The organism is Anoxybacillus sp. J5B_2022, from assembly GCF_026847645.1.
Taxonomy (GTDB): Bacteria; Bacillota; Bacilli; order Bacillales; family Anoxybacillaceae; genus Anoxybacteroides.
The window spans coordinates 1-56,972 of record NZ_JAPSMC010000001.1 but is presented as its reverse complement, the minus strand read 5'-3'; the positions used below and the strand labels follow the sequence as shown (position 1 = coordinate 56,972).

The following is a 56,972-nucleotide window of genomic DNA, read 5'->3' as shown; positions in this document are numbered from 1 at the left end:
GCCAAAGCGGCAGCGCTGGCAAAACAAAAGGCGCAAGAAGTCGGACAAACGGGCGGCGAAGAAAGCGCAGCGGACGATCTCGAACTCGCAAAACAAAAAGCGATTGCAGCTGCCAAGGCGAAAGCGGCAGCGAAAGCGAAAGCATTGGCAGAGCAGCAAGGGGAAGCGGGCGCTAGCGAAGAAGACGTAGCGGCCGCCAAAGCAAAGGCGATTGCTGCCGCGAAAGCCAAAGCAGCGGCCGCCGCGAAGGCAAGAGCGGCTGCCGGTGAAACAGAAGCGCCGAAACAGGCGGAAACCCCGTCGCCAAACAAGCCGCTTCTCGATAAATACGTCAAAGTCATTAAAGAACATCTCGGCGAAGATGTATTAGAAGACGCTTACATTAATCGATTGTCGAAAGACGTACCGACACTGGTCGCGAAAAAAGATACATACTACAAAATCGCCCAGTTTTTAAAATATAACGAACAGCTCGGCTTTGACTATTTATCAGAGCTTCATGGAACCGATTTCCAAACGCATATGGAAGTATACGTCCACTTATATTCTTATAAAAACAACCAACCGGTCGCCTTAAAAGTAAAAATCGACCGCGACCAGCCGGAAATCGATTCGCTCGTTCCGCTTTGGCAAGGGGCGAACTGGCCGGAGTGCGAAGCGTATGATTTATTAGGCATCCGCTTTAAAGGGCACCCGAACTTAATTCGCATTTTCTTAGGGGAACATTGGGTCGGCCATCCGCTCCGCAAAGACTACGAGCCGTATGATATGGAGGTGTAGCTGATGCTTCGGACGGAAGAAATGTTGTTGAACGTAGGACCGCAACATCCGAGCACGCACGGCGTGTTTCGCCTCGTGCTGAAAATCGATGGAGAAATCATTAAAGAAGCTACACCGGTCATCGGGTATCTTCATCGAGGAACGGAAAAAATTGCAGAAAATTTACAATATACACAAATCATTCCTTACACCGACCGCATGGACTATTTGTCAGCGATGACGAACAACTACGTCATTTGCCATGCCGTCGAAACGATGATGGGCATTGAAGTGCCGGAGCGCGCGGAATATTTGCGCGTATTGGCGATGGAGCTTGGCCGGATTGCGAGCCACCTCGTTTGGTGGGGAACGTATTTGCTAGATATCGGAGCGATTAGCCCATTTTTATACGCGTTCCGCGAGCGGGAAATGATTATTAACTTGCTCAACGAACTATCGGGAGCGCGCCTGACGTTTAACTATATGCGCGTCGGCGGCGTGAAATGGGATGCGCCGGACGGCTGGATTGAGAAAGTAAAAGAGTTTGTGCCATATATGCGCAAACAGCTCGCCGGCTATCACGAACTTGTCACCGGAAACGAAATTTTCCGCCATCGCGTCATCGGTGTCGGCAAATATACGAAAGAAGAAGCGCTTAACTATTCGTTAAGCGGCGTCAATTTGCGCTGCACCGGCGTCAAATGGGATCTCCGCAAAAACGAGCCATACTCCATTTACGATCGTTTCGATTTCGACGTACCTGTGCGCGAAGAAGGCGACTGCTTCGCACGATATGAATGCCGGTTGGCGGAAATCGAAGAGTCGTTAAAAATTATTGAGCAAGCATGTGAGCAGTTTCCGAAAGACGGCGAAATTATGGCAAAAGTACCGCGCATCATTAAAGCGCCGCCGGGAGAGGCGTTCGTCCGCATCGAATCGCCGCGTGGCGAAATCGGCTGCTATATTGCGAGCGACGGAAAAAAAGAACCGTATCGCCTAAAGTTCCGTCGACCATCGTTTTATAACTTGCAAATACTCCCGAAACTATTGCAAGGGGAAAACATTGCGAACTTAATTGCGATTCTTGGAGCGATTGATATTGTGCTCGGGGAGGTTGATGGTTGATGGAACAATTGTTGCGCTCGGCGCCGAGTTGGACGAACGTCGCGATCTTTTTCGGACTCGGGACGTTGCTATTGCTTATTGTTTTAGGATTTGTTACGTACGGCATTTTGGCAGAACGGAAAGTCATGGGCTTTATGCAAGGGCGGATCGGTCCGAACCAAGTCGGCGGACGGTGGGGGCTGTTGCAGACGGTCGCCGACGTTTTGAAGCTTCTTTTAAAAGAAGATACGATTCCGAAAGCGGCCGATAAACCATTGTTTATCATCGCCCCAGTCATTGCGTTCGCCCCAGCGTTTATGGTGTTGGCGACATTGCCGTTTACCGATTCGTTGCAGTTTGCCGATATCGGCGTCGGCTTGCTTTACTATATTGCAGTGTCCGGCTTGACGACGGTCGGGGTCGTCACAGGTGCGTGGGCGTCCAACAACAAATATGCGCTCCTCGGCGGCATGCGGGCCGCGGCGCAAATGATTTCGTATGAAATTCCGCTCGTCATGTCGGTGCTCGGTGTCATTTTGTTAACCGGAAGCCTTAATTTAAACGACATTGTCGAAGCGCAAAAGGACGTATGGTACATTTTCGTTCAGCCGATCGGGTTTCTCGTCTTTTTGATCGCGTCAGTCGCGGAATTGAACCGGACGCCGTTTGACTTGCCAGAAGCGGAGTCAGAGCTTGTCGCCGGCTTCCACGTCGAATATTCCGGATTTCGTTGGGCGTTTTTTATGCTCGCGGAATACGTCTATTTCTTTGCGATGGCGACGCTCACGACCGTCCTCTTTTTAGGCGGCTGGCAACCGGTCATGTTCCTTGATTTTATTCCGGGAGCCGTTTGGTTCTCGTTAAAATTTAGCCTTGTCGTATTCGTCTTAATTTGGTTCCGCTCGACGTTCCCGCGGTTGCGTGCGGATCAGCTAATGGAATTTGGTTGGAAAGTATTGCTTCCAGTCGCATTGGCCAATATTTTTCTTACCGCGCTCATTAAAAGCGTATTCTTTTAAAAAGGGGGGAGCATCGTGCTCGGCTTAGCGAAAGGGTTAAAGTACACCCTGAAAAACTTAACGAAACAAAAAGTTACGTATGACTATCCGAATGAGCCGCTCGCGCTTCCGGACCGGTTTCGCGGGATTCAAAAATTTTACCCGGAAAAATGCATCGTCTGTAACCAATGCGCGGCGATTTGTCCGACGAACTGTATTCAGCTGACCGGCAAAAAACATCCTGATCCGACGAAAAAAGGAAAAATCATTGACACGTATGACATCAATTTTGAAATTTGTATTTTGTGCGACCTTTGCACCGAAGTATGCCCGACGGAAGCGATTGTGATGACGAACAACTTTGAATTGGCGGAATATAGCCGCGATGCCCTGTTTAAAAACTTAGAATGGCTCGATGAAAACGATACGAATGTGCGAAAGGGGAATAAACCGTGAGCGGAGAATATGTCGCGTTTTTAGGGCTCGCATTGGTCGCGATTGCCGGCGGCGTCCTCATGTTAAACACAACGAAAGTGATGCATATGTTCGTTTCGCTCGTGTTTACGTTTGTCAGCATCGCCGGTTTGTACGTTCTACTATCAGCAGAGTTTGTCGCTGCGGTGCAAGTGTTGATTTATTCCGGCGCGATTACGATCATCATGCTGTTTGGTATTATGTTGACGCGCCCGAAAGAAGAAGGACAAACGACAACAGGGGGAGGTTTGCGAAAAGCGCTCACAGCGCTTGCGGTGTTCGCCTTTGGCGCTGCGGTATATATCGGCATTTACCGCTTAAACTTTGGCGAACAAGCAGCGCATCTCCACGAAAAAAATACGGAGCAAATCGGGATCGCGCTTTACTCCAAATACATCATTCCATTTGAAATTACATCGGTCATTTTGCTTGTCGCACTAGTCGGTGCGATTGTGCTGGCGAAAAAAGAAGACGAGGAGGCGAAATCATGAGTACAGTTCCATTGTCTGCCTACCTTGTGCTAGCGTTAATGTTGTTTTGCATCGGATTGTACGGAGCGTTGACGAAACGCAATACGGTCATTGTGCTCATTTGCATTGAACTGATGCTCAATGCGGTGAACATTAACCTCGTCGCCTTCAGCAAATACGGCGTCAATCCAAGTATTACAGGGCAAATTTTCTCGCTGTTTACGATTACCGTTGCCGCGGCGGAAGCGGCGGTCGGGCTTGCGATTTTAATGGCGTTTTACCGCAACCGGAAAACGGTGAATATTGACGAAATCGATTCGATGAAGCATTAATGGGAGCTCTCGAAGCGGCCGCCGTTTGATGGCTGGCGATGCGAGAAGCTGGAAAAAACATTCAAGAGGTTGAAAATGACGGAGGGCTAACGGCCCTTTGACAAAAAGGGGATTGTGATATTCATGATGGAAAATGCTTGGATTATACCGCTTTTTCCGCTTCTTTCCTTTTTGCTGTTGCTTGTCGTCGGAAAACGACTGAAAGAAGCAAGCGCCTATGTCGGCATGGCGGCGACGTTTCTTTCGTTCCTCGTCGCAGTCGCTGTATTAGTTGCGCGCTTTAACCAACCGACATTTGAAGCAACGCACGTCTGGTTTACGATCGGCAAGATGGACATAACGGCTGGCTTTGCCGTCACTCCGTTAAATGCGCTCATGCTCGTCGTCGTTTCGCTCGTTAGCTTTCTTGTACATATGTATTCGAAAGGGTATATGCACGGCGACGAACGGTTTCCAGTGTTTTACGCGTATTTAGGCTTGTTTACGTTTGCGATGCTCGGGCTTGTCCTTTCTGCCAACTTATTGCAAACGTACATTTTCTGGGAACTAGTCGGGCTCGGTTCCTTTCTATTGATCGGTTTCTATTTCTATAAGGAAGAAGCGAAAGCCGCAGCGAAAAAAGCGTTTATTATGACGCGCATCGGTGATGTTGGTTTATTGATCGGCATGATTTTGCTGTTTTGGCAAACGAAAAGCTTCCAATATGACGACATTTTCGCCGCGGTCAACGCAGGCAAATTGTCTAACACGCTTGTGACGTTATCGGCGATTTTGATTTTCGTCGGCGCGGTCGGTAAATCCGGTCAATTCCCGCTCCATACGTGGCTTCCAGACGCAATGGAAGGTCCGACGCCGGTGTCGGCGCTCATCCATGCCGCGACGATGGTGGCAGCGGGGGTGTACTTAGTCGCTTCGCTTTTCCCGCTTTACGAAGCGAGCGAAACGGCGATGCTTACCGTCGCGGTCGTCGGCGGATTTACGGCGATTTTTGCCGCTTCAATCGGCTTAGTGCAGACGGATATTAAACGCGTGCTTGCCTACTCCACGGTCAGCCAGCTCGGCTATATGATGCTCGCGCTCGGTGCAGGTGGTTATGTGGCTGGAATTTTCCATTTAACGACACACGCATTTTTCAAAGCGTTGCTCTTTTTAGCGGCCGGAAGCGTCATTCATGCCGTCCATACGCAAGATATTGAGAAAATGGGCGGACTTTGGCGCAAAATGCCGTTGACCGCACCGCTGTTTCTTATCGGTACATTGGCGATTAGCGGCGTCCCGCTCTTGTCCGGCTTTTTCAGTAAAGACGAAATTTTAGTCGCTGTTTGGACACATGGGCATCCGGTCTTGTTCTGGCTAGCCGTTATCGCAGCGTTTTTCACCGCGTTTTACATGTTCCGCTTATTTTTCCTTGTCTTTAGCGGAGAAACGCGCGGGGAAGCGCACGATGTGCATGAGTCGCCAGCGGTGATGACGGTGCCGATGGTTGTACTCGGTGTATTAGCGGTCGTGGCCGGTTACGTGAACACGCCGTGGTTTGGCACGTTTTTAGGCGATTTTCTCACCGGGGAAAGCGGTGCGCACGAAGAAGCGCCAGCGTGGATTATGGTCGTGGCGACCGCTGTATCGTTAGCCGGCATTTTTTTGGCGTGGCTTATGTATAGCAAAAAATCGCTTGCAAGAGATTGGCTCAGCTCGAGAGCGCCGATTACGTATAATGTGTTGCTAAATAAATATTACATCGATGAATTTTACATGATTACTGTCGGCTATGCGACGAAAGTGTTCAGCTTATTTCTACAATATGTCGACCGCTTTATCGTTGAAGGATTGGCTAGCTTGATCGCGTCGTTCACGAAAGCCATCGGAACGATCGGCTCAAGACTGCAAAACGGCCAAGTTCAAATGTACGGTGCGGTGACATTTATCGGCTTGACGATTCTTGTCGTCATTCTTGCGTTCACAGGGGGGTATTTATAATGAATGACACGTATTTTCTTTCGCTGCTCGTTTTCTCCCCGCTGCTCGGTATTGTATTGTTAGCGTTCGTGCCAAAGACACAAGAGCAGACGATTAAACTACTCGGCTTTTTGGCGACGCTGCCGTCGCTCCTTTTAGCGCTGTTTGCGTTCGGACAATATTTGCGAGGCTATGACCTCAGCCGGCTCGCCGAAAAGCATGCGTGGCTTCAGTTTGGCAAGTATTCGTTTTTGCCTGATTCAGCCTTTTCCGTTCCGTACGAGCTGAATGTGGACGGCTTTGCCCTTGTGATGATCGTCCTCACCGCGCTGTTAGCGACGCTCGCGGCGATCGCTTCCATTCATATTAAAAAAGAATGGAAAGGGTATTTCATGCTGTTTTTGTTGTTAGAAATCGGCATGCTCGGCGTTTTTGCGGCCGGAAATCTCCTGCTATTCTTTATCTTCTTTGAAGTCACGCTCGTTCCGATGTTCTTTTTAATCGGAAAATGGGGCTATTTCGAAAAAGAAAAAGCGGCATACAGCTATTTGTTATATAACGGAATCGGTTCGGCGATTTTATTGCTCGTCATTTTAATCTTATTCGCCCGCACCGGCACATCGAACATTGCGGCACTGCAAGACATGTTGCGCGATCCACAAGGAGCAGCGCAAATGCTCGCACCGATTTCTGACGATTTGCGCTACGGGTTGTTCATTGCGCTTCTTATTGCTTTTGGCGTCAAGCTGCCGATCGTGCCGCTTCATAGCTGGATGTTGCGCGTGCACGTACAGGCGCCGCCATCGATTGTGATGTTGCACTCTGGCGTGCTGTTAAAAATCGGGGCGTTCGGTTTGATCCGGTTCGGAATGGGATTATTTCCGGAGCAGTTTGAACGCTTAGCGACATTCATCGCCGTTTTAGGGGTCATTAACTTACTGTATGGAGCGTTTCTTGCCTTCGTCCAAGAAGACTTTAAAATGGTGTTGGCGTACTCTAGTATTTCCCATATGGGCATTGTGTTGATCGGGCTCGGAGCGTTAAATGAAGCTGGCATTCAAGGAGCGATTTTCCAAGTCGTTTCGCACGGGTTAATTTCCGCGCTGCTGTTCTTGCTTGTCAGCATTATGTACGAGCGGGTGCATACGACGATGCTTGACCGTTTAGGAGGGCTAGCGAAAGCGATGCCGCTCGTTTCCGGCTTTTTATTGGCAGGAGCGATGGCGTCGCTAGGGTTGCCGGGCATGTCTGGCTTTATTAGTGAGTTTACCGCGTTTTTAGGCTTGTTTAAAGCTGAGCCTATGATCGCTGCGGTCGGGACGCTCGGTATTATTATGACGGCGGTCTATTTATTGCGGGCGGTGTTGAACATGACGTACGGCGCGACAACGCACAATGTGACGGAAGTGGCAGATATACGCACAGTGGAGTTAGTTCCCGTGCTCATCTTAATGGGCTGCATCATTTTAATCGGTGTTTATCCAGACATGTTAGCCCAGTCGCTCGAGGCGACGATTCAAACGATGATGAACGGGTTAGGAGGGTGAGAGCATGACATGGGAAACGTTATTGCACTATAAATGGGGAGTGATGGCGCCGGAATTCATCATTCTTGGCGTGGCAACCGCGCTCTCACTTATCGACCTGTTCATGCCGAACGACCAAAACCGCCGCCCGCTCGGCTGGTTTGCCGTTGCTGGTGTCGTTGTGGCGATCATTTCGTTAACAGGGTTATTGTCGGTGGGTACAACGTCCATTTTATATGATACGTTCCGCTTAGATGCGTTCGGAAAAGCGTTTAAGCTTCTATTATTGACGGGCGCTGCACTCGTGTTATTGCTTGCGATGGACTATCAGCCGAAAGAAGGCGTGAAATATCAAGGCGAGTTTTATTACTTGTTTTTGACGGCGCTGCTTGGCGCGATGATGATGACATCGAGCGGCGATTTAATTACGCTATTTGTCGGGTTGGAGTTGCTGTCGATTTCGTCGTATATTTTGGCGGGATTGCGCAAAGCGCATCATTTGTCGAACGAATCGGCGATGAAATATGTCATTAACGGCGGCATTTCGACAGCGATTACGCTGTTCGGGATGAGCTACGTCTTCGGTCTTACCGGCTCGACAAATTTGAAAAAAATTGCGATGCAGCTAAGCACGTTGCAAGATAGCGGACATCAATATATGTTAGCGTTAGCGTTTTTACTGATGCTTGTCGGTTTGTCGTTTAAATTGGCATCGGTACCGTTTCATATGTGGGCGCCAGATGTCTACCAAGGGGCGCCGACACCGGTGACCGCTTTCTTGAGCGTTGTATCGAAAACCGCCGGATTTGTGATCGTGCTACGTTTATTTATCTCGATTTTTGCCGCGGCTTTATCGCAAGGAAAAGAGCCGTCATCGATGCTTTTATCGATGCAAGATTACATCGCCTTTTTGGCCGGAGCAACGATGATGATCGGAAACACGGTTGCATTAAAACAGCGGAACGTCAAACGATTATTTGCCTATTCGAGCATTGCCCATGCCGGCTATTTATTGGTCGGGTTTGCGGCGATGTCGTGGGTGATGGTCGATTCGATGTGGTTTTATTTAGCGGCGTATTTGTTGATGAACTTAGGCGCATTTGCGATTTTACAAACGGTCACTGATCAGACCGGCTCAGAAGACATTAGCCAATTCGCCGGGTTATATCGCCGGAATCCGCTGTTAGCGATCATGATGGGGTTGTTCGTCTTGTCGCTCGCCGGCATTCCAGGGACGGCTGGATTTATCGGGAAAGTGCACATCTTTTTAGGGGCGTTCGCAACGGAACCGGCGCATTACGTGCTCGCTGCGATCATGATTGCAACAACGGTCGTTTCGTACGTCTATTATTTCGGATTGTTTACGCAAATCTTTTTCCGGCCGGCGGCGCATCACGAGCCGTTACGCGTACCGCTTGGCGTGACGATTGTCGTCACTGTCTGCGCGCTCGGGACGTTCGTATTCGGCGTCATGCCGGGACTGTTGTATCACTTTTTAGACCAATTCCAACACTTTAGTGATTTTCTCCGCTAACGAAGGGGGACTCTCCCTTCGTTTTTTCGTCGGAAAGGAGGAATGGAAGATGATGACGGGTGTCGGGCAGCAAGCGCTGCTTAGCATTATTTCGCATCTTGTCTTTATCGCGCTCACATGGTGGACGCTGCAAGGCGTTCATGTCGAGAAGCTATTGAAGCCAAATCGCGTGCTACAAGCCCGCGTGCTTTATATATTATTGACGATCGCCATTGGCTCGACCGTCAGCAACTTTTTTCTCGACTATCTTCTTTGGTCGAAGCAACTGCCGTTTCTCTTTCGGGGCGAGTAATCGTCCCGTTTTTTGTCAAAAAAGAAAAAATTCCTCTCCGATTTTGTCGAGCGTTTTCGTGTATGTTCGGTGTCAATCTGGCAACAATAACAGCTAAGGAGAGGAAGGGAAACGGAATGAAGAAAAAAATATGGATGACGATGATGGTTGCTGTTTTAGTAATTGGCTATTCCTTCAGCAAAGTGCAGGGGAACGAGCCGCTGAAAGAGATGAAAACAATAGCGCTTGTGTTACAAAAAAATGGTGCATCGATCGAGCAATGGACGATTTACACAAGAGAGTATGCCCAAACGATGAAAAATGATTCCGCTTTTACAAAAAAAGTGGACGAGCTGAAACGGACATTTCCAACGTTTCAATGGGTCGTCGAAGCGGATCAACATGTTCAACGAGCGACAGGCATCAATGAACATTCCTCTATGCAAGAAAAAATTCAACTCGTCACTACTGTTGCAAACAAACAGCCCCAAACGTATATCCTCTATGAATTAAAGGGATTTGGTTGGAGCGAAACAGTGCAAAAAAACATTGGTCAAATCATAAGCCAAAGATCATCACAACTCTTTACGAAACAGCCTGCATTTTTCTCTTGTGTAAAAGGGGAATTCAATGGTAAGATGAAAGGTGTTTTGTTAAAACAAGCTTACCATCTTTTACATGCATTCAACGCCGCGCCCGTCGAGGCGCTTACGGAAGAAGCGTTTGTTTCCGTTTCTGCATATACTAGGCAGTGGGAGAACGTTCTTCCGACAAAAACACATCCAATGAACATTCAGCTAGCGTTGAGAAAGACGGGATTGGGCGGCCGAACGACTGTTGTCGTTGGAACCCCGATCATTACAATTGAATATTAATATAGAGAATTTGGACGCGGAGGGGAATACCTTGGAAAAAATCATCGTCCGTGGCGGAAACCGGTTAAGCGGCACCGTAAAAGTCGAAGGAGCGAAAAATGCCGTTTTACCTGTCATCGCCGCAACCTTATTAGCAAGTGAAGGAAAAAGTGTCATTCATGACGTTCCTGCTCTCTCCGATGTATATACAATTACGGAAGTGCTGCGTTATTTAAACGCAGATGTCACGATGGAAGGAAACCGCGTTGTTGTAGATGCATCCCGAGAGCTAAAATTAGAAGCCCCGTTTGAATATGTACGCAAAATGCGCGCCTCCGTTTTGGTGATGGGGCCGTTGCTTGCGCGGAAAGGCCGCGCTCGCGTGGCATTGCCAGGCGGTTGTGCGATTGGCTCGCGGCCGATTGATCAACATTTAAAAGGCTTTGAAGCGATGGGCGCTTCCGTGAAGGTCGGAAACGGATTTATTGATGCCGAGGTGAACGGCCGGCTTCGCGGGGCGAAAATTTATCTCGATTTCCCGAGTGTAGGGGCGACGGAAAATATTATGATGGCCGCTGTGCTGGCGGAAGGAACAACGGTGATCGAAAACTGCGCTAAAGAGCCGGAAATCGTCGATTTGGCGAACTTTTTGAACGCGATGGGAGCAAAAGTACGCGGAGCTGGAACGGGCACGATCCGGATTGAAGGTGTATCGAGTTTGCGCGGAGCGGTGCATACGGTCATTCCTGATCGGATTGAGGCAGGTACGTTCATGGTCGCAGCGGCGATTACGGGCGGCAACGTTCTCGTTCAAGGAGCCGTTCCTGAGCATTTAAGCTCGTTAGTGGCGAAGCTCGAGGAAATGGGCGTGACGGTTGTTGAAGAAGAAAATGGCCTTCGTGTCATCGGCCCGGAAAAATTAAAAGCGGCTGATATTAAAACGATGCCGCATCCAGGGTTTCCGACCGATATGCAGTCGCAAATGATGGCGTTATTGTTAAAAGCAGAAGGCACAAGCATGATTACGGAAACGGTATTTGAAAACCGCTTTATGCATGTCGAAGAATTTCGACGCATGAACGCCGATATTAAAATTGAGGGGCGTTCGGTCATCATTAACGGTCCTTGCAATTTGCAAGGGGCGGAAGTGGCTGCCACTGATTTGCGCGCAGCTGCCGCGTTAATTTTGGCAGGGCTTGTCGCCGAAGGATATACGCGGGTGACCGAATTGAAGCATTTAGACCGCGGTTACGTCCGCTTCCATGAGAAGCTTGCGGCGCTTGGCGCAGACATTGAGCGCGTCCGTGAAGAAGAAACGGTATGGGAAGCGGCAAAAGTAACCGACCTTAACTAATGACGAAAGCGACCGTTCGTTGCAAAAAGCAACGGAAGGTCGTTTTTTCTTTTTTACAAAAATAGACAAGTTGTGATAAAATAAAAAGAAAAATGCCTATCGGAGAGGAGGGATTGGATGGAAGCGTTGCTTCAGCAGTTTATGGAGCAAATGAATAAGCGCTTTGATCGGTTAGAAAGCGAAATGAGTTCTTTTCGGAAAGAACAAAATGAAATGAGAAAAGATATCCGCGCTTTAGCGTCGGAGCAACAAGTGATGCGCCAAGAGATCAACGCGCTAGCTGCTAAACAAGAAAAATTTGAACAACAGCTCCAGCAAACGAACGAACGAGTAGAACAGCTGGCAGTGCAGTTGCAACAGACGGACGAAAAAGTAGAGAAATTAGGAGCGCAGCTAAAACGTACGGATGAAAAAGTAGAAAAGCTTGATCAACAACTGCAACAGACGAACGAACGAGTAGAACAAGTAGCTACGCAATTGCAACAGACGAACGAGCGAGTAGAACAAGTAGCTACGCAATTGCAACAGACGAACGAACGAGTAGAACAAGTAGCTACGCAATTGCAACAGACGAACGAGCGAGTAGAACAAGTAGCTACGCAATTGCAACAGACGAACGAACGAGTAGAACAAGTAGCTACACAACTGCAACAAACGAACGAAAAAGTTCATCAAATGGACCAAACGGTTCAGACGTTAGCGACCGAGCAGCACGAAATGCGGAAAGAGCTTGCGTTTTATTATGGTAGTCTAATGCGCGAAATAGAAAATACGAAAACCGAGATGAGAAGCCATTTCAAACATTTAGAGCGGGTCGACGAACAACATCGAGAAGTCATCGAGCTATTGGCTTCTAGAATTCAATGACAACATCGGACTCACAAACGAGTTCTTTTTTTTTGCCGATTTTCTTCCCACAAACAATTTGTCATATATACTTGTCCACCCCCATACACTATGTAATAACGAGCGGGCAAACGTGTTTGCCGATGATGCAAGCAAATTGGCGCTTGAAAACTGCATATTGGGGGGCGCGGAAATGAAACGTCTCAAACTATTCCTCGCACTAGGTTCTCTCTTATTCATTGTGGTGTTGCTCATCCCGACATTGCTCGTCATCCCCTTCCATGAAAAAACAGGCGGGGCGTTGGCAGAAGCGCTGCAAAATCAACGACGCGTGCAACTAAAGAATGCGGGGCCAGATGTCGAAGTAGCCGTGTATCGAAGCAAAGAAAAACGAATCGAGCATATCCCGCTCGAACAGTACGTCGTAGGAGTCGTCGCCGCTGAAATGCCGGCTGATTTTGAGCTCGAGGCGTTAAAAGCGCAGGCGCTGACTGCCCGAACGTACATTGTCAAGCAAATGCTGAACGACCAGCCGATCCAGCTCCCAAAAGGCGCGAACGTGACGGATACGATTATGCATCAAGTGTACTATAGCGATGAGGAATTAAAGCAGCGATGGGGAGCGGATTACGACTGGAAAATGAAGCGAATCATCGAGGCCGTTCAAGCAACGCAAGGGCAAATTATTACGTACAACAATGCTCCGATTGAAGCGGCGTTTTTCTCAACGAGCAACGGGTTTACCGAAAACTCGGAGGCGTACTGGCAAAACGACTTTCCGTACTTAAAAAGCGTCGCTAGCCCGTGGGACGAAAAATCGCCAAAATTTTATCATCAAACGGTGATGTCCGTAGCGGAATTTGAACAACGATTAGGGGTCAAGCTCCCGAACGACGGATCGGTTGGCGTCATTTTGTCGCGGACGCCGGGCAAGCGGGTCGATGTCGTCGAAATTAACGGAAAGCGGTTGAAAGGAAGAGAAATACGGGAAAAACTCGATTTAAAATCGACGGACTTTACATGGGTGCGTAAAGGGAACGACATCGTCATTACGACGAAAGGATACGGCCACGGCGTCGGCATGAGCCAATATGGGGCGAACTTTTTGGCGAAGCAAGGAAAAACGTATGAAGATATCGTCAAATATTATTACCGCGGCGTCACCGTTTCATCCGCCACCGCGTTTTTAAACCGGCTGACGGCGAAAAAATAGCAGGCTCTCGTCGATGAGCCGCTTTTTTATGCATAAAATGCCGTTTTTTTTTCAAAAAATAAACAAAAACGTGTTTTTTGATGTATAGATTTTCCTCTTTCTGTTCAAAATGGTTGCTGAGGTGATGAACAATGAGAGAGGAAGAAAAGAAACCATCTTCTCCAATGAAACCAAGTTTGAAACGTGCGTTGAGAAAGCGTTGGGTATTTCCGGCTGTCTATTTAACGAGTGCCGCTGTTATTTTGGCGGGAGTGCTTTGGTTCCAAAACAACAATGATGCGAAGCCAAAAGACGAATACCAATATAGCCAAGATGCCCCGGGTACGTCGTCGAAAGAAGACGAATCTATCCCGGTCAACGAAGCGGTGGAGCATGTGGCGATGCCGGTGCTCGATCCAAATACGGTCGAAATTAAGACGCCGTTTTACGATTATGCCGCATCCAAAGAAGAACAAGAAGCAGCTCTCGTCTTTTATAATAATACGTATCATCCAAACCGCGGCATTGACCTTGTCATGAAAGATGGCCAGCCGTTTGACGTTACTGCTTCTTTAAGCGGTACGGTCACTAAGGCGGAAAAAGATCCGATTTTAGGCTATATCGTCGAAATCGATCATAATAACGGCGTCGTGACTGTCTATCAATCACTCGCAAATGTCGAAGTAAAAGCAGGCGATACGATTAAGCAAGGACAAATCATCGGCAAAGCTGGACAAAGCGCGTTCAACAAGGAAGCAGGCACGCACGTCCACTTTGAAATTCGCCAAAACGGCAAGCCGGTCAATCCGCTTGACTATGTCGACAAACCAGTCACAACGCTTACGGAGTCCAACGCACAAAAAGAAAACGCACAAGACGAAAACAAACAAAACACAACAAAAGGCGAATCGCAAGACAAATCTTCATCTGATGATCAATCAATGGATGAAAGCGACACAAACCAAGACGCTTCCTACAACGCGCCAGATTCCTCCATCGGAATGGCGAAAGCATAGCGAAATGTAAGCGGCATCGAGTCTAGTGCACTCGGTGCCGTTTTTTTTGTTTAAGCAAAAAAAACGGTTGCTTTTCTTCATATTTCTGGCATATATGGCCCGTTTGCTTAATAAAATGTTACAAACTTATCAACTAACGGGAGTGTTTGAGGTGGGGATCGTCCATAGCGTAAAAATAAAGCCAAAGATGCTTTCGAAATGAACAAGAAGAAGTGCTTTTGATCACCGACGAAACGAGTCTCATTTCACACTTCTCACATCCAACTTAGGGAGGGCGAGTGGTGTGCACGATTACATCAAAGAGCGTACTATCAAGATAGGAAAGTATATCGTGGAGACGAGGAAAACCGTTCGCGTCATCGCGAAAGAATTTGGCGTTTCCAAAAGTACGGTTCATAAAGACTTAACCGAACGACTTCCGGAAATTAACCCGGAGCTGGCGAATGAAGTCAAAGAAATTCTCGATTACCATAAATCCATTCGTCATTTGCGCGGAGGGGAGGCCACGAAGAAAAAGTATAAAAAAGAAACGATTCAATAAATTTTTCTTCCTTGCTTTTTTGTCATAAAAATAGTATCAGATTCCGATCATCCTATGATAAAATAATGAATTAGGAGCAATTCGATGGATGGAAAGCAAGGAGGAACTTATACATGTTTGCGAGGGATATCGGAATCGATCTCGGTACGGCGAACGTACTCATTTATGTAAAAGGAAAAGGAATCGTGCTCAACGAACCATCCGTTGTCGCGATTGACAAAAATACAAATAAAGTGCTTGCTGTCGGCGAAGAAGCAAGACGAATGGTCGGGCGTACCCCTGGGAATATTGTTGCCATCCGGCCGCTAAAAGATGGCGTCATTGCTGACTTCGATATTACGGAAGCCATGTTGAAACACTTTTTAAATAAGCTCGATTTAAAAGGCTTTTTCGCCAAGCCGCGCATTTTAATTTGCTGCCCAACGAACATCACTTCCGTCGAGCGCAAAGCGATTAAAGAAGCAGCGGAAAAAAGCGGCGGCAAAAAAGTATATTTGGAAGAAGAGCCGAAAGTGGCGGCGATCGGCGCTGGAATGGACATTTTCCAACCTTGCGGAAATATGGTCGTAGATATTGGCGGTGGCACGACCGATGTTGCCGTCCTGTCGATGGGCGATATTGTCACCGCCACTTCTATTAAAATGGCCGGGGACAAGTTCGATATGGAAATTTTAAACTACATCAAGCGCGAATATAAGCTGCTCATTGGCGAACGGACGGCGGAAGAAATTAAAATAAAAGTGGCAACCGTATTCCCAGGCGCACGCGACGAAGCAATTGACATTCGCGGCCGCGACCTTGTGACAGGCTTGCCGCGCACCATTACCGTTCGCTCAGCGGAAATTGAAAAAGCGCTTCGTGAACCGGTATCCGTCATTGTACAAGCTGCCAAAAGCGTACTCGAACGCACGCCGCCGGAATTGTCGGCGGACATTATCGACCGCGGTGTCATTTTAACCGGCGGAGGCGCTTTGCTGCACGGCATTGACCAATTGCTTGCTGAAGAATTAAAAGTGCCAGTTTTAGTGGCCGAAAATCCGATGGACTGCGTCGCGATCGGAACAGGCATTATGCTCGATAATATTGACCGCGCACCGAAGCAAAAGTTCATATAAATCGCCAAGCGGATGGGTAGCGTTTCCTCAACGTACCTATTCGCTTTTTTATTGATTTGCCGTATAATAGAAAATAAGGATGGACGAAGAAGCGGAGGGAACGACTTTGTTGCGTGGGTTTTATACAGCGGCTGCCGGCATGATTGCTGAGCAGCGTCGTGTCGAAATGTTAACGAACAATATTGCCAACGCGAATACGCCGGGATATAAAGCGGATGAAGCGGCGCTGCGCGCTTTTCCAGAGCTGTTGCTTTCGCGCCTAGAGAAAGAAACGATTCCGGCAAAAGAGCCGCGCTCGTTTTTCAAGGCAACGACGATCGGTCCGATCCATACCGGTGTATATATGCAAGAACTCGTGCCGGATTTTTCGCAAGGCGATATAAAAGAAACAGGGCAGCCGACTGATCTCGCCCTAGTCAACGGAACGGTTCCGGTCGATGCCGAAACAGGCAGGAAAGGGGCGCTCTTTTTTGTCGTCCAAAATGCCAATGGCGACGTACGCTATACAAGAAACGGCAATTTTACGTTGGATGCGGAAGGATATTTAACGACGAACGACGGGTTTTACGTACTCGATGAAAACAACAGCCGCATTCGGTTAACCGGCACCGATTTTACGGTGGCGCCCGATGGCACGATTCGCGAAAATAACGTTCGCGTCGCCCGCTTGAACGTCGCTTTTGCGGCGAATCCGAACGCGGTCGTGAAAGAAGGAAACGGCTTATTCCGCAGCGAAAACGGCCTGCTTCCGAGCGCGATTGGCAACGCAAACGTCACGTACGAACTGAAGCAGCGGTTTCTGGAGCGCTCGAACGTTGATGTCGCTCGTTCGATGACGGATATGCTGTCGGCGTACCGCGCGTTTGAAGCGAACCAAAAAATTTTACAAGCATACGACCGAAGCATGGACAAGGCCGTTAACGAAATCGGCCGTCTAAGATAATCGGAAGCAGGGAGGATGGAAACGTGTTACGTTCGATGATTACCGCCGCCAATACGATGAACCAATTGCAGCAGCAGCTCGACGTCATTAGCAACAACATCGCCAACAGCAACACGACCGGCTTTAAACGGCGCGAAACAAACTTTGGCGAGCTATTAGTACAACAATTTGACAATTTGCCGGACGATCAAGCCGCTCGCCTAACACCAGCAGGCGTCCGCCGCGGCGTCGGAGCGAAGCTAGCGGAAACGAACCTCGTTCTCAAGCAAGGTCCGCTCATGCAAACGGGGCGCATGTTGGACGTGGCGTTGACGAAAGAAGGCCAATTTTTCCGCGTGCTGGCCGAGAATGCGGACGGAACAACGGCCATTCGCTATACGAGAGACGGCGCGTTTTCCTTAACTCCGTCATCTACGAACCCGAATGTGTTAATGCTTGTCACAACCGATGGCTACCCAGTCCTCAACAGCAACAACGAGCCGATCGTCATTCCGGACGGGTTTAAAGACATTACGATTACGGACACTGGTACGCTCCGTGTGATCGCGCCAGACGGCCGCGTTGCGCAAACGGCCGACATTGGCGTGACGAACATCGTGCGTCCACAGCTTCTCGAGTCAGTTGGCGACAATTTATATGCGCTTCCGGACGTAGCGGCGCTCAATGTGCCAGAAGCGGACGTAGCGGTGAACATGGTTGGAAATTTACGGCCGCAAATTAACGTCCAGCAAGGAGCATTAGAGCAATCGAACGTCGATGTAGGGACGGAAATGACCGATTTGATGATCACGCAGCGCGCCTACCAAATGAACGCCAAGTCGATCTCCATTTCCGATCAAATGATGGGGCTCATTAACGGAGTTCGTTCATAACGGGGAGAAAGAAGTATGACGGAAGAACGATGGAAAGAACAACAGACCGAACAACGAACCGAGCGGCGCAAAAAACGGTTGCGTAAACGCCTCATTCCGATTTGGCTAAGGATTATCATCGTCATCGTGCTGATGGTGGTAAGCACCGCTGTCGGCGCGATGGTCGGCTACGGCGGACTCGGCAACGGCAAGCCGCTTGATGCATTAAAGCCGTCGACGTGGCAGCACATCATCGATATTGTCAAAAAAGATACGAAAAGCGAGTAGCGGTCAACAAAAAAATCCAGCCGTTTTTCGCTGGATACACTTTAATTAGCAAGCCGCTGCTCGACTTTATTGACTTGTCTTTTGACGGTTTCGACTTCGCGAAACAGAAGATTGACATCTGCCTGCATATCGTTTGTAATGGTTCGTATCTCTTTTCTCATATTCGTAAGGGTTTCAATCGTTAATGTCGTATGATGTTTAAGCAGCTCTTTCATTTCTGCTTGTCCTTGTTTGACTTCTTTTAATTCTGTTTCCACATGATCGAGCCGCTCGTTGACTTGCTGCAAGTTCGTTTCCACATGATCGAGCCGCCCATTGACTTGCTGCAAGTTCGATTCTACATGATCGAGCCGCTCGTTGACTTGCTGCAAGTTTGATTCTACATGATCGAGCCGTCCGTTGACTTGCTGCAAGTTCGATTCCACATGATCAAGCCGCCCGTTGACTTGCTGCAAGCCGTTTTCAAGCTGGGTGAGCCGCTCGTTGACTTCTGTACGAAACGCGCGCATCTCGTTCATCAATTGAAGCAACAACTGTTCCAACTGTTTCACCTCCCCCGTCTTTCTATTATATCACATGACGGTGGATCGAGAAAAGAAAAGGAGGTTATACATATGCTTGATATCCAGCAAATTCAAAATATTATTCCACACCGTTATCCGTTTTTATTAGTCGACCGTATATTAGAAGTCGAAGAAGGAAAGCGCGCCGTCGGACTGAAAAACGTCAGCGCCAACGAGCAATTTTTCGTCGGCCATTTTCCGGAATATCCGGTCATGCCGGGCGTGTTAATCGTCGAAGCATTGGCGCAAGTCGGGGCGGTAGCGATGCTGATGAAAGAAGAAAACCGCGGCCGCCTCGCCTTTTTCACCGGCATTGACAACTGCCGCTTCAAAAAACAAGTGAAACCGGGCGACCAGCTTCGCTTAGAAGTCGAAATCATTCGCGCGAAAGGCCCGATCGGCAAAGGCAAAGGCATCGCCACGGTCGACGGCGAACTCGTCTGCGAAACCGAAATCATGTTTGCCCTCGGCGAAAAGAAAGACGCGTAACAAAAATCCTCTTTCCGGGTGAAGGAAAGAGGATGTTTTATGCATGAAAAGACCCTTTCTGGAGAAGCTAAGCAAAGACCATCTATATTCAGAAAGGAGATTTGCAAATGAAGAAAAAAGCTTTATTTATCCGGTTATTCAGTGTGTTTGTCGCGATGCTGCTTGCTTCAGGATGCAACTTCAATCGCGATAACCAAAATCCGCCGCCGCCAACGACGAATCAAAACAACGACATGAACGATACGGACGTCAATCCGTCGGACGATGTCAACCAACGAGATGACGCTACGAACCGAAACAACCTTAACGGCAACGATGCCAATGACAACTTGAACAAAAACTTGCCGCCTGGCGACGATACGAACAACGGCCCTGGCGATGACGAAAACGACAACCAACCGGACCGCGAAGACCCGGTGGAAGATCCGAAAGATATGAATGATAAAGACAATAAAGACGAATAAGCACAAAAGACCGGCTTGCCTAGAGTGGGCCGGTTTTTTTATAAGAATTAAGAAAGTATAAAATTTTGAAGTGATGTCTAGCACCGGCTTCTGCTGGTAGCTCGGCTTCACTTTTCGGTGCTGTCTTCTTACCGTTATCAATGGGAGTACTCGGCTATGCTGTGGGTGGGGACGATGACGGTCCGGCCACTTTAGACGCCAGTCGTCGATGGTGTGAGGGCGGGTTAGATGCACGGTTCTCATCTCTTTTTTGTTCATTATCTTTTTGAGACATGCTATAATGAATGGCAAAGGAGGTGTGGGGGATGAGCCAAGAATTAAAGGATTTGCTTCGCTCCGTGTTGAAGGAAGAGTTGCAGCCGGTTCACGAACGATTGGATCGTGTAGAGCGGACCCAGCAAGAGCTACAACGGGGCCAGAAAGCGTTAGAAGCGAGCGTCGCCCAAATTCAACAAGACGTAGCGCAACTGCAAGCAGGCCAACGTGCATTACAACAAGACGTGGCAGAGCTACAAGCAGGTCAACGTGCACTAGAGAGTACAGTAGCTCAAATCCAGAAAGATGTCACGCAGCTGCAAGCAGGTCAGCAGGCATTACAACAAGACGTGGCCAAACTTCAAATCGGCCAACAAAAACTAGAAAACGAGATGGCCGACATGAAGCAATCGCTCGGAAACGTGGAACGGACGCAAGAAAAGATCCTCGAAGAACTGCGCATTTCGAAAAACAATCAAGCATTAATGTTGAACGATTTGACTTATATGAAAAAATCGATCGATTTAACCGTTTCTTATTTAGAGAGACGGTCGGATATTATGTACGACATGATGATTGAACATGAAAAAGAAATTTTAAATTTAAAAAGCCGGTTGCCAAACTAAGTCCCAAAAGGGGGCTATTTTTTATGCGCATCGGCTTATAGTTTATTCGCTGATGTCGGTTCGCATGAAAAATGACGTTCACACCTAAATGTTCTTATTTATCACTTTTGGATAAATGTGCTATAATGGAACAAAGGGTGAGGAGGTGTGAGCGATGAGCCAAGAGTTAAAAGAGTTGCTTCGTTCCGTGTTGAAAGAAGAATTGCAGCCGATTTATGAGCAGCTCAATCGTTTTGAACGAATACAAGAACAAATTGAAGAAATGCGGGCAGGAAAATATCATGAAACGTTCATCCATGCCGAATTGATCGGTTTTAAGCAATTTGTTGATTTGTCTTTGAAACAGCTTCAACATAAAACAGACGCGATGATCGACAAATTGTTAAAACATGAAAAAGAGATTATCGGGTTAAAGTTCAAAGCATCGGAATAAGTCCCAAAAGGGGGCTATTTTTTATATGTCTGAAACATAGTGCTTAGATTTGTAGAAAAAAGCATCTGAACGTGTTACAATCGCAGTAGCAGCTGCATGAAGCGGATGGGATGGTTGGCACTCCCTGTAAGAAAGGGGGTGTTTTACATGGTGACGTACGAAGCAATAAATATACTCTTTCAATTTGGCATTTTCTTAGCTACGGCGTTAACAGCTATCGTGGCAGTAATCGCTCTTGTCACCGACAGAAGAAAGAAGTAACCTCCCTCCGCTCTTGGCCAAAGAATGCAGGGTAGTTACTTCTTTTTGTAAATATTACATTAGGGCCAGCCGCTCTTCTTGCGGCATGTAGTTGCCTCGGCTGAGCGTTCCGAGCGCTCAGTCTTTTTTATTTTATGAAATACCTGCTTTTATTATACAAATGATACGCCACGTTTGGCAAGATAAGGGCAACGTCCACTGTCACGCCCCGATGTATGTCGAGATTTGTAGAAACAGAGGGTCATAGATTGGCTCTCTGTTTTTTGCGTTTATTCGCGGAAATATTTATTTGGGTGCAGGAGTTTGTTTGTTTTTGTCGAAGAAACATGTGACAACTCATATGCGAGGTGAAAAGAATGGGACGAGCAAGGCGGATATGGGTGCCGCATTTGTTTTACCATATCGTATGCCGTGGAAATCGGCGCGATCCGCTGTTTAACGAACCGAATGATTTTCTGGCGTTTTTTCGCATCCTCGAACAGCTTCATGAAAAAATTCCATTTGAAATCGCTTCATATTGCCTTATGACAAACCATTTTCACTTGCAGCTGCACTCGCAGCACCAATCTATCTCCAAAGTAATGGCGCTTATCAACAAGCGATATGCGAATTATTACAATACGCGCTATTGCTTGACCGGACATGTGTTTGAAAAACGCTATTTCAGCAAGCCCGTTGATGATGAAAAAGGCATGTTGGAAGTGAGCCGCTACATTCACCTCAATCCTGTTGAGGCCCGTATTGCTCATCTCCCCGAACATTATCGCTGGAGTAGTTTTTATTTATATAAGCAACCGCAAACATACACGCCCCCATTTATGAATATCGACGCGCTATTGCAATGTTTCTCAGGTACGAAAGAAGAACAGAAGAAAAAATATTTGGAGTTTGTCAAGAATGAGATTTTGTCTAAAAAAATGATGGAATCTTCTTATAGGCTCGGTACAGCGGTTACGTTTAAAACATATTGCCTAGATTTGTAGAAAAAAGCATACGGACATGTTACAATCGCAGTAGTAGCAACTACATAAGCAGGGTGGGCGATTGACCACTTCCCCAATGGAGGGAGGTGGGAAAATGACGACATACGAAGCATTAAGCTTAGTTGCTCAATTCAGTCTAGTACTGATAGGAATGCTGACATTGATCGTCACGATGGTCGTCTATATAAACAAAAAGAAGTAACCGCTCCCCCACGACCAATGGATTAAGACGGTTACTCCTTTTCGGTAATCTCTGATTCAATTGGGTCAGCCGCTCTTCTTGCGGCATGTAGTTGCTTCGGCTGAGCGTTCGCAGCGCTCAGTCTTTTTTATTTTATGAAATATCTGCTTCTATTATACAAATGATACGGCTCGTTTGGCAAGAATGTGCACGATCGCTATGTTTGATCAAAGTGGATGATATCCGGAAAATAGATGGAGAGAATCGTGTTTGCTTTACAATGCATGGCAGAGAATATTGTAACAATACCTCTAAAGAAGGCTATCCTGTAACGGATTTAAAGTGGCGTTCCATTTTTCGTTCTTATCGCTCTATCTCCTTTAAAGGGCTTCAAAATTTATATTTGTGCATTGGGTTGGCGAGAAAAGAACCCAATAAAGGGATTATGAGTGAATATCCAATGGTTATTAGCATTATCACAAATCCCTTTGTTAATTACCCGTCGCAATATCCATAATGGAAATGGATATTTACGCTCGCTTAATGGTATACTTAATGTAAAAGGAAGGAGGAAAGGTGGATGAGAAAACCAAAGGGAAAGTTATATACCTCGAATATCGAAGGATTAAAATTTGCACCCCCTCATGCGGAAATATGGCAAATTACACGTGCCGGCCATGATATAAAGGGTGCTATTATTGTTCGTAGCTTGTCACCTTCTCCTCAGTTGTTTGAGCGTTATTTAAGGGAATGGAAAGGGAAACGACCAAACCAATGGTGGTCATTATATGAAATGGCTTTCCTTTCAGAACTAAGAGAAGAGGAAAAATTAAAGTCACTCCGAGATATTTATAAAAAATTGCTCCTAGGAAAAGACATTGTGCTCCTTTGTTTTTGTACAGATCATCGTTATTGCCATCGCCGTTTAGTAGGGGAGTTTTTTAAGCCATATGGAGTTGAAGCAGTGGAGTTAAATCCCATTAAAACAGAGCAGCTAAGTTTGTTTTAGGTGAGTGGAAAAATGAAAGCGAAAATTTGCACAATTGGGTTTGCAAAGAAACCATTGCGAACGTTTGTGGAACTTTTAAAACGAGAAAATGTTCAGGTAGTTATTGATACACGGTTGCATAATACGTCGCAATTGTCAGGATACGCTAAAAAAGACGATTTAGCGTTTATTTTAGGAATATTAGGTATTGATTATATTCACGATCCCCTTCTTGCTCCGACGGAGGAAATTCTCAAAGCGTATAAAAACAAGGAGATGACTTGGGGAGATTATGAGAAGAAATATACAGATTTATTGAAGATGAGGAATGTAGAACAGTACCACCAAGATTTAATAGCAAAGAAAACAGTTTGTCTGTTGTGTAGTGAACATGCCCCACATCACTGCCATCGCCGTTTATTGGCTGAGTACTTGCAAAAATTTTATTCGGATATAGAAATTGTGCATTTAATGTAGAGAATGGGATTGGCGTCTGCCACACCCCAAGGTTTGCCGAGATTTGCAGAAACAGATAGTTGAAAGGCTCTCTGTTTTTTCATGTCTACCACAATGGATTAAAATGTGTGAAATTGTGATAACATAAAAGGGAGATTATAGATGAAGAAGGGGTTGTGTTATGCTTATTGGTCGTAATGATTTATGCCCTTGCGGAAGTGGAAAAAAGTATAAAAAGTGTTGTATGCGAAAAGATAGTGTGATTGAGATTGCCCGCATGCGAGAAGAGCGGTTTTTTCAGTTAAAAACAGACTTGATTATGAGAATCCGAGAATTTTTGCTGGAACAATTGTCTTTTTCGGAGCATCATGCGGTGAAACAAGCGTTCGATCGTGAGTTGCAATCGTTAAAAAACAAAGAGCGGCTAGAATATTTTTTTCCTGTTTGGTGCGTGAAGTTTTATTGTTATAAAAACGGGTTAAACGGATTGGAATGGTTTTATGAAGCGTATAAAGAAAAATTAAAGAAAGAAGAACGTGAGTTAATTGAAACATGGCTTACGCTTGTACCACGGCTTGTACAAATTGTCGATAAAAAAGATGATGGGGTCATTGTAGAAGACCGTTTTACGTGTGAGCGGTTGTTTATGCCGTTTTGTGAAACGCTGTACGAGGCTATTCCGTGGGGCGGAATGTTTAGCTTGATTGAAATGTTTGGCGAAAGGTATTATGTTCACGGTTTGGCATTTATCGAAGGTCCTAAGGGTGTGGAGAGGGCGTATGAACGAATACGCCAGCTATTAGTGGAAACAAAAAAGCCGTACGAGCAAGTCGCGTTTGAATATTTTTTACCTATTCTTGATGAGTTGATTGGTGAGCCACCTTCAGGAAAAATGGTGAAGAAAAAGAAGGTGATGTTGCATTATGATGTGAAGGATGTGCAACGCTTCATTCATTCTTTGCTTGAAAAAAATGTGATCATCATTGATGATCAAACAAATGAATACATTCAGCTCAGCTTTGTTGGACCGGAAGTAAAGTACGAAGATAATGCGCTAGACGGTCCTGTTTATATTCGTGAAGTGTTTGGATATATGGACATTGAAAAGAATGAGCTTTTGTTTCAATCGATGCACTTAGAAAAAACTGCAGAATTTCAACAGTTGATGAAAGAAATGAATATTCCATTGGTAAAAGAAACGGTAGAGGAAATCGATATGCCGGAACATGTTGGGCTTGCGACATATGCTGTTCATGTCGAACAGCCTGTGCCTCCTTCGATGGGGGCAATTGCACAAGAAATGGTGCTTGCCTATGAACAGTTACATCGCCCGATACTCGATGGAAAAACACCGATGGAATGGCTTGAGATGGGGGAGAAGGATCGTGTGGAGCAATGGCTACGCGAGCGAGAGTATGCAAGTTTTACTGCTTTTTCTTCTCGGACAAAGCCAATTACCCCAGATTATAATTCCATTCGGCGTAGTCTAAGGCTTCCTCCTTCGCCATTTGTGTGGTTAGGAGAAGAGCGCGAAAGCCGGATGTATACATTAACCCCATTAGGGGAGCAGGAAGGCAATGCTCAGTTATTCACGCCGTTTGATTGGACTGTTCGTTTTTTCGGCAACGATTTGAGTGCGTTTTATGAAGAAAAAACAACAGGAAAGTCTGCGGAAACGAAGCAAAAATATAAAGTAGGTGTTACTATACTTGCTGATTATTTCAAAACGAAGCATTATTCGTCATGGGAAGAAGTGCGTGAGAGCGATTGGCATGAGTGTATCGTCTATTTTTATTTGAACACATATCGTGATTTAAGTCTCCAGCAAGCAAAGCGATTCCTCTCAACATGCAAAGCGTTCGCCAAATGGCTTGATGATAAATATGGAACAAACCATGCACAATATGTGTGGCACATTGTAAAGCAAGTAGAAGAGCGAATATATGAAGCGATTCGCTTGCTAGATATGTACCATCCATATTGGGAAAGACAGAATATAGGGTGGCAGGCGTTATGGCGCCTAGCAGGTGAGGAGAAAATGTTTCAAGTTGTTTCCATTTCTTCTCATACGACGACGTTGCGCGCGGTTGAGACAAACGATATATATACGATAACGACTCAGCCACCGTTACGTGCCCGAATGAAAAAAGGAATGTTTATCGAATGTTCGTTAAGAAGAAATGAGAATGGAGCGTACGTCATCGGTCGAATCACAAACGTCTTTCCAGAAGACGCAGCTCTATACATGAACGAAGCACTTTTATGACGAAAAAGGGGGTGTCCCAAAAGTAACGGGGCACCCTTTGTTATAACCGTATATGCGCACGTATATACTGCATCTCCCCTAGTTCAAGCAAAAACTACAATGGAAAGCCGTTTATTTGCTTCCTCAAGATCGAAATATTCCGGATCAAACGTTCCGCCGTACCAATCGAAAAATTCTTCGATTTCTTCTTTTCGTGTGTCGTCTTGAAGCATCGCGAGCGTTTCTTCGTAGCCCCAACTGCCACCGATATCTTCTGGCGGGCATGCTCGTTTTCCTGTTAGACAAAGAGGGTGGGTTAACGGTTCTGCTGTTTTTTCGATTTTTTCGAGCGTAATCGTATGTTTCCAGTCGTCCCCGAAGTCATACGTATAGATGATTTTCTGTTTTTCTTTGCGTAGATGCTCTTTCACTAGCGTTCGCTGTGCATCAAGCTTTCTTTTTGGAAATGGAATAAACGCATCGTCGGGATGCGGGATATCAACGATGGCATCTTTTGTTTCGAATTCGTATAAATGATCGTTCAACCACCCCATCGCTTGTTGGATGACGAGGTGAAGCTGATGGAACGAAATCGTGCTTGGTACGAGTACACGTCGCCAAATTGGCGGATGAATATCACATAGCTCGATTTTTAATTGATAAACTGCTTCTGTTTGCTTCTCTCCTTTTAACACTTGCTCCATTTCGTGCCGAAGCGATGTAGGCAATGTTTCATCATCTGATAGGTTCGTCCCCTTTTTTAACGCTTCCCATGCGGTCGTCATACCCTTTTCCTCCTTGGCGTTTTTTCTATAGTTATAGACACGTTTTTCGTTTTTTATACGGTATTACGCCTTGGAGTTTTCGAGATTAGCAGAAAAAGGGAATATATAGTTTGTTTTCAGCTGTTAGCCGTTGCCCACATGGAAAAACCGCCTACAAAAAGCAGGCGGTTAGTCTTCGTCGCTTGCGAAAAAGCGTAAAATGTAGACGAATAAGTTAATGAAGTCGAGGTAGATGTTGACGACAATCATTGGAATGTCCGCTTCGCTAAACCCGTAGCGAACGAGGCGGTTAATGTCGTAAATCGTAAAGCCAAGGAAAAGCAAAATGCCTAACGCGGCAATTCCCATTTGCCCGACGCTCGAAAACGGAATAAACCATTGGATGATGAATAAACCAAGCAGTGCGAACAATCCAAGCATCAGAAAGCCACCGAGGAACGAAAAATCTTCTTTCGTTTTTGCCGCGTAAAGAGCGACGCCGGAAAACGAAATGACCGCTAAAGCAAATGCTTTAAAGACAGCGTCAGCCCCAATAATGGAAATGTAGCGGTCGATGACGGGAGCTAACGTTGCGCCCGAAACGAACATAAACGCAAACATAAGCGAATAGCCAACCGCTTTTTGGCGGCGAGCAAAAATCATCACAAGCAACAAAACGATTTCAAGGATAGAAAGCGGCAAATACCAAGCAGCGGAAATGAATTGCCCCACATATAAACCGCCTGTCGCTACTACTAATGCGGCGAAAAAGGCAACGGCTAGCTTCGCCACAGGACTTCGCGATGGATAAACAACCGAATTCATTTCTTTTCCCTCCTTGTCAACTACAAGCAACTGTTTCTTTCAGTGTAGCAAAACAGACGATGTTTGTCACGGTTTCATGAATTGGGAGGGGGTGTAGGTAATAACAAGAGAAGCCTAGTGTGCTATTGTGAACTCGCCACCTTTACTTTTCTTTTACCGTTTGTTTACATTTCCGTAACTTTACTATGTTATAATAGTCAAACAAAGTGCGGCGAGGGAAAGGAAGTGTGGTGAGTTGACGCAGCAAGAAGAGTTTTATTCGATTTTAGCAACAGGAAAGCTCACAGCATATTATCAGCCGATTGTGTCGCTTTCCGACGGGCGCATTTATGGCTACGAAGCGTTGGCGCGCGGTCCAGCATCAAGCGAATTGGCGATGCCAGACCAATTATGGGCAATGGCGGAACGAGAAAAGCGGCTGTATGCGCTTGAAACGTTGGCACGGAAGCGGGCGGTAGAAGGGTTTGCGCGGGCGAATCCGGGATGGAAGCTATTTATTAATTTGAACGCCAACGTTATTTACGATCCGCAGTTTACGCCGGGACAGACGTTAGCGTTATTGAAAGAACACGGATTAACCACAGAGCAAATCGTCTTTGAAATTACCGAGCGCCAGTCGATTACGGACTTTGCCGCATTTAAACAGGCGTTAAGCCATTATCGCTGCCAAGGGTATAAAATTGCGATTGATGATGCGGGGGCGGGGTATTCGTCGCTGCAAGCGATCGCGGAATTGCGCCCGGATTATATTAAAATCGACCGCTCGATTATTCGCGGAGTTGATCGCGATGACATAAAAGCGATTTTGCTCGAGACGATGGCAGTATTTGCGCGAAAAATCGGCTGCCAACTAGTTGCCGAAGGAATCGAAACATTCGCGGAACTAGAAGCTGTCACTGCGCTTGGCGTATCGCTCGGTCAAGGATACGTCTTTGCTCGGCCGCAACCGGGACTGCCTTCGATTTCGGCGGACGTCCTTTGCCGGTTGTTCGAGCGGAAAATAGGAAAAAACTTGTTGACGGAGGCAAGCGGGTAATTTGCCTCCATCATTCGTGAATGAGGTGAAATACTAACGTTTTTGCTAATGGAATTGGTTCGTTAACGTTTCGCTAAGGGTGATTTCCATCGGTTTTCGCTTACGGAACGAAATCCAGCCGGCTTGGTGGAGCTCGTCTAACGCTTTCCGAACGATATATTCGGTTTTTCCGGTCAAGGAGAGAAGCTCTTTTTTCGTCAGTCCTTTTCCAGGGATACCGAAAATATAGCTTTGCCCTAAGAAAAACATGATGTTTTTTTTCGTTTCCTCTCCTATATTCAGCTTCTTCATCAAGGCATATAATGCGGCCATTTTTTGCTCTTTTTCCGTTAAATCTGCTAATACTTCGTTTTGCGCTCGATCAATGATGTGGAAAAATGTCTCACAAAAAAAGGTAAGCTCTCCTCTATTGTGTGGATGGTTGGCTTCGGAAAAAGCATCGTAATACAGTTGTCTTCGTTGATTCGTTGCGTACGAGAGCGTGAGCGCCGTTAAAAAATCTAATTCGCTTATTAAATACATACTGCTTATATAGCGGGCGGTTCGTCCGTTTCCATCATAAAACGGATGGATATACCCGAAATAATAATGAGAAATAGCAATTTTGTATAACATCGGGGACGGATGTTCACGGAGGAAGCGGATGAGTTGCTGAAGCTTTGTTTGAATGGCTTTCTCCGGATACACGCCTCGATGAATGATTTTGCCGGTAGTGGTGACGACATCGACAGGCTGTTTACGAAACAATTCGCCATCGAGAGCGTCTTCTGCTTTTATTTCCTCGCGAACGAGGCGATCATAAATGGTTCGAACGTCTTCGATTGTTGCGAGCGTCGGGACAGTGCCCGACAACAAGCCGAAATAAGCGTTCATTAAGCTGAGGTGCCGGATGTTTCGTTTTTTGCTCGATTCCTTTCGTACGACAATTTCGATGACGGTTTCCATCTCTTGTCTTGTGCTGTGAATGCCTTCAATTTCATTCGTACTTAATAGTTCGTCAATAAGTTTTGTTTGAATATATTGTTGGATAGCAATCGGTGGAAGGCGGTGCACAATCGCTTGAATTTGTTTGCTCTGTTTCATCAGTTGCTCGTGCAATACGTCTAGTTGTTGGTGATTGACGTAAAAGCATGAAAATTCGTCGTTGCTTTTATAAGGCTTAATGGAAAGCGGCAAGTGAACCGTACCGTAGCTGTTTACACGCTTTTCCCATTCGGCTAAATAACGTTCCGGTGCCTTATAGTATAATTTAGAAAGCAGTTCATACATGCACATTCCCTCCCTTTTTACAATGATTCCCGTTCACTTCTTATAATATAATTAAAAAATACCGATATTTTTTTATTTATGCAAGGATATTTAAATAGTATAATAAAAAATATACCGTTTTTTAAAAATGTAGGGGGAGAGTATGCGACAGTATATAGAGAAGCTATTAATGGTTGCACTTTCGCTTTTGTTGGTTATCGGCATGGTTCGTGGATTTATCGGTCATCATTCGACGGCAAGTCTGATGCTTTTATTGTCGCTTATTACGATGATGAACAGCATTCGGATGCGAGAACAAAACAAAGCGAGGAGCTATGTCTATTTTTCTTGCAGTTTGGCATTGGCGATTGTGGCGCTCGTGTTGTTCAAATAAGAAAGGCTTCGTGCAGTATGTGCGAAGCTTTTTTGTATGTCAAATTTTTGTCGGAAAATAGCCATCCAATCGTCAAGAACTATGAAGATGGAAAGCGAATGCATTTTTTACAATAAAAAGGTTCATCACCACAACATGTACTTGACAAGCGGGGGATTTTCTTGAGCCGCCGTGTACGAAAAATCTGATTTACTGATTTTTCCTTATAAGTACAGAGAAGGCGTGTTCTGAAATAGTCAAGTACAACTTTCGGTGAAGAGCCAATAAAAATGATTGTGACCGATGTAACAGAAGGACAATAGGTATTTTGATTATGATGAGAAAAAAGGAGAGTAAGCAACATGAATTGGGTTCCATCGCGGTTTAATGCGATTGCAGAAACAGAGACAGGGGAACTAGTCGTTTACAATAGCTATACAGGCGCGATCGGAACGGTGACGCTAGAGGAAAAACAAGCAGTGTTAACGGCGTTAAGAAAAGGGGTTCGCGGAGAATTAGGAGAAGTCGAACAGACGCTTGTCGACTGCGGGTTTCTTGTTCCAGAACAAACGGATGAAAAAAGGCGTGCGCAATTTTTGCATCAAACGCTCCATCGAACGGATGCGATGCATCTCATTATTTTGCCAACCGAAGCGTGCAATTTTCGCTGTACCTACTGCTACCAAGATTTTGCACACGGCAAGATGAGCCGGGAAATAGTCGATGGGGTGAAGCAGTTTTTGCATAAAAAAATGCCAAAACTAGAACATTTGACGGTCAGCTGGTTTGGTGGTGAGCCGTTATTAGCGCTTGATGTGATTGAAGAAATTAGCGAAGCAATTATCGGCTGGGCAAATGCGTACGGGGTGACGTATCAAGCGGAAATATCGACAAATGGCTATTATTTATCAAAAGAAACGATGCAGACCCTATTAGCACACGGTGTAAAGCGGGTAATGGTGACACTTGACGGAATGAAAGAGATGCACGATACGCGCCGCGTGTTGGCGACGGGCGGTCCGACATATGAAACGATTTTACAAAACTTGCGAGCTATTCAAGCGCTTGAAGAGCCGTTTGAGATTTATATTCGCGTCAATTTTGATGAAGATAATCTTGCGCAAATTCCGCCATTTTTAACTGAACTCGCACATCATTTTTCCGGTGATGCCCGCTTTCAACTGTTTTGCCGTCCGGTCGGAAAATGGGGTGGGAAAAACGACGATCTTTTGCCAATTTGCGACCATCGTACCGCCGAACGGAAAATTTGGGAGTTTACCGAACAAGGAATGAACCAAGGGTTAGCGATGAGCGCAGTGATTGAATCAATGCTTATGCCGTCTGGGGCAGTGTGTTATGCGGCAAAGCCTCATTCGTTCGTGATCGGGGCGAACGGCCGAGTGTATAAATGCACGTGCTTCTTAAATGAAGAATATAACCATGTCGGCTGGCTGCAAGCCGACGGCACGATGGCACTTGATTATGACAAACTAGCGCTATGGGTGACGTCAGGCGAAGAGCAAGACGAAACGTGCCAAGCCTGTTTCTTCCGTCCGGCTTGCCAAGGCAACCATTGTCCGCAATACCGCCTTCGGAAGAAAGAGCGCCCATGTCCGTACGAAAAGCGAAAAATTAAGCAAGTATTGCGCACCATCGCGCAGAAGGGGGTGAAACAATGAAAATTTTACGTCCAGCAGTATCCCCAGTCGCTGCCTCTAACACAGGCAGACTATCCAAATCGGTCCCGGGGAACTTAAAATAAGCAAAAAAGGAACCAGCGAAAAAGAGCTGGTTCTTTTTTCTAGCCTTTTTCGCCATTTTTCTAGTAAAATAAGAAAAAAGTTCCGTTATTTGAAAGGAGACTATTCATGAACCACACACCGCTTTTTCTTGCTCCGGTGTTTCAAGAACGGATTTGGGGAGGGGCTCGTCTGGCAGAGCAGTTTGGGTACCGCCTTCCGTCAGAGCGGACGGGAGAATGTTGGGCAATTTCGGCGCATCCGAACGGGCCGACGACGGTCAAAAATGGTCCGCTTCAAGGGAAGACATTAGGGGAGCTATGGGAGCATCATCCGGAATTATTCGGCCATTTTCCGTCTGACCGCTTTCCGCTGTTAACGAAAATTTTAGATGCCAATGACGATTTATCGGTACAAGTGCATCCAGACGATGACTATGCGCGTACATACGAAAACGGCGAATTAGGAAAAACGGAATGCTGGTACATTATCGACTGCAAAGAAGGTGCTGAGCTTGTATACGGCCACCATGCGAAAACAAAAGAAGAATTGCGAGAGATGATGGAAGAAGGCCGGTGGAATGAATTGCTTCGCAAAGTGCCGATTCGTCCGGGCGACTTTTTTTACGTGCCGAGCGGAACGGTGCATGCGCTTTGCGAAGGAACGCTCGTCCTCGAAACGCAGCAAAGCTCGGATACGACGTATCGCATGTACGACTATGATCGCATCGACGAAAACGGCAAAAAGCGGGAATTACATCTTGCCAAAGCGCTCGATGTCATCACCGTTCCGCATTTAGACGTCCGCTGCGAGCAAAGCGTAACAAAAACAGACGGAGCGGAAATAACGACATTTGTCGACAACGAGTATTTTACGGTGCAAAAATGGGAGATTCAAAAAGAATGGACAGTGGAGCAAACGGATTGTTTTCTATTAGCGAGCGTCCTTGCTGGAGAGGGAGAACTTCGCACTGAGCACGAAACGTATGTGCTTCAAAAAGGCGACCATTTCCTCCTCCCATATCCGTTTGAGCGCTTTACTGTAAAAGGAAAGCTACAATTGATCGTTTCCTCACCGGCATGGCCGAAACAATAGTATTTATGGACGTTACGACAAATTCGTGTTCACGACGGTGAATATTCGCCGGAGCAAGTAACCCCCGTCATTTTTTCCCGTTCCCTTTTGTGCGGACGATTTTGAAGCCGCAGCCGCATAAAAGGGAATGTTTCAAGCGGCGGGCGGGCTGTTCGCATTGCGGGCAAATGAACGGTGTCATAGCTTGACCCTCCTTCGTCAGTGGAATGTAAGTCTAATTATATACGATTATTTTTTAAAATCAATATCATTTTATAATTATTTTAAATAATTGTATGTAGGAGATTGCAATGAACAACAACAAGTTTTGGTGGGGCTTGGTTGTCGTCTGGTGCCTCGTCATTTATAGTTTTAGCGAGTTTTCGTTTTTTACAGGAGCAAACACGGAACGGCTCATTCGCCATGTGCTGGCGTATTGGCCGTTTGCGCAAGGAGAAGGGGAGGAAACGGCGTCGCCGCTCAATTTTATCGTGCGGAAATCGGCGCATTTATCAGCGTTTGGCATTTTAGCGGTGCTTGTGTTTCAAGCACTCGTTCCGCGGCGTTGGGCGTATATTGGCGCGTGGGTTTTTTCGGTCGTTTATGCGGCAACGGATGAATGGCATCAATCGTTTGAACCGGGCCGGACGGCGCTATTTTCCGATGTGCTTATCGATGCATGCGGGGCGTTAATCGCTTTATGTGCGGTGTGGACGTGGCGGCGTTGGAGACAGGTGCGGGGCCGTGTGTTCTCTTCTTCGTAAAATAACCCTCTGCGTTATCGGCAGAGGGTTGTTTGATCTGCAGGAAACACGATACCGGTTTGCTTTCGCGCTTCTTCCATAATTTCTGCAGTGATGAGCGAATGCGCATGCGAGTTTGTTTCTGATTCGTACTTGTCGCTTTGAATGACATCCACCCATTCGCGCGCTTCGTAATACATCGGATGCTCTTCCTGCGGGACGGTAATGTCTTCTGTCCGGCCATCGCGGTAGCGAATTTCGACTTTCGTTGGCGTATGGATCGCATCGATGACGATGCTTCCTTCTTCCCCTTGAATTTCTGCTGGAACATACGAATTAGCAATTTTCGAATACATGACGACTGCATCCATTTCCCCGTAATCAAGGACGATGCTTCCTTCGCCATCGACGCCGGATGCAAGCATGACGCTGTTCGCTTGAAGTGAACGCGGTTTGCCAAATAAAACGACGAGCGGATAGAGGCAATAAATGCCGAGATCCATTAAGGCGCCGTTGGAAAATGCCGGATTAAAGGCGTTTAAAATAATGCCTTGTTTGTACGCATCATAGCGCGACGAATATTGGCAATAGCTCGCGAAATAGCGGCGCACTTTGCCGATTTTCGGCAAGTGCTGACGAATGGTGTGAAAGTTTGGCAAAAGCGTCGTTTTCAACGCCTCCATCAACACGACTCCGTTTTGCCGTGCCGCTTCGATCATTGTTTGTACTTCTTTTGTATTGGAAGCGAACGGTTTTTCGCATAAGACATGTTTGCCGTGATTCATCAAAAGGATCGCTTGCTCGGCATGAAGCGCGTTGGGACTTGCGATATATACCGCATCGATGTCCGGGCTTTTTGCCATTTCTTCTAAACTTGTAAAAGTTTGCGGTGCGCCCGTTTTCACCGCAAAGTCTTTTGCCGTTTCTTCCGTGCGCGAATAGACAGCCGTTAACGTCAGCTCGGGAATCGCTTTTGTAGCGCGGATAAATTCTTGCGTAATCCAATTCGTACCAATCGTAGCGAGTTTAATCCTCATGAGATCACTCCTTTTCGTTAAGTTTCGTACAGCTCGAGCGGCAAGTCGTCTGGGTCGCGGAAAAATGTAAACCGTTTTCCGGTTACGGGATCATAGCGGACGGGTTCGACTGTAATGCCATGACGTTCAAGGTGGGCAATGGCCGCATCAAGCGCATCAACAGCGAACGCCAAATGCCTAAGCCCACACGCTTCTGGCTCACTCGGCCGCTTTGGCGGCTCTTCAAACGAAAATAGCTCAATTTGTACCTCCCCAGCCTGCAAATCCAACTTATACGACCTGCGCTCGGCGCGGTATTGTTCGTGAAGGATGCGAAACCCGAGTACGTTCGTGTAAAAATGCTTTGACCGCTCATAATTGGAACAAAGGATGGCGATATGATGAAGTTGTGAGAAATGCATGATTTTCCTCCTGTGCTACGTCAATTGCTTCCGATCCGGTGGAATAGCGGTAAAAGCTAGAAAAAGACAATCGCACGCAGCTGTTGATTTACTTCCTCGATATCAAAATGTTCCGGATCGTATTGGCCACCGTACCATTCGGTAAACTCTTCGATTTCTTCGGCTGTTCCGTTTCCTTCCATTAAGTTCATCACTTCCATGTAGCCATAGATGCCGCCGACGTCTTCCGGCGGACAGGCGCGCTTTCCTTTTAAGCAAACCGGATGGCGGAACGGCTCCGTCGTCGTTTCGATTTTTTCGAGCGTGACAAGATGAACCCAGTTGTCACCGAAATCGTACGTATACGTAAACTTTTCGCCTTCTTTGAACAAAAACTTCGACAACTCCATGGTGCGGGCATCGTACTTTTCGCGCCGTCCGACGAACGAAAAGCCATACTCTTCGTCCGGAATGTCAATGACCGTATCATTGATTTCAAACTCGTATAAATGGTTGTTTTCCCAGCCCATCGCAATTTGAATAATGTCATGTAGCTGATCGAACGTAATGTGGCTCGGGACGACGATGCGCCGCCAGACCGGCGGACGGATGCCTTTTAACACGATTTTCAGCTGATAAAGCACCGTCGTTTTTTCGCTTTGTTGTTTTGGTGTGGGCTTCTTTCTCTCCGCAATGGCTTTCGCTAAATAGTCTTTATTCACAACGGCGTCTAATTCTTTCCTATACTTTTCATGCAGTTGTTCATACGCTTCAGACTGTTGAATCACTTCGACGACAGCTTGCAATAACTCATCTCTTCGCAAATCTCGTTCCTCCAGACCAAAAAATGAATGATACTATTTATTATACATCGCTTCACTATTTTTTTCCATACTGTTGTATCGCGGCCTTAGATCGTTCACCCGCATCTTTCCGAAATTATGGTACAATGAAACGTGTAACGATCCGAAAGAAAGCGAGGAAGAAGCATGTATTTAGGAGCAATTGAAGCAGGCGGAACGAAATTTGTTTGCGCCATCGGCGACCGCGATGGCAACGTTCATGAGCGCGTCACGTTTCCGACAACGACGCCGGAAGAAACGATGCGCCATGTCATCGATTTTTTCAAACGCTATGACTTAGAAGCGATCGGGATCGGAACATTTGGCCCGGTCGACTTAAATGAGCAAAGTCTAACGTATGGCTATATTACAAGCACGCCGAAACCGCACTGGTCGAATTTCAACTTTGTTGGTGCCACTAAGCAACATTTTGACGTCCCGATCGGCTTTGACACTGATGTGAATGCGGCAGCGTTAGGCGAGCAGTTATGGGGAGCGGCCAAGGGCAAAAACAGTTGCATTTACATGACCGTCGGAACGGGCATTGGCGTTGGCGCGATTGTCGAAGGTCGGCTCGTGCACGGTTTGTTGCATCCAGAAATGGGGCATATTTTGATTCGCCGTCATCCGAATGACGAGTTTGCCGGAAGCTGCCCATTCCACGGCGACTGCTTAGAAGGAATGGCCTCCGGTCCTGCCATTGAAAAACGGTGGGGAAAAAAAGGAGCAGAGCTTTCCGGCCGCGCCGATGTTTGGGAGTTAGAAGCGTTTTATTTAGGACAAGCCATCGCCCAGTACATTTTAATTTTGTCGCCAGAACAAGTGATTGTCGGCGGCGGGGTCGCCCATCAGCCGTCGTTGTTGCCGCTCGTTCGCCGCTACGTCCTTGACTGCTTAAACGGCTACGTCCAGCATGACGCTATTTTACAGCATATTGATGACTATATCGTCCTACCGGGATTAGGCGACAATGCCGGCATTTGCGGGGCGCTTGCACTGGCAAAACAAGCATTAGAGAAATAATAAGCGATGACCGTTCGCTGCATAAGCAGCTGGGACGGTCATTTATTTTTTTGAATATGACTAAACGGTCATTATATTTTTTAATATAGTTATTGATAAATCTTAGAAAGATGGTTATAATGATTATGACCATTTGGTCATAAAGACGGAATTGAGGTGCCTTCCATGGGAGAACGTAAAAAACAAACGCCTAAACGGCTCGTCGAGCAGCTTCGGAAACACGGGGTGCATGCGGAACTGACCAAACCGCGCGCAAAGTGGTCCGTTTATCGGCCGTTCGTGCCAAAAGCGTGTCCATCTGCTCATGAAATTTGCCCGATGTAGGAGATGAAACGAAAATGGCAAAGCAGCGTAAAGTGAAATTTCTCGAAAAGGCAATGAAATTGTTTGCGGAAAAAGGGTATCATGCCACGTCGATCCAAGACATTGTTGAAGCGTGGGGCATTTCGAAAGGAGCGTTTTACCACCATTTCTCGTCGAAAGAAGAATTGATGTTCGAGATCGTCAAATATCATTTGGAAAAACTGTTGACGCCATTTATGGATGCGAAACCGGAGGGCTGGTCGGATAAAGAATGGCTCACGCAACAATTAACGATGCAACTTGAAGGGATCGTTTCGCAAAAAGACTTTTTTCAAATGATGATGGCAGAACAGCTCCCGAAAATTAACGCTGATATTCAGCGCTATTTATTTGCCCAGCGAGCGCGTGTGTTCAATTGGTATTGCCAGCGGCTGATGGATATATATGGAGAAAAGGTGGAAAAATACGTCTTAGATGTAGCGGCCATGTTAAACGGAATATTGCGCGAATACATCTTCTATATGATGTTCGATCCCAGTATGTTTCGTGCGGAAGCCATTGCAAGGTTTATCGTCCGGCGGATGGATGCGATCGTCGCTCATTTTGATGCGGATGAAGAGCCGGTGCTAAAAGAAGAAGCGATTCGCTGTTTTACCGAAATTGCCGAACAAGAGCAGCACGAACGAAAGGCGCAAATCATCGCCGGGATTGGACGGTTGAAAGAGCAAGTATCAGCGCTTGCGGTGGACAAAAAAACGCACCATCAGCTGCACGCTGCGCTTGATACGTTGGAAGCAGAATTTGCCAATGAACAAGCGACACCGCGGGAGTATGTCGTGAAAGGCATTCTCTTATATATCGAAAGCCAGCGGATTCAACCGTTATCTGAGGCGGTCGCTTCGTTAACGGAACTTGTTCATGAGTATATGACACACCATCATAGATAGGGGACGATAAGATGTCGGAAACGATTGCGATACAATCAAGCATTAAGCATCGCCATTTATTGATTACCGGATTAATTATTGCGATGTTGTTCGGCGCGCTCGACGGGACGATTGTCGGAACGGCGATGCCGCGCATCGTCGGGGAGCTTGGCGGGTTAAGCGTCATGACGTGGGTGACGACCGCTTATATGCTCACGTCAACGACCGTTGTGCCGATTGCCGGAAAATTAGCGGACTTATTAGGGCGGAGAATCATTTACGTATTGGGATTAATCATTTTCATGGTCGGCTCGGCACTTTGCGGCATGGCCGATAATATGACCGAACTCATTATTTACCGCGGCATGCAAGGCATTGGCGGCGGGATTATGATGCCGATGGCGATGATTATTATCGGCGATTTGTTTACCGGAAAAGAACGGGCGAAATGGCAAGGCGTATTTGGCGGCTTGTACGGGTTGGCCTCGATTTTAGGTCCGCAAATCGGCGGCTGGATCGTCGACCATTTAAGCTGGGAATGGGTATTTTACATTAACCTTCCTGTCGGCATTTTAGCGACGATTTTTATTGCGATGGGCTTGAGTAAGCATGAAGCGAAAGGGCCGGTCAAATTTGACATTGTCGGTATGTTTACGATGGTTGTTGGCGTCGTCAGTTTATTGTTGGCGTTGACGTTCGGCGGCGATAAATACGCATGGACATCATGGCAAATTATCGGCTTGTTTGCGATGTCAGCGCTCTTTTTAACCGCGTTTGTCTTCGTGGAACGAAAAGCGGAGGAGCCGGTGTTGCCGATCCATTTATTTAAGCATCGCACGTTTGTCGTATTAAACGGCATTGGCTTTTTAATGAGCGTCGGCATGTTTGGCGCGATTATGTTCGTTCCGTTGTTTATGCAAGGGGTCGTCGGCGTCAGCGCAACACAATCGGGGACGATTATGACGCCAATGATGATTACAATGATTATCGGCAGCATTGTCGGTGGACGAATGGTGTATAAAATCGGGGTAAAAACGCAGTTGATTGCTGGTATGGTTATTATGGCGTTCGGATTAGGATTGCTTGGCACGATGGATACGGATACGACGCGGTGGACGGCAACGCTTTATATGATTGTGCTCGGGCTTGGCGTCGGGCTTGTCATGCCGTTATTGACGCTCGTGTTACAAGAAACGTTCCCGAAATCAGAAATGGGCGTGGTGACATCGTCGAGCCAATTTTTCCGTTCCATTGGTGGTACGTTCGGGATGACGATTTTAGGAGCGGTGATGAACCACCGGTCAAGCACGTTGTTGGAAGATCGGTTAATGCCGCTATTAAAATCGCTTCCACCGCAGGCGAAAGCGATGGTCGATCAGTTTTCGCATATGATTCACGACAATCCGCAAAGTTTATATTCGGCATTATTAAGCCCGAAAGCGATGGCAAGCATGCCGGCGCAGATGAAAAATGCGCTCGTGCCAATTTTAAAGCAGTCGCTTGTTGATTCGCTCCATTCCGTCTTTACGTTCGGGCTTGTCTTTGTCGCCTGCGGAGCGGTTTTAACATTCGTATTGCGTAAAATCACCCTCTCCGAACAGAGCCGGAGAATGAAAGAAAGTGCGTAAAAAATGAAAGAGAGCGTGTGATTCGCTCTCTTTTTTATAGTATAAGAAAGAGGGAGTATAAATTTCTGAACAGCTGTCTATGTAAATACAACTGGAAGGTTTAACTTATGGCTACTGGAAAAGCAGACTCTCCATTTTTTCGACTGTCGGAGGCAAGCCTATGGCTTGCCTCCGCCTCGCACCGCGGTGGCAACACACTGAGTTCGCTTCTTTGAAATATCCCACGCAAGCCCAAGCTTTGCTTGGGCTGAGCCTCCGGCTTGTGCGCTCATCGACGATAGGCCGGCGTTTTGCGCTTTTCTTATCTATCTTTGCCATCATGATGAGCAATTGAGGATGAGGATGTGGTAAAATAAAAACAAAAAGGGAGTACGAAAATGGGGGAACGGACGTCAATAGCATATAATAATTATGACATTATCTTCCGCAGCATGACAGATCAATTCAAAGAAAAAGCCCTGGATTTTTATGGCATTCATACAGCGCCGATTGTCCGCGTTGAGGCAACGGAATTGCCCACGATTACAGTCAGTGATCGAAGAATGGATTTCTTGTTTTTACTGGCTGACGATACGTATTTACATCTAGAGTTTCAAACAACGTTTAATGAACAAGATCTAGACCGATTTCTCCAATATGATGTGAGTGCGTACGAGAAGTATAAAAAACCAATTCAAACTGTCGTGATTTATGGAGCTGGTGTAGAAGAGGCGTTGGAGTGCAAAAATTATGGTTCCGTTAAGTATGAAACGAAAGCAGTCTTTATGAACAATTACGATGGCGATCAAATGATGCAAAAATTGTGGACGAAGGTGGAAAACGGTGAAGAATTGACAGAGACAGACGAATTAAATCTTATTTTTCTTCCATTGATGAGAAGCTCAGTAAGTCGTTCTGAACGGGCAATTGAAACGGTAGAGTTAACGAAAAGGATTGCTGATGAGGAAAAACAAGTTCGTTTGTTAGCTACAATTATTGCTATTTCGGATAAGTTTATTGATCAACAATATGTCGAAAAGTTAGTGGAGGTGTTAGGAATGGCAAAAGTACTTCGTGAAGTGGAAAAACGAGCAAGGGCTTCTGAGAGCCAGCGTGCCATTAAGGATTATTTAGATGCCCGTTATGGCTTAGAGTCAAAAGATCTGCAAAAAAAAGTGGAAAAACTTACGGATTTAGATTTGCTACATCATTTATTGCGTGACTTATATCGTGCGGAGAATCGGGAGGAAATGGAACAATTAATTCAACAAGCATTGGAAAAACAAAAATGAGGTGCTTATCATCACTTAAAGACATAGAACGAAGAGAAAAGGAGAGCTAGTCATTCGCTGTGCGAAACGACCAGTTCTCCTTTTGCTTTATTATTCAAAACGAGACGAGCGCCCTATTTTTCGAGAGTCAGTCAAACACTTTCGACCGGGTGAGGAAACGCACGCCTTCCGGTCCTTCTAATGAAAACATACCGCCTCTACCGGGGACGACGTCGATGATGAGCTGCGTATGCTTCCAATACTCGTATTGGGCGGCGGAGATATAAAACGGACAGCCGCCGATTTCGCCAAGAAGCACATCCGAATCCCCAACGATTAACTCTCCTTGCGGGTAGCACATCGGCGAACTGCCGTCACAGCATCCGCCTGATTGATGAAACATGAGTGGCCCGTGTTTCGCCTTCAATTTTTCGATTAACTGCAACGCCGCATCAGTGGCGATGACTTTCGGCTGCATCATTTCCACTCCTTTCTAAAAAAGGCAGCGTGCAATTGCGCGCTGCCTTGTTGATTTTAAAAGAATCCTAATTTCTTTGGCGAATAGCTGACAAGCAAGTTTTTCGTCTGTTGATAGTGCTCAAGCATCATTTTGTGCGTTTCACGGCCGATGCCGGACAGTTTGTAGCCGCCAAACGCCGCATGAGCCGGATATGCATGATAGCAGTTCGTCCAGACGCGTCCTGCTTGAATGCCGCGGCCGAAGCGATAAGCGGTGTTAATATCGCGCGTCCAAACGCCGGCGCCTAAGCCGTACAACGTTTCGTTGGCGATCGCGAGCGCTTCGTCTTTGTCTTTGAACGTCGTGACCGACACGACTGGTCCGAAAATTTCCTCTTGGAAAATGCGCATTTTATTATGTCCTTTAAAGACGGTTGGTTTGACGTAATATCCGCCGCTTAACTCGCCTTCTAAGAAATTGCGTTCACCGCCGATGAGAAGTTCGGCTCCTTCTTGCTTGCCGATGTCAATGTAGGACAAGATTTTTTCAAGTTGTTCAGAAGACGCTTGCGCGCCGATCATCGTTTCCGTATCGAGCGGATTGCCTTGCTTAATTTGTTTGACGCGCTCTAACGCCCGCTCCATAAACACGTCATAAATTGATTCTTCAATGAGAGCGCGGGACGGGCATGTGCACACTTCGCCTTGGTTTAATGCAAACATCGTAAATCCTTCGAGCGCTTTATCGAAAAATTCGTCGTCTTTTGCCGCGACATCAGCAAAGAAGATGTTTGGCGATTTTCCACCGAGTTCAAGCGTAACTGGGATGATGTTTTGCGATGCATATTGCATAATCAAGCGCCCTGTCGTCGTTTCGCCGGTGAACGCCACTTTCGCAATGCGAGGGCTTGACGCGAGCGGCTTTCCAGCTTCAAGACCGAATCCGTTGACGACGTTAACGACTCCTTTTGGCAAAAGATCTGCGATAAGTTCCATCAGCACAAGGATGGATGTCGGTGTTTGTTCTGCCGGTTTTAACACGACGCAGTTTCCAGCCGCCAGAGCAGGAGCGAGTTTCCATGCGGCCATTAAAATCGGGAAGTTCCAAGGAATAATTTGTCCGACGACTCCGAGCGGTTCTTTGAAATGATAAGCGACAGTATCATGATCCAGTTCGGCTAAAGTGCCTTCTTCAGCGCGAATGCAGCCGGCGAAATAGCGAAAATGATCAATCGCAAGAGGAATGTCGGCTGCGAGCGTTTCGCGAATCGGTTTGCCGTTTTCCCACGTTTCGGCCACCGCAAGCATCTCTAAGTTTTCTTCCATGCGGTCGGCAATTTTGTTTAAAATGCGCGCCCGTTCGGCGACAGATGTGCGTCCCCAAGCGTCTTTTGCTGCATGCGCTGCGTCTAATGCCAATTCAATGTCGGCTGCTTTGGAGCGAGGGACTTCACAGTAAACCTGTCCTGTCACAGGAGAAATGTTCTCAAAATACTCGCCATCTACCGGTGGCACCCATTGGCCGCCAATAAAGTTTTCATATCGTTTTTTGAACGTGATGAGCGAACCAGGCTGTCCAGGTTGAGCATAAATCATCTAAATTTCCCCCTTTGCTTGACATGTATACGCTTACAAAAGAATCGTATACAAAATATTTTGAAAATTCCCCCGATAAAAATGATAGCATCTGCTGCCTTTTTTGTCAAAATAAAATGATGAATCTACGTCTGATGTGGATTATACTCACCCGCTTCGTAAAATATGACTGTTTTGTGAAAAAAAGCTAGCGGTCGCTAGCTTTAGTACTCGAGTTCAAGCCCATCTAACAGAAAATTTGCATAGGCGCCGCTTAAATGATGGAACGCTTCTACTACATCGTTCGGTTCGGCCTCAAAAAATCCTTTCATCATGTCTTGATTTTGTTCATGAATAAAGCTTAAAATGAAATCCGTTTTAATGCGGTTGGCGACCAAAACGGCACAATACGACCGCTCGAGCTGTTGCTTGCGCTCTTTTTGATCCGCAATTTGCGCAAAATGCGCTTCGTAGCGACCGACGATGTTTGGCAGCTCGCCTTGAATGCGCGTTTGCGCTTCTGTCATCATTGCTTCGACCGCAGTTGCCGTCGGAAACGTGCGGCTTGTAAGCACCGTCTGAAAGATTTGCTGCAACGCATACGTCGATTCGGTCGCAAAGGCGACGTTCGTTAATAAGACGTGGATATATTCGTCTTCATTCGCGGTATCAATGCGCATCTTCATAATGACTTCAAGCACATCGGAATGAATTTTTTCTTTTGTCCAATCGCTGATAAGCTGCTGAAGCAAAACGGATAATACTTGCCCCATTTCTTCTTTCGTTACGCTCATTCATCATTCCCTGCCTTATCATGTAGTATGGCTACCTTTAGCATGCCACTTTCGTTTATAGGAAGTCAATGACGAGAAATGAAAAAACAAGTCGAAATAATAAAAATTATGCTTAAATTTGAAATTTTTGTATAATAAAAAAGAAAGGGGAAAGAAGACCTCTTTCAAAAACCGAACATATGTGCTAAAATTTTATGTAAAATAATGGACGAGGGGGAATGAACGTGCGTTATGAAATCGGGGAAAATACGCAGGCGCTCGAGCCGGTGTACAATGAGCGGGGAGAATTGTGCACGATCGTTCACGAAACGAATGCCACTTATACGGTCGAAACATCCCCTTTGCGCATTGTCGAACATAGCTGCATTTACTACGGTTGCGCCTATGAAGGGCGATTAGAAGCAGCGAAATTGATCTTAGGCTTAAAGCAAATGGTTCCGATTTGCGTCAGCAATTCACTAAGGCTCTACATGATACCGACTTGCTCCCCAGAAAGCGACAAATGTTTTTGGCTTGCGTTGCGCCACATCCACTACATTGAACCGTACCGGCAGAAAAAAGCAAAGGTCATTCTCGCCAACGGCACTTCCCTCATCATTGACGCACACCGAGATACGCTTGAAGCGCGGCGGGCGAAAACGACGCTGCTTTATTATACGCTCGAAACCCGCTGCGGCATTTATAAAGTGATTGAGCAAAAATTTCCGCTCTGGCGGCTTTTTTAAAAACTGTCCCATCATCGGGGCAGTTTTTTATCATATAATTAATAGAATGAAAGATAATGAGAGGAGCGATAAAGGTGAAACCGTTGCGATTGCGAGGGCATCATTTATTATGTATCCACGGGTTCCGCGGCATGGGATATAGCCCATCGTTTGTCGAAAAAATGTGGGAAATCGTCAACGACGTTCGCGACGAAGAAAAAGATATGCCGATTCAAGTCGTTGTGGCGCTTGACGAGGCGTGTTTTTCTTGTCCGCACCACGGCGAATCGACGTGCCAGGCCGACCCGAATTCGAATGAACATGTTGTGTCGATGGACCGAAAAGTGATTGCGCACCTTGGTATTGAAGAAAATGAAATTTACTTAAAATCGGAACTGCTTCGTCTTACCGCCCGAAAAGTGCGGCCGGACGATTTACATCATTTATGCGCGAACTGCTCGTGGCTTCCATATGGGGTGTGCAAAGAAGGGATTGCCAACTTGCGAGCGGGAAACGTGCAACAAAAATGATCGAATTATCAGAAATTGCTTCTTCCCCTTTCCAAAAAGTGTGGTATGATAAGAAAATATAAATGATTTTTTACGGAAAGGGTTTTGCAGATGAAAGTAGCTAAATTCGGGGGAAGTTCTGTTGCTAGCGCAGAACAATTTCGCAAAGTGGCGTATATTGTACAATCGGATGTGGAGCGCCGCATTGTCGTCGTGTCCGCTCCAGGCAAGCGGTATAAAGCCGACACGAAAATGACGGATTTATTGATTCAACTCGGTGAAGCAGTCATGAACGGCGAGCGTGTTGAACCGTTGCTCGAAGCGGTGATCGGACGGTATGCTGATATTGCTGACGGATTGGAATTATCTGCATCTGATTTAATGGAACAAATCAAAGCGGATTTGCAAGGAAAAATCGAAACGTATCGCCACGATCCTAACCGTTTAATGGATGCGCTCAAAGCGAGCGGAGAAGACAATAACGCGAAATTAATGGCGCTCTATTTACGAAGCATCGGGCTGGATGCGCATTACGTCAGCCCAAGGGAAGCCGGCATTCTCGTCACGGATGAACCGGGCAACGCGCAAATGTTGCCGGAGTCGTACGAAAAGCTGCGGCAGTTGAAAGACCGTTCTGGGGTGCTCGTCATTCCTGGATTTTTCGGCTATTCGGTGAACGGGCATATCGTCACGTTCCCGCGGGGAGGCTCGGATATTACGGGTTCGATTGTCGCTGCTGGAGTCGGGGCGGACGTTTACGAAAACTTTACGGACGTCGACTCGATTTATTGCGTCAACCCGTCAATCGTCGAAAATCCGCGCCAATTAAAAGAAATTACATATCGCGAAATGCGTGAGCTGTCGTATTCCGGCTTTTCCGTGTTTCACGATGAAGCGTTAGAGCCGGTCTATAAAGCGCGCATTCCTGTATGCGTGAAAAATACGAACAATCCAGAAGCGCCCGGCACGTGGATCGTCGCGCAGCGGGACCATCGTGACCAGCCAGTTGCCGGCATCGCCAGCGATACCGGCTTTTGCAGCATTAACGTCAGCAAATATTTAATGAACCGTGAAATTGGCTTTGGCCGAAAGTTGCTACAAATTTTGGAAGATGAAGGCATTTCGTATGAACATACACCGTCCGGCATTGACAACATGTCCGTCATTTTGCGGGCGAGCCAGCTCGAGGGAGAAAAAGAGCGCCGCATTATTGACCGCATTCAGACGGAATTGCAAGTCGATGATATTCAAATTGAATACGGCCTTGCGCTTATTATGGTCGTCGGCGAAGGGATGGAACGCGCTGTCGGGGTAGCGGCGAAAGCAACTGCCGCGTTTGCCCAAGCGAAAATCAACATTGAAATGATCAATCAAGGCTCGTCGGAAGTGAGCATGATGTTCGGCGTCAAAGAAGAAGTCGTCGACCAAGCAGTAAAAGCGCTATATGACGCCTATTTTTCCAAACAGCCACTCTCTTAAAAAGGGAGTGGTTTTTTATACGGGAACAAGGCTCTGCCTAGCTTCAAGCGCCATAAGGTGTTATGCGATCTTCGCTGATCGAAAGGCGCTTTGCACGCTTCTTACATAATGAGGAAGGAAAATGAAAATACTACCATTGTCGAGAGGACAATGGAGGGATGCTGATGAGAAAGTGGATCGTTTCTGTTAGTTTGTTACTTGTTTTCTGCCATTCGTACTACGTGAGAGCAGCGGTTCGCATGGTGGACGTTGAGCCGTATATGCGCGAGGTTGGCTGGACGGAAATGGATTTGCAGCGCTATTTATGGCAATACAAACGGACGCTTGCCGATTTTGCGACGGCGGAAGAGTTCAAGCGCTGGCTTGGCCCACCGGTGACTGAAGCTGGCGTGGAGCAGTTATTGCAGCGCTATCAGTTGACGGAAGAACAATTAGAGGCGCTGCTCGGTCAATTTGGTGAAACAATACAAGATTATACATGGATGAACGATTTAGATGCCGCTGTCCGCTTCTATTTGCGTTCGTATGAACATATGCAGCGGGTGCATGATGCGCTTTCGTCATTAGAATTTACCGAAGACGAGGCGAAGCGGCTGTTTGACCATGTGCGGGCACTTCCAGCGAACGGAAAAACCGAGTTGCAAGCACAAGCCACACGGTTAACAGACGGGAAGAGCAATCCAGCAGTGCTTGCCGACGTATGGCAACAACTGTTGCACACCCTTCAGCTAAAAGCGGATATGTACATCGTGGCGACCGGACAGATGCAGCCGGTGTCTGCACGTGAACTGCTGGAGCGAAACACGCGTGACGAAGACGTATGGATTGCGTTGTCGGACGAAGAAGGGATGCGGATTATGGACTTGCAGCTGCCAAAGCGCACGAATGTCGTAGATGCGATGATTGAAACGGAAAAAGAGCTGCTTATGGCAGGGCAGCTAGCGTATGACATGAAAGGAACGCTATATGGGCAAAAAATGGCAAACACTGCGTCGCCATACGTTGCGAATATGCTATGGGGAGCGGCTTGTTTGTTCGTTGCATTGCTTCTTTTTTGGAACAAGAAGGTGGCGCGATGAGGAAGGGATTCGCTTGGTTGTTTAGCGCGATCGGGATTTGGTTGATAGGGTGGAACGGATATTCGTATTGGCAAGGGCTTCACGCTACGGTTCCTTCCACGGTAACAGCACAAGGAAAGGTGTTTGGCACGCTCACGATTCCAAAACTTTCGCTTGTTTTGCCGATATATGAAGGAACAACGGAAGCGGAATTGAAAAAAGGGGTTGGGCATGAGCCAACTAGCGCACTGCCAGGGGAAATAGGGAATGCCGTGCTTTCTGGCCATCGCGATACAGTGTTTCGCAAACTTGGACAAGTCGGGATAGGGGATGAACTTGTCGTCGAGACGGTGGACGGTCAGTTTGTGTATGTCGTAAAAAAGGTGCGGATCGTTTCGGAAAACGACCGCACCGTTCTTGTCAATAAGCCGCGCCCGACGTTGACGGTGACGACTTGTTATCCGTTTCAGTTTATCGGCGATGCCAAGCAGCGGTATGTGCTTGTAGCGTATTTAACGTCCGTTCACCATTGATTCTTTCGTCCCGCGCCGTTCGTGGAGCTGGTGTTTAAATTCTTTTAATAGCGCTTCGCCTTGCAATCCTTGTTCAACAAGTCCGGCTAACACCGTTTCCGCCCAGTCCGTTTTGCTGCGGACAATGTGCCCGTCCATTAATACGCTTGCTCGGTCGTTCATTGGCGTAATCGAACGAACGGAAGCGATGACGTTGGCAGGGTCGTTGTTAATATTGGAAATGACAACTTGCAGGCGAAATTCCGCGTGCTCTTGTTGCAGTTCGGCAAATAGCGGTTCGTATTGTTTGTCGATATAGGTTTCAATGAGCCAGCGGTTTTTATCGTCTTCTTTATTAATAATGAGCCCATCAATCAGCGGTATGTCTTCCTCTATGTCATCGCGGACGACTTGGAGCCCGACCAGCTTGAACGTTTTCATTTTACCACCTCGTCAACGTTGTCTTACTCCCCATTATACCATACCGATGTTGGAAAAAGAAAAGCGGGGGATAGACAAACTTTGCGAAAAAAAGTGGCGATTCGTGCGAAATTTAAATTTTCTCGTGAATTTTGCTTCTTTTTGTCGGTTTTTGCATACATAAAGAGCAAGAATTAATCAGAAAATTGAAAAATCGTCATTTTACGGATTTTTTTCCATCGTTTATGATAAAAACGAGAAAGAAAACGAAAGGGGGGACGGAATGATTAATCAAGTCGTGCTTGTCGGACGTTTAACGAAAGACCCAGAGCTGCGCTATACGGCCGACGGCGCAGCGGTTGTGAACGTGACGCTTGCCGTGAGCCGAAACTTCCGCAATGCGGAAGGAGTGGTCGATACCGACTTTGTCCATTGCACGCTTTGGCGGAAAGTGGCGGAAAATACCGCAAACTATTGCCGAAAAGGGTCGATTATCGGCGTGACGGGCCGCATCCAGACAAGAAGCTACGAAAATCAAGACGGGAAGCGGGTGCATGTGACCGAAGTCGTTGCGGAGTCAGTTCGATTTATGGGTGGAAAAACGACCGCGTGGGTTGCACAAGAGTAAGTCTTTTCTTTCGTGGGGAGCTGCCTAGCTCCAAACGCCATCACGTGTTTCCTCCTCGGTGGGGCTTGTACGATCTTCCCCGATAGGCGGGCGCTTTGCACGTTTCTTATTCTTCCCCCAACTATTCCCCAAGAGAGAGAATCGCATCCTCACTCGTCCCCGCAATTGCCAGCTACCATCGGCTGGTCTTTTTTATTAGATGGGGAGCTGTCTAGCTCCAAACGCCATCACGTGTTTCCTCCTCGGTGGGGCTTGTGCGATCTTCGCCGATAGGCGGGTGCTTTGCGCTTTATCGCGCGGGCGCTACACCCGCTCCCCGTCGCCGCTGCTTTTCTATTACTCCATCGCTTTTGTAAATTCTTTTAAGACAGCAATGACAGCGGATTCAATATGTTTTCGTTTTTTGGCAGGGAGTTTGGCAAGCGAATGGAGCGCTTGTTCCATGTCGGGATGTTGCTTTAAGTAGTCGATAATATCAAGCATCGTTTCGTCGACTTTGTCGGTGGCGTACAGGCGGTTGACTTCGCGCAGCAGTTGTTGTTTCGACGGGCGCCTGCCGATTAGAGAGTCGATGCTCACCCCGTATAAGTCGCTTAACTTTTCCAACGATTGCAAGTCGGGAAGCGTTTCGCCTGTTTCCCATTTGCTAATTTGTGAGCGCGACATGTTTAGCTTTTGTGCCACGTCTTCTTGCGTCCAGTTTTGTTGTTTCCGCAAATATTTCAGATGGTCGGCTAGTTTTGTCATTTTGTTCACCAACTTTATGAATCTCACCGTACATTAAACATATAAGAAGAAGCCAACCATCCACGTTCGATTTTAGAACAAACAATCATTTGTGGATAACAAGAACAAAAAGCGGAATTCGACAACTTTTTTGCTCACCGTTAAATTGTTAAAATGTAAAAAAATGATAAATATTTACCGATGGGAGAGGATGAACGTGAATATTTATCTTGCTGATTTAGTCATTCGCCAACAAAAAGGACGAGGCCGTCGCTGTACATATCACATCTTTATTAAAGAAATGAAGCACCCGATTTCGCTTCGGCTTGCAACGATTACCCGTGCGAATTTTACCGACTCGCTCCGCTTTTTGCGGCGAAAGGAAGAAACGGTCGTGGCGATGGAAGGAGATGTCCGGTTTCGCGAAATTGCCTGCTATGCACACGCCCAGCTGTACTTTTTGTTTAAGTCGGTCAACCAGCGGTATATGTTCGTTGTAAAACTTGATTTAGAAAAACGAGCGGTTACGATCACTTCCTATGAATGGAGCGACCGTCAACAACAGTACGTCCCTCTTCGCACAAATGCGCTTCTCATGATCGAACGTCAACTCATCTATGACATCCTCCAGTCGCTTTCTATTTGCACGAAAAAACAAGTTTCCTATCTTTGTATGTCGCCAGCACGAAAAAATAAAAGGGATATCTGAAGATACCCCTATGGTTGCTTGTTCGCTAGTTTTTTTGCCATTTGTTCGCATAATTTTTCCCAAAGCGTTTGCTTTTCCGCTTCTTTTCGTTTTTGCTTTCGTTTCGTTTGTTTCGCCATCCATCATCATGCTCCTTTATGGACGAGCGCCGGAAGCGCGAGCAATTCGCGCAGTTCTTCGTTCGACAGCTCGGTAATCCACGCTTCGCTTTGAATGATTTCTTCGTTCAGCGATTGTTTGCGCTCAATCATGTCATCAATTTTTTCCTCAAGCGTGCCGACGGTAATAAGTTTATGCACGTGCACAAACCGGCTTTGGCCGATGCGGTAGGCGCGGTCGGTCGCTTGGTTTTCCACCGCCGGATTCCACCAGCGGTCGAAATGGATGACGTGGTTGGCCGCCGTTAAATTGAGCCCAGTACCGCCTGCTTTGAGCGACAAAATAAAGATGCTAAACTCTCCAGCTTGGAATTTTTCGATCATTCGGTCGCGTTCCGCTTTCGGAACGCTTCCGTTTAAGAAAGAAACTGGCTCATGAAGCTCTTTTGCCAACAGCTGCTGGATCATTTCGCCCATTTGAATGTATTGTGTAAAAATTAAGCAGCTCTCACCGTTTTCCCGAATTTGTTCGACTAGCTCCAACAGTTTTTCGAGCTTATGTGAGCGTTCGAGCACGTTTTCTGGCGTTTGCTCTTTCAAATAAAGCGCCGGATGGTTGCATAGCTGTTTTAAGCGGTTCAGCATTTGCAAAATCAGCCCGCGCCGTTCAAACGGATCGGCTTGCTCGATGCGCTCGAGCGTCTGCCGGACGAGCTCTTCATAAAGCGATGCTTGCTCGGCGGTCAGTGGGCAATATTCTTTTTGTTCGAGCTTATCCGGCAAATCAAGGGCGATCGCTTCATCTGTTTTTGTCCGCCGCAATAAAAACGGGCGGATGAGCTTTTGCAAGACGGCGACTTTTTTGGCGTCGCGCTCTTTTTCAATCGGCGTCGCAAACCGGCGCTGAAATTGCGTCAAGCTGCCTAAATAGCCGGGATTGAGAAAATGGAAAATGCTCCAAAGTTCGCTTAACCGGTTTTCCATCGGCGTGCCGGAGAGGGCGATTTTATGGCCGCCCTTTAGTTTGCGAATGGCGCGCGCCTGTTTCGTATGGGCGTTTTTAATATTTTGCGCCTCGTCTAAGCAAATCGTATCCCACTCGATCGAAGTAAGCTCCTCGGTATCTAAATGCGCTAAGCTGTACGACGTGAGCACGAGGTCGGCCGATTTGGCTGCCGCCGTGAACGCTTCGCCTTTGCTGCGGTTTTGCCCGTGATGGATGTAGAGGCGTAACGATGGCGCAAACCGCGCGCATTCTTTTTGCCAGTTGCCGAGCACGCTCGTCGGGCAAATTAAAAGCGCTGGCCGGTCGATTCGTTCATGCTCGCGGACATACGTCCAATAGGCAAGCATTTGCACCGTTTTGCCAAGCCCCATATCATCGGCAAGACAAGCGCCGAGGCGGAAGCGGCGCAAAAACAAGAGCCAGTCGACGCCGCGCTGCTGGTACGGCCGCAACGTCCCTTTAAACGACGCCGGAACGGCAACCGACGGAATGCGGTCGATGTTCGTCAGCTGGCGCACAAGTGTTTCAAAGCTTCGGTTCAGCTCGATCGCCACGTGGTTCCACGTATCATCGTCGTCCGCGTCGACTCGTTCGTCTTGCAACAAGGCTTGCTGCAAGACGTCGCGAATCGGCAACCCTTCTTCCTTCGCTTTTTTCATTAACGCTTGCATGCGTTGAATGAACGACGGATCAAGCTGAATCCATTGACCGCGGATGCGCAAGAGGCGGCGTTTTTGTTCGACAAGCGCGGCAAACTCTTCTTCGCTGAGTTCTACGCCATTTGTGGCGATTTTCCAGTCAAACTTAACAAGCGCTTCAAGCCCGAGCAGCGACGCTCCGGTTTTTGGTGTGGATTTGACGCGCGCTTTTAACGTCATTCGCGCTTGTTTAACCGCCTCCCACCATGACGGCAGCAAAATGCGGACACCGGCCTCGACCAGCTGCTCACTCGCTTCGGATAAAAAGCGCCATGCTTGTTCGTCGGTCAACGTTGGCAAAAGGGCATCGTTTTCGCCGCGCAGCCACGGCACGACGACCATCCATCGTTTTTGAGCGCGCCACACCGCTTGTTCATACGGCTGCCATTTTTCTGGCAAAGCGCCTTGTTTCCAAACGCATGTTTCGCTTTCATCATGGGCGATGAGCACCGTTTCGAGCGTCCAATCGGTGTCTTGCTCTGCCGGCTCAACTAAGTGGAGCGCGACGATAAACGGCGGCGCGTCGCCGTGCCAGCCGATTTCGTATAGCCAATCGTCTTCATTAGTTAGCCAGTACGGAATGTCGCCTGTGATGAGCGGATACGTGCGAGTAATATCATTCCATATTTCGCTTAGCTCGCTGTCGCGGGCAATCCATTCTTGAATCGCGAGCGACCGCCATTTTGTTAGAAACGGATCTTCTTCTGCTTCCCCTTTTCGCTTCCAACCGAACGCTCCGTTTTTCCAAGCGGAGAAGTCTGGCATAATGCGACGTTCGCGAATGTCGTCGAGAATCATCGCGGCCCATTGCTGAAAGAGGGCAGCGGATTCGTCCCATTCGATGCGCACGAATGCGTGATCGGAAGGATGGGCAAAAAACGTGACAGCCTCCCATGGCGAGAGCACGACCCCTTCGCGAGAGCCGATTTTTTTCTCGGTGAGAAACGTCCCGTAAAAGCTTTCTTCGTGCCAAAAAAACGCGCCTGACTTCCAAGCAGAGGGCGGGGCGTCGCTGTAAATAAAAAACGCTCGTTCTGAGTCCAGCCACTGGCATTTGAGCGTATACGTACTAATCATGGAGCAACTTTCCTTTCTCTAATTCTTCTTGAAACGCGCGGAGTCGTTTCGTTTCCTCACATAGCCGATTACGGTATTGGCGCCACGTGTCATATCGGCCGAGGGCACGGTAAGCAGCGCGCAGCTTTTTCAAATACCGAACCGCGTCTTTATAGCTTGCGCGGTTTTTGGCTTGAATCCGTTCACGTACGGCGCGATGGTACAGCGGCAATAGAAGTGAACGGTCGTGTTTTTCAATCGTTGTTAAAAACGGGCGATAAATCGTTTCGATGTCAATGCCGGCGACGTCATGGAGTTCGACCCATTGTTTATATTGCTCGTTTTCTAGCAAATAAAAGCTATAGTTGGAGGCGCTGTATGGCAAGAGTGCTTGCAGTATTTGTTCATACCGCGCGCGATCGTTCGTTTCATTTACGTAACGGTCGGCGAGAGACAGCAGTTCATGGGCAACCTCGCCGCGAAGATGGAGCGGCGCCTCCAACAATAGCTGTCTAGTAACGATGGCTTCCCACCATAGCGCCATGCGCGTCCAATGCTGACGGCTAGCGAGTTCACTTAGCCAAAAAAGCACGTGTGTGATAAGCGGGAAACGCACGTTTTCTAATAACGGCGGAATGTCGCTATCTTTTTCATATAAAAGAGCAAGCTGAATAAGCGCGAGCCGATGTTCATCGGTCAGCGGTTTATGGGCGCGCAATTCTTCCGTTTCTTGCGCCAGCCATTGTTCGCCAAAGATCGTGCGCCAGACGAGCCCGTAGACGCGAATGCGCCATTCTAAATAAAGCTTTGCGGAACGCACGATTTTTTGCACGTACTGGCGGAATTCGTCAAGAAGTAGCTCATTAGCAACCGGTTTTCTCGCCAAAAGCGCACATTTTTGCTGGATGACGTTCACAAAATCAGCGATGGCAGAATCCCAAAACGCTCGTTGATACGTAGAACGCTGAAACGGTTCGCTATATTCGATGAGGCGCTCAAACGTAAATAGCGCCGCATGTAAGTGATACAGCCATTTTTCTCCTTCTTGATAAGGCACTTTCTCGATGAGCGACGGGAAAAAGCGGTAGCACAAATAATGGGCAAACCAATAATCCGACGGCCGATGACGCTGTAAAAAGTAATGGAATGATTGTTCAAATTGTTTCTCCCAAGCATCGATGGAAGCAGCAGGGAAAGCTTGCTTTTGGACGATAGTTGTTCGTTTTGATGGTGTTTCCGACTTTTTTGTATTCCATTTTCGTACAAGGTCACCGACTTGTCCGACGTTCGCGTATAAATAAAAAAAGAGCGCGAACAAGTGTGGACAAAAATAAGTGCTCGAGCATTGGCACTCGCTTTGCGACAGCTGAAAAAGGTCAAGCACCGGCTTGTACACACTTCGGTCGAGCACGTTTGCTTGCACGACATCTTGTTCAATTAATTCAGCGTTATACACAAACCCTTCCCGATACAATTTTAAGCCTTTTTTCATCGCCGATTCATATAACGGGAAGGAAAGCTCTTGATGGATTTGCCGAGCAGCTTGATCTAAAACGGCTTTCGATAAGCTCGTTTGCAGCAACGTTCTTCCTCCTTTGGTCATTTCTTTCTATCATTCTCGTCACTTTGCCGAATACTTATACAAAATTATAACAAAAGTCATCTTCATTGAAAAAGAAAGTTTCGTTATACTAAATGGGAGGAGGTCGAAAGGGGAGAAAGCGATGGAGAGGAAAGCGAAACAAATGCTATTGACGTCCGCGTTTGCTTCGGCGCTATTGTTCATGCCAACGCACGGCAAAGCGGCGGAATGGAAGCTCGGCATGAGCCATCCGCAAATTAAAGAAGTGCAAACGTTATTAAAAGCAAAAGGCTTTTTTACATACCCGACTGCCACCGGCTATTTTGGAACGATAACGGAAACGGCAGTGAAAAAATTTCAAGCGAGCGTCCAATTGCCGGTGACCGGCATCGTCGACGACACTACTTACACGCGCCTTTGGCAAGCGCCAAAACCGTTCGACCCGATTGCGCTTGTTGCCAACGCCGCACCGCTATTAGGAAAGCCGTACGTATGGGGCGGGCAAACACCGGAACAAGGGTTTGACTGCAGCGGCTTGATCGTCTATTTGTTCCAGCAGCAAGGCATCACAATCCCGCGTACAGTAGCGACGATGTGGAACGCTGGTACAAGCGTTGACGTTCCTGCCGTCGGCGATGTCGTCTTTTTCCAAACGGAAGGGACGACTGTTTCCCACGCCGGCATTTATATCGGCAACAACCAATTTCTCCATAGCGCTAGCTCGACTGGCGTGACGATTAGTCCGTTCAACAGCCCATACTGGAGCGCGCGCTACATAGGGGCAAAGCGGTATTGGTAGGATAAACAGGCGCTCTATTGGGGGAGCGCCTTCGTTTTTCTAGGCAGTGACGGGGCGATTTGCAAATGCGCGTTTAGCTGCTTCGACACCGACTGCCGCTCTTTTTCTCGAATGATGACGTAAAAGACGCCGTTTATTTTTGTGCTTGTTCCGGCTAGGTGCAGCTTTTCGACGTTCGTATGGGCTCGTTTGTAGTTTGTGTAAATCGCTTTCATTTGTTCAAGCGTCAAATTTGTTTTCACGTGCCGTGCAATGGCGCGAAGCATGTCATCGTAGGCAAGCACCGAGGTTGCCCCTTTTTGTATGACCGCTTCCACGACTTGCTTTTGCCGGTCTTCCCTCCCAAACCCACCGCGCGGATCGTCATGGCGCATACGGGCATATTTTAATGCTTTTTCCCCATTGAGCATTATGTGTCCTTTCGGAAACGCCGTCTTGTCGTACGTAAACGCAAACGGATTATCGACCGTAATGCCGCCAACTGCATCGACGATGTCGCGAAACCCGTTCATGATTAATCACGCAGGAAACCCCTGCTTTCAAGCATGGGGAGGAATGCGTTTTTTTTTTGTTTATTTTTCGCTAAAAAAATATAAAATAA

62 protein-coding genes and 1 pseudogene (1 of these 63 running past the window's edge) are annotated in these 56,972 nt (G+C 47.1%); 48 read left to right on the top strand and 15 right to left on the bottom strand.

All coding sequences use genetic code 11. The annotated features are described in order from the left end of the window. The 20 genes from M4I42_RS00315 to M4I42_RS00220 all read left to right on the top strand — a co-directional run. A protein-coding gene (locus tag M4I42_RS00315) for an NADH-quinone oxidoreductase subunit C (protein ID WP_268850288.1) crosses the window boundary here: on the top strand, positions 1–780 show its 3' portion. Its footprint begins 528 nt before the window's first position; 780 of the gene's 1,308 nt are visible here — the last part of the coding sequence; its start codon lies beyond the left edge, outside the window; the stop codon is at positions 778–780. Between the two features lie 3 nt (positions 781–783). Further along, a complete protein-coding gene (locus M4I42_RS00310; RefSeq protein ID WP_268850287.1) occupies positions 784–1,884 on the top strand; it encodes an NADH-quinone oxidoreductase subunit D in 1,101 nt (366 codons plus the stop codon). Continuing rightward, positions 1,881–2,882 (top strand): NADH-quinone oxidoreductase subunit NuoH, encoded by a 1,002-nt coding sequence (nuoH, locus tag M4I42_RS00305; RefSeq protein ID WP_268850286.1) that lies wholly within the window; start codon positions 1,881–1,883, stop codon positions 2,880–2,882. Before M4I42_RS00310 ends, nuoH begins: the two co-directional genes overlap by 4 nt. Before the next feature lie 15 nt (positions 2,883–2,897). Further along, the gene (nuoI, locus tag M4I42_RS00300; RefSeq protein ID WP_268850285.1) at positions 2,898–3,317 is read left to right on the top strand and encodes an NADH-quinone oxidoreductase subunit NuoI; all 420 of its coding nucleotides are present in this window, start codon (positions 2,898–2,900) and stop codon (positions 3,315–3,317) included. Next, entirely contained in the window at positions 3,314–3,826 is a 513-nt protein-coding gene (locus M4I42_RS00295; RefSeq protein ID WP_268850284.1) for an NADH-quinone oxidoreductase subunit J, read from the top strand. Before nuoI ends, M4I42_RS00295 begins: the two co-directional genes overlap by 4 nt. Beyond that, positions 3,823–4,137: an NADH-quinone oxidoreductase subunit NuoK gene (gene nuoK / locus M4I42_RS00290; RefSeq protein ID WP_268850283.1), complete on the top strand. Its 315-nt coding sequence runs from the start codon at positions 3,823–3,825 to the stop codon at positions 4,135–4,137. Before M4I42_RS00295 ends, nuoK begins: the two co-directional genes overlap by 4 nt. Positions 4,138–4,260: 123 nt before the next feature. After that, on the top strand, positions 4,261–6,114 hold the full coding sequence (gene nuoL, locus M4I42_RS00285; RefSeq protein WP_268850282.1) for an NADH-quinone oxidoreductase subunit L: 1,854 nt from the start codon (positions 4,261–4,263) through the stop codon (positions 6,112–6,114). After that, entirely contained in the window at positions 6,114–7,640 is a 1,527-nt protein-coding gene (locus M4I42_RS00280; protein ID WP_268850281.1) for an NADH-quinone oxidoreductase subunit M, read from the top strand. Before nuoL ends, M4I42_RS00280 begins: the two co-directional genes overlap by 1 nt. Positions 7,641–7,644: 4 nt before the next feature. Then, positions 7,645–9,153, top strand: coding sequence for an NADH-quinone oxidoreductase subunit NuoN (nuoN, locus tag M4I42_RS00275; RefSeq protein ID WP_268850280.1), 1,509 nt, complete (start codon positions 7,645–7,647; stop codon positions 9,151–9,153). 49 nt (positions 9,154–9,202) lie between these two features. Next, positions 9,203–9,445 carry a DUF1146 family protein gene (locus M4I42_RS00270; protein WP_268850279.1) on the top strand — a complete coding sequence of 81 codons (243 nt, stop codon included), beginning with the start codon at positions 9,203–9,205 and terminating at the stop codon, positions 9,443–9,445. Between the two features lie 116 nt (positions 9,446–9,561). Continuing rightward, positions 9,562–10,299 carry a YwmB family TATA-box binding protein gene (locus M4I42_RS00265; protein WP_268850278.1) on the top strand — a complete coding sequence of 246 codons (738 nt, stop codon included), beginning with the start codon at positions 9,562–9,564 and terminating at the stop codon, positions 10,297–10,299. A 31-nt stretch (positions 10,300–10,330) separates the two neighbouring features. Next, a complete protein-coding gene (gene murA, locus M4I42_RS00260) occupies positions 10,331–11,632 on the top strand; it encodes a UDP-N-acetylglucosamine 1-carboxyvinyltransferase (protein ID WP_268850277.1) in 1,302 nt (433 codons plus the stop codon). Positions 11,633–11,749: 117 nt separating this feature from the next. Next, positions 11,750–12,499, top strand: coding sequence for a hypothetical protein (locus M4I42_RS00255; RefSeq protein ID WP_268850276.1), 750 nt, complete (start codon positions 11,750–11,752; stop codon positions 12,497–12,499). 172 nt (positions 12,500–12,671) lie between these two features. Further along, positions 12,672–13,691, top strand: a complete 1,020-nt coding sequence (spoIID, locus tag M4I42_RS00250) for a stage II sporulation protein D (protein WP_268850275.1) — start codon at positions 12,672–12,674, stop codon at positions 13,689–13,691. Between the two features lie 131 nt (positions 13,692–13,822). Continuing rightward, positions 13,823–14,686 (top strand): M23 family metallopeptidase, encoded by an 864-nt coding sequence (locus M4I42_RS00245; protein WP_268850274.1) that lies wholly within the window; start codon positions 13,823–13,825, stop codon positions 14,684–14,686. Between the two features lie 283 nt (positions 14,687–14,969). Then, entirely contained in the window at positions 14,970–15,227 is a 258-nt protein-coding gene (gene spoIIID / locus M4I42_RS00240) for a sporulation transcriptional regulator SpoIIID (protein WP_027407999.1), read from the top strand. Between the two features lie 113 nt (positions 15,228–15,340). Further along, positions 15,341–16,342 (top strand): rod shape-determining protein, encoded by a 1,002-nt coding sequence (locus tag M4I42_RS00235; protein ID WP_268850273.1) that lies wholly within the window; start codon positions 15,341–15,343, stop codon positions 16,340–16,342. A gap of 106 nt (positions 16,343–16,448) precedes the next feature. Next, positions 16,449–17,285: a flagellar hook-basal body protein gene (locus tag M4I42_RS00230; protein ID WP_268850272.1), complete on the top strand. Its 837-nt coding sequence runs from the start codon at positions 16,449–16,451 to the stop codon at positions 17,283–17,285. Between the two features lie 23 nt (positions 17,286–17,308). Continuing rightward, positions 17,309–18,157 (top strand): flagellar hook-basal body protein, encoded by an 849-nt coding sequence (locus M4I42_RS00225; protein ID WP_268850271.1) that lies wholly within the window; start codon positions 17,309–17,311, stop codon positions 18,155–18,157. 15 nt (positions 18,158–18,172) lie between these two features. Next, positions 18,173–18,424 carry a DNA-directed RNA polymerase subunit beta gene (locus M4I42_RS00220; protein ID WP_268850270.1) on the top strand — a complete coding sequence of 84 codons (252 nt, stop codon included), beginning with the start codon at positions 18,173–18,175 and terminating at the stop codon, positions 18,422–18,424. 41 nt (positions 18,425–18,465) lie between these two features. On the opposite strand, the gene M4I42_RS00215 is transcribed toward M4I42_RS00220, so the two are convergent. Continuing rightward, positions 18,466–18,966, bottom strand: coding sequence for a hypothetical protein (locus M4I42_RS00215; RefSeq protein ID WP_268850269.1), 501 nt, complete (start codon positions 18,964–18,966; stop codon positions 18,466–18,468). Between the two features lie 72 nt (positions 18,967–19,038). Between M4I42_RS00215 and fabZ the strand changes: the two genes are divergently transcribed. The 10 genes from fabZ to M4I42_RS00165 all read left to right on the top strand — a co-directional run bounded on the left by fabZ (position 19,039) and on the right by M4I42_RS00165 (position 26,389). After that, positions 19,039–19,476: a 3-hydroxyacyl-ACP dehydratase FabZ gene (gene fabZ / locus M4I42_RS00210; RefSeq protein WP_268850268.1), complete on the top strand. Its 438-nt coding sequence runs from the start codon at positions 19,039–19,041 to the stop codon at positions 19,474–19,476. A gap of 107 nt (positions 19,477–19,583) precedes the next feature. After that, on the top strand, positions 19,584–19,940 hold the full coding sequence (locus M4I42_RS00205; RefSeq protein ID WP_268850267.1) for a hypothetical protein: 357 nt from the start codon (positions 19,584–19,586) through the stop codon (positions 19,938–19,940). A 305-nt stretch (positions 19,941–20,245) separates the two neighbouring features. Further along, the gene (locus M4I42_RS00200; RefSeq protein ID WP_268850266.1) at positions 20,246–20,821 is read left to right on the top strand and encodes a hypothetical protein; all 576 of its coding nucleotides are present in this window, start codon (positions 20,246–20,248) and stop codon (positions 20,819–20,821) included. A gap of 154 nt (positions 20,822–20,975) precedes the next feature. After that, entirely contained in the window at positions 20,976–21,254 is a 279-nt protein-coding gene (locus tag M4I42_RS00195; protein ID WP_268850265.1) for a hypothetical protein, read from the top strand. A 147-nt stretch (positions 21,255–21,401) separates the two neighbouring features. Further along, positions 21,402–21,515, top strand: coding sequence for a putative holin-like toxin (locus M4I42_RS00190; RefSeq protein ID WP_229706100.1), 114 nt, complete (start codon positions 21,402–21,404; stop codon positions 21,513–21,515). Positions 21,516–21,871: 356 nt separating this feature from the next. After that, positions 21,872–22,498, top strand: coding sequence for a transposase (locus M4I42_RS00185; RefSeq protein ID WP_268850264.1), 627 nt, complete (start codon positions 21,872–21,874; stop codon positions 22,496–22,498). 94 nt (positions 22,499–22,592) lie between these two features. After that, positions 22,593–22,700, top strand: a complete 108-nt coding sequence (locus M4I42_RS00180; RefSeq protein ID WP_237811398.1) for a putative holin-like toxin — start codon at positions 22,593–22,595, stop codon at positions 22,698–22,700. 559 nt (positions 22,701–23,259) lie between these two features. After that, a complete protein-coding gene (locus tag M4I42_RS00175; RefSeq protein ID WP_268850263.1) occupies positions 23,260–23,688 on the top strand; it encodes a DUF488 family protein, N3 subclade in 429 nt (142 codons plus the stop codon). A gap of 12 nt (positions 23,689–23,700) precedes the next feature. Further along, positions 23,701–24,144: a DUF488 domain-containing protein gene (locus tag M4I42_RS00170; protein ID WP_268850262.1), complete on the top strand. Its 444-nt coding sequence runs from the start codon at positions 23,701–23,703 to the stop codon at positions 24,142–24,144. A gap of 160 nt (positions 24,145–24,304) precedes the next feature. Continuing rightward, positions 24,305–26,389: a YecA family protein gene (locus M4I42_RS00165; RefSeq protein WP_268850261.1), complete on the top strand. Its 2,085-nt coding sequence runs from the start codon at positions 24,305–24,307 to the stop codon at positions 26,387–26,389. 83 nt (positions 26,390–26,472) lie between these two features. Here M4I42_RS00165 and M4I42_RS00160 read toward each other — a convergent pair whose 3' ends face one another. Next, positions 26,473–27,153 (bottom strand): plasmid pRiA4b ORF-3 family protein, encoded by a 681-nt coding sequence (locus M4I42_RS00160; RefSeq protein WP_268850260.1) that lies wholly within the window; start codon positions 27,151–27,153, stop codon positions 26,473–26,475. A gap of 168 nt (positions 27,154–27,321) precedes the next feature. Then, positions 27,322–27,957: a Bax inhibitor-1/YccA family protein gene (locus M4I42_RS00155; protein ID WP_268850259.1), complete on the bottom strand. Its 636-nt coding sequence runs from the start codon at positions 27,955–27,957 to the stop codon at positions 27,322–27,324. 235 nt (positions 27,958–28,192) lie between these two features. Here M4I42_RS00155 and M4I42_RS00150 point away from each other — a divergent pair, with 235 nt between their 5' ends. Next, complete coding sequence (locus M4I42_RS00150; protein WP_268850258.1) at positions 28,193–28,993, top strand: EAL domain-containing protein; 801 nt, start codon at positions 28,193–28,195, stop codon at positions 28,991–28,993. 45 nt (positions 28,994–29,038) lie between these two features. Here the strand turns inward: M4I42_RS00150 and M4I42_RS00145 are convergent, their stop codons facing one another. Further along, positions 29,039–30,262 carry a Fic family protein gene (locus M4I42_RS00145; RefSeq protein ID WP_268850257.1) on the bottom strand — a complete coding sequence of 408 codons (1,224 nt, stop codon included), beginning with the start codon at positions 30,260–30,262 and terminating at the stop codon, positions 29,039–29,041. A gap of 142 nt (positions 30,263–30,404) precedes the next feature. Here M4I42_RS00145 and M4I42_RS00140 point away from each other — a divergent pair, with 142 nt between their 5' ends. The 4 genes from M4I42_RS00140 (at position 30,405) to M4I42_RS00125 (ending at position 34,191) form a co-directional block, all read left to right on the top strand. Next, entirely contained in the window at positions 30,405–30,635 is a 231-nt protein-coding gene (locus M4I42_RS00140) for a hypothetical protein (protein ID WP_268850256.1), read from the top strand. 341 nt (positions 30,636–30,976) lie between these two features. Next, positions 30,977–32,293 (top strand): radical SAM/SPASM domain-containing protein, encoded by a 1,317-nt coding sequence (locus tag M4I42_RS00135; RefSeq protein ID WP_268850255.1) that lies wholly within the window; start codon positions 30,977–30,979, stop codon positions 32,291–32,293. A 189-nt stretch (positions 32,294–32,482) separates the two neighbouring features. Continuing rightward, positions 32,483–33,448 (top strand): mannose-6-phosphate isomerase, class I, encoded by a 966-nt coding sequence (manA, locus tag M4I42_RS00130; protein ID WP_268850254.1) that lies wholly within the window; start codon positions 32,483–32,485, stop codon positions 33,446–33,448. 290 nt (positions 33,449–33,738) lie between these two features. Continuing rightward, positions 33,739–34,191, top strand: coding sequence for a VanZ family protein (locus M4I42_RS00125; RefSeq protein ID WP_268850253.1), 453 nt, complete (start codon positions 33,739–33,741; stop codon positions 34,189–34,191). 14 nt (positions 34,192–34,205) lie between these two features. On the opposite strand, the gene M4I42_RS00120 is transcribed toward M4I42_RS00125, so the two are convergent. Genes M4I42_RS00120 through M4I42_RS00110 form a run of 3 tightly spaced genes read right to left on the bottom strand, consistent with a single transcriptional unit; the run spans position 34,206 to position 36,411 of the window. Continuing rightward, positions 34,206–35,207 carry a Gfo/Idh/MocA family protein gene (locus M4I42_RS00120; protein WP_268850252.1) on the bottom strand — a complete coding sequence of 334 codons (1,002 nt, stop codon included), beginning with the start codon at positions 35,205–35,207 and terminating at the stop codon, positions 34,206–34,208. 17 nt (positions 35,208–35,224) lie between these two features. Beyond that, positions 35,225–35,608 carry an SMU1112c/YaeR family gloxylase I-like metalloprotein gene (gene gloA2, locus M4I42_RS00115; RefSeq protein ID WP_268850251.1) on the bottom strand — a complete coding sequence of 128 codons (384 nt, stop codon included), beginning with the start codon at positions 35,606–35,608 and terminating at the stop codon, positions 35,225–35,227. 56 nt (positions 35,609–35,664) lie between these two features. Continuing rightward, positions 35,665–36,411, bottom strand: coding sequence for a plasmid pRiA4b ORF-3 family protein (locus M4I42_RS00110; RefSeq protein WP_268850250.1), 747 nt, complete (start codon positions 36,409–36,411; stop codon positions 35,665–35,667). A 165-nt stretch (positions 36,412–36,576) separates the two neighbouring features. Between M4I42_RS00110 and M4I42_RS00105 the strand changes: the two genes are divergently transcribed. From M4I42_RS00105 to M4I42_RS00085, 5 genes are all read left to right on the top strand, one after another. Next, positions 36,577–37,452 (top strand): ROK family protein, encoded by an 876-nt coding sequence (locus tag M4I42_RS00105; protein ID WP_268850249.1) that lies wholly within the window; start codon positions 36,577–36,579, stop codon positions 37,450–37,452. A gap of 165 nt (positions 37,453–37,617) precedes the next feature. After that, the gene (locus tag M4I42_RS00100; protein ID WP_268850248.1) at positions 37,618–37,776 is read left to right on the top strand and encodes a hypothetical protein; all 159 of its coding nucleotides are present in this window, start codon (positions 37,618–37,620) and stop codon (positions 37,774–37,776) included. Positions 37,777–37,790: 14 nt separating this feature from the next. After that, on the top strand, positions 37,791–38,702 hold the full coding sequence (locus M4I42_RS00095) for a TetR/AcrR family transcriptional regulator (RefSeq protein ID WP_268850247.1): 912 nt from the start codon (positions 37,791–37,793) through the stop codon (positions 38,700–38,702). An 11-nt stretch (positions 38,703–38,713) separates the two neighbouring features. Further along, a complete protein-coding gene (locus M4I42_RS00090) occupies positions 38,714–40,309 on the top strand; it encodes an MDR family MFS transporter (protein ID WP_268850246.1) in 1,596 nt (531 codons plus the stop codon). Between the two features lie 377 nt (positions 40,310–40,686). After that, complete coding sequence (locus tag M4I42_RS00085; RefSeq protein ID WP_268850245.1) at positions 40,687–41,580, top strand: hypothetical protein; 894 nt, start codon at positions 40,687–40,689, stop codon at positions 41,578–41,580. A gap of 127 nt (positions 41,581–41,707) precedes the next feature. Here M4I42_RS00085 and M4I42_RS00080 read toward each other — a convergent pair whose 3' ends face one another. The 3 genes from M4I42_RS00080 to M4I42_RS00070 all read right to left on the bottom strand — a co-directional run bounded on the left by M4I42_RS00080 (position 41,708) and on the right by M4I42_RS00070 (position 44,387). Continuing rightward, positions 41,708–42,037 (bottom strand): DUF779 domain-containing protein, encoded by a 330-nt coding sequence (locus M4I42_RS00080; RefSeq protein ID WP_268850244.1) that lies wholly within the window; start codon positions 42,035–42,037, stop codon positions 41,708–41,710. A 56-nt stretch (positions 42,038–42,093) separates the two neighbouring features. Next, positions 42,094–43,614 carry an aldehyde dehydrogenase gene (gene adh, locus M4I42_RS00075; protein WP_268850243.1) on the bottom strand — a complete coding sequence of 507 codons (1,521 nt, stop codon included), beginning with the start codon at positions 43,612–43,614 and terminating at the stop codon, positions 42,094–42,096. Positions 43,615–43,817: 203 nt separating this feature from the next. Then, complete coding sequence (locus M4I42_RS00070; RefSeq protein ID WP_268850242.1) at positions 43,818–44,387, bottom strand: hypothetical protein; 570 nt, start codon at positions 44,385–44,387, stop codon at positions 43,818–43,820. A 224-nt stretch (positions 44,388–44,611) separates the two neighbouring features. Between M4I42_RS00070 and M4I42_RS00065 the strand changes: the two genes are divergently transcribed. The 5 genes from M4I42_RS00065 to M4I42_RS00045 all read left to right on the top strand — a co-directional run bounded on the left by M4I42_RS00065 (position 44,612) and on the right by M4I42_RS00045 (position 48,670). Then, positions 44,612–45,112, top strand: coding sequence for a competence protein ComK (locus tag M4I42_RS00065; RefSeq protein ID WP_268850241.1), 501 nt, complete (start codon positions 44,612–44,614; stop codon positions 45,110–45,112). A gap of 74 nt (positions 45,113–45,186) precedes the next feature. Beyond that, entirely contained in the window at positions 45,187–45,621 is a 435-nt protein-coding gene (locus M4I42_RS00060) for a DUF1284 domain-containing protein (protein WP_268850240.1), read from the top strand. Between the two features lie 90 nt (positions 45,622–45,711). Next, positions 45,712–47,079, top strand: a complete 1,368-nt coding sequence (locus tag M4I42_RS00055; RefSeq protein WP_268850239.1) for an aspartate kinase — start codon at positions 45,712–45,714, stop codon at positions 47,077–47,079. A gap of 164 nt (positions 47,080–47,243) precedes the next feature. Further along, positions 47,244–48,158, top strand: coding sequence for a processed acidic surface protein (locus tag M4I42_RS00050; protein WP_268850238.1), 915 nt, complete (start codon positions 47,244–47,246; stop codon positions 48,156–48,158). Next, on the top strand, positions 48,155–48,670 hold the full coding sequence (locus tag M4I42_RS00045; RefSeq protein WP_268850237.1) for a class D sortase: 516 nt from the start codon (positions 48,155–48,157) through the stop codon (positions 48,668–48,670). Before M4I42_RS00050 ends, M4I42_RS00045 begins: the two co-directional genes overlap by 4 nt. Here M4I42_RS00045 and M4I42_RS00040 read toward each other — a convergent pair. Continuing rightward, positions 48,650–49,090, bottom strand: coding sequence for a YwpF-like family protein (locus M4I42_RS00040; RefSeq protein ID WP_268850236.1), 441 nt, complete (start codon positions 49,088–49,090; stop codon positions 48,650–48,652). The two genes, M4I42_RS00045 and M4I42_RS00040, sit on opposite strands and share 21 nt — an antisense overlap. A 262-nt stretch (positions 49,091–49,352) precedes the next feature. Here M4I42_RS00040 and ssb point away from each other — a divergent pair, with 262 nt between their 5' ends. Beyond that, positions 49,353–49,697 (top strand): single-stranded DNA-binding protein, encoded by a 345-nt coding sequence (gene ssb / locus M4I42_RS00035; protein WP_268850235.1) that lies wholly within the window; start codon positions 49,353–49,355, stop codon positions 49,695–49,697. A gap of 336 nt (positions 49,698–50,033) precedes the next feature. On the opposite strand, the gene M4I42_RS00030 is transcribed toward ssb, so the two are convergent. Then, positions 50,034–50,444 (bottom strand): helix-turn-helix domain-containing protein, encoded by a 411-nt coding sequence (locus M4I42_RS00030; protein ID WP_268850234.1) that lies wholly within the window; start codon positions 50,442–50,444, stop codon positions 50,034–50,036. Positions 50,445–50,634: 190 nt separating this feature from the next. Here M4I42_RS00030 and M4I42_RS00025 point away from each other — a divergent pair, with 190 nt between their 5' ends. Next, on the top strand, positions 50,635–51,132 hold the full coding sequence (locus M4I42_RS00025) for a hypothetical protein (RefSeq protein ID WP_268850233.1): 498 nt from the start codon (positions 50,635–50,637) through the stop codon (positions 51,130–51,132). A gap of 125 nt (positions 51,133–51,257) precedes the next feature. Here M4I42_RS00025 and M4I42_RS00020 read toward each other — a convergent pair whose 3' ends face one another. Next, on the bottom strand, positions 51,258–54,011 hold the full coding sequence (locus M4I42_RS00020; protein WP_268850232.1) for a DEAD/DEAH box helicase: 2,754 nt from the start codon (positions 54,009–54,011) through the stop codon (positions 51,258–51,260). Next, entirely contained in the window at positions 54,004–55,572 is a 1,569-nt protein-coding gene (locus M4I42_RS00015; protein ID WP_268850231.1) for a hypothetical protein, read from the bottom strand. The genes M4I42_RS00020 and M4I42_RS00015 overlap by 8 nt, the downstream gene beginning before the upstream one ends. Positions 55,573–55,828: 256 nt before the next feature. On the opposite strand from M4I42_RS00015, the pseudogene M4I42_RS00010 reads away from it, so the two are divergent. Then, positions 55,829–56,371, top strand: a pseudogene (locus tag M4I42_RS00010) (C40 family peptidase); the annotation flags it as partial. Between the two features lie 14 nt (positions 56,372–56,385). Here M4I42_RS00010 and M4I42_RS00005 read toward each other — a convergent pair. Continuing rightward, the gene (locus tag M4I42_RS00005; protein WP_268850230.1) at positions 56,386–56,883 is read right to left on the bottom strand and encodes an LCP family glycopolymer transferase; all 498 of its coding nucleotides are present in this window, start codon (positions 56,881–56,883) and stop codon (positions 56,386–56,388) included. Positions 56,884–56,972 lie beyond the last annotated feature (89 nt).

Bases quoted from the DNA above. Each gene is read 5' to 3' on its own strand.
- M4I42_RS00205 (WP_268850267.1), top strand. From the start codon at position 19,584: ATGAAGAAAAAAGCTTTATTTATCCGGTTATTCAGTGTGTTTGTCGCG.
- nuoL (WP_268850282.1), top strand. From the start codon at position 4,261: ATGATGGAAAATGCTTGGATTATACCGCTTTTTCCGCTTCTTTCCTTT.
- M4I42_RS00155 (WP_268850259.1), bottom strand. From the start codon at position 27,957: ATGAATTCGGTTGTTTATCCATCGCGAAGTCCTGTGGCGAAGCTAGCC.
- M4I42_RS00310 (WP_268850287.1), top strand. From the start codon at position 784: ATGCTTCGGACGGAAGAAATGTTGTTGAACGTAGGACCGCAACATCCG.
- M4I42_RS00195 (WP_268850265.1), top strand. From the start codon at position 20,976: ATGAGCCAAGAGTTAAAAGAGTTGCTTCGTTCCGTGTTGAAAGAAGAA.
- M4I42_RS00125 (WP_268850253.1), top strand. From the start codon at position 33,739: ATGAACAACAACAAGTTTTGGTGGGGCTTGGTTGTCGTCTGGTGCCTC.
- M4I42_RS00100 (WP_268850248.1), top strand. From the start codon at position 37,618: ATGGGAGAACGTAAAAAACAAACGCCTAAACGGCTCGTCGAGCAGCTT.
- ssb (WP_268850235.1), top strand. From the start codon at position 49,353: ATGATTAATCAAGTCGTGCTTGTCGGACGTTTAACGAAAGACCCAGAG.
- M4I42_RS00145 (WP_268850257.1), bottom strand. From the start codon at position 30,262: ATGTATGAACTGCTTTCTAAATTATACTATAAGGCACCGGAACGTTAT.
- fabZ (WP_268850268.1), top strand. From the start codon at position 19,039: ATGCTTGATATCCAGCAAATTCAAAATATTATTCCACACCGTTATCCG.
- M4I42_RS00030 (WP_268850234.1), bottom strand. From the start codon at position 50,444: ATGACAAAACTAGCCGACCATCTGAAATATTTGCGGAAACAACAAAAC.
- M4I42_RS00105 (WP_268850249.1), top strand. From the start codon at position 36,577: ATGTATTTAGGAGCAATTGAAGCAGGCGGAACGAAATTTGTTTGCGCC.
- M4I42_RS00270 (WP_268850279.1), top strand. From the start codon at position 9,203: ATGATGACGGGTGTCGGGCAGCAAGCGCTGCTTAGCATTATTTCGCAT.
- M4I42_RS00165 (WP_268850261.1), top strand. From the start codon at position 24,305: ATGCTTATTGGTCGTAATGATTTATGCCCTTGCGGAAGTGGAAAAAAG.
- nuoN (WP_268850280.1), top strand. From the start codon at position 7,645: ATGACATGGGAAACGTTATTGCACTATAAATGGGGAGTGATGGCGCCG.
- adh (WP_268850243.1), bottom strand. From the start codon at position 43,614: ATGATTTATGCTCAACCTGGACAGCCTGGTTCGCTCATCACGTTCAAA.
- M4I42_RS00265 (WP_268850278.1), top strand. From the start codon at position 9,562: ATGAAGAAAAAAATATGGATGACGATGATGGTTGCTGTTTTAGTAATT.
- M4I42_RS00040 (WP_268850236.1), bottom strand. From the start codon at position 49,090: ATGAAAACGTTCAAGCTGGTCGGGCTCCAAGTCGTCCGCGATGACATA.
- M4I42_RS00045 (WP_268850237.1), top strand. From the start codon at position 48,155: ATGAGGAAGGGATTCGCTTGGTTGTTTAGCGCGATCGGGATTTGGTTG.
- M4I42_RS00070 (WP_268850242.1), bottom strand. From the start codon at position 44,387: ATGAGCGTAACGAAAGAAGAAATGGGGCAAGTATTATCCGTTTTGCTT.
- M4I42_RS00185 (WP_268850264.1), top strand. From the start codon at position 21,872: ATGGGACGAGCAAGGCGGATATGGGTGCCGCATTTGTTTTACCATATC.
- M4I42_RS00180 (WP_237811398.1), top strand. From the start codon at position 22,593: ATGACGACATACGAAGCATTAAGCTTAGTTGCTCAATTCAGTCTAGTA.
- M4I42_RS00085 (WP_268850245.1), top strand. From the start codon at position 40,687: ATGGGGGAACGGACGTCAATAGCATATAATAATTATGACATTATCTTC.
- M4I42_RS00280 (WP_268850281.1), top strand. From the start codon at position 6,114: ATGAATGACACGTATTTTCTTTCGCTGCTCGTTTTCTCCCCGCTGCTC.
- M4I42_RS00090 (WP_268850246.1), top strand. From the start codon at position 38,714: ATGTCGGAAACGATTGCGATACAATCAAGCATTAAGCATCGCCATTTA.
- manA (WP_268850254.1), top strand. From the start codon at position 32,483: ATGAACCACACACCGCTTTTTCTTGCTCCGGTGTTTCAAGAACGGATT.
- nuoK (WP_268850283.1), top strand. From the start codon at position 3,823: ATGAGTACAGTTCCATTGTCTGCCTACCTTGTGCTAGCGTTAATGTTG.
- M4I42_RS00255 (WP_268850276.1), top strand. From the start codon at position 11,750: ATGGAAGCGTTGCTTCAGCAGTTTATGGAGCAAATGAATAAGCGCTTT.
- M4I42_RS00220 (WP_268850270.1), top strand. From the start codon at position 18,173: ATGACGGAAGAACGATGGAAAGAACAACAGACCGAACAACGAACCGAG.
- spoIID (WP_268850275.1), top strand. From the start codon at position 12,672: ATGAAACGTCTCAAACTATTCCTCGCACTAGGTTCTCTCTTATTCATT.
- M4I42_RS00140 (WP_268850256.1), top strand. From the start codon at position 30,405: ATGCGACAGTATATAGAGAAGCTATTAATGGTTGCACTTTCGCTTTTG.
- M4I42_RS00020 (WP_268850232.1), bottom strand. From the start codon at position 54,011: ATGATTAGTACGTATACGCTCAAATGCCAGTGGCTGGACTCAGAACGA.
- M4I42_RS00135 (WP_268850255.1), top strand. From the start codon at position 30,977: ATGAATTGGGTTCCATCGCGGTTTAATGCGATTGCAGAAACAGAGACA.
- M4I42_RS00055 (WP_268850239.1), top strand. From the start codon at position 45,712: ATGAAAGTAGCTAAATTCGGGGGAAGTTCTGTTGCTAGCGCAGAACAA.
- M4I42_RS00190 (WP_229706100.1), top strand. From the start codon at position 21,402: ATGGTGACGTACGAAGCAATAAATATACTCTTTCAATTTGGCATTTTC.
- M4I42_RS00160 (WP_268850260.1), bottom strand. From the start codon at position 27,153: ATGACGACCGCATGGGAAGCGTTAAAAAAGGGGACGAACCTATCAGAT.
- M4I42_RS00095 (WP_268850247.1), top strand. From the start codon at position 37,791: ATGGCAAAGCAGCGTAAAGTGAAATTTCTCGAAAAGGCAATGAAATTG.
- M4I42_RS00120 (WP_268850252.1), bottom strand. From the start codon at position 35,207: ATGAGGATTAAACTCGCTACGATTGGTACGAATTGGATTACGCAAGAA.
- M4I42_RS00005 (WP_268850230.1), bottom strand. From the start codon at position 56,883: ATGAACGGGTTTCGCGACATCGTCGATGCAGTTGGCGGCATTACGGTC.
- gloA2 (WP_268850251.1), bottom strand. From the start codon at position 35,608: ATGCATTTCTCACAACTTCATCATATCGCCATCCTTTGTTCCAATTAT.
- M4I42_RS00170 (WP_268850262.1), top strand. From the start codon at position 23,701: ATGAAAGCGAAAATTTGCACAATTGGGTTTGCAAAGAAACCATTGCGA.
- M4I42_RS00080 (WP_268850244.1), bottom strand. From the start codon at position 42,037: ATGCAGCCGAAAGTCATCGCCACTGATGCGGCGTTGCAGTTAATCGAA.
- M4I42_RS00050 (WP_268850238.1), top strand. From the start codon at position 47,244: ATGAGAAAGTGGATCGTTTCTGTTAGTTTGTTACTTGTTTTCTGCCAT.
- M4I42_RS00025 (WP_268850233.1), top strand. From the start codon at position 50,635: ATGAACGTGAATATTTATCTTGCTGATTTAGTCATTCGCCAACAAAAA.
- M4I42_RS00245 (WP_268850274.1), top strand. From the start codon at position 13,823: ATGAGAGAGGAAGAAAAGAAACCATCTTCTCCAATGAAACCAAGTTTG.
- M4I42_RS00235 (WP_268850273.1), top strand. From the start codon at position 15,341: ATGTTTGCGAGGGATATCGGAATCGATCTCGGTACGGCGAACGTACTC.
- M4I42_RS00175 (WP_268850263.1), top strand. From the start codon at position 23,260: ATGAGAAAACCAAAGGGAAAGTTATATACCTCGAATATCGAAGGATTA.
- M4I42_RS00200 (WP_268850266.1), top strand. From the start codon at position 20,246: ATGAGCCAAGAATTAAAGGATTTGCTTCGCTCCGTGTTGAAGGAAGAG.